The sequence below is a fragment of the Clostridia bacterium genome, from assembly GCA_017410375.1.
Taxonomy (GTDB): Bacteria; Bacillota; Clostridia; order RGIG6154; family RGIG6154; genus RGIG6154.
On record JAFQQW010000067.1, the window covers coordinates 1 to 41,644 of the forward strand.

Annotated in this window: 41 protein-coding genes and 2 tRNA genes; 16 read left to right on the top strand and 27 right to left on the bottom strand. The window is 44.1% G+C overall.

The window, feature by feature from the left end; genetic code table 11:
* Positions 1–256: 256 nt before the first annotated feature.
* Positions 257–1,561 (bottom strand): Gfo/Idh/MocA family oxidoreductase, encoded by a 1,305-nt coding sequence (locus IJE10_11020; protein ID MBQ2968635.1) that lies wholly within the window; start codon positions 1,559–1,561, stop codon positions 257–259.
* A gap of 147 nt (positions 1,562–1,708) precedes the next feature.
* Here IJE10_11020 and IJE10_11025 point away from each other — a divergent pair, with 147 nt between their 5' ends.
* Both IJE10_11025 and IJE10_11030 read left to right on the top strand, forming a co-directional pair.
* Entirely contained in the window at positions 1,709–2,515 is an 807-nt protein-coding gene (locus tag IJE10_11025; protein MBQ2968636.1) for a helix-turn-helix transcriptional regulator, read from the top strand.
* A 149-nt stretch (positions 2,516–2,664) separates the two neighbouring features.
* Complete coding sequence (locus IJE10_11030) at positions 2,665–3,684, top strand: hypothetical protein (GenBank protein ID MBQ2968637.1); 1,020 nt, start codon at positions 2,665–2,667, stop codon at positions 3,682–3,684.
* 33 nt (positions 3,685–3,717) lie between these two features.
* Here IJE10_11030 and IJE10_11035 read toward each other — a convergent pair whose 3' ends face one another.
* Positions 3,718–4,983 (bottom strand): Gfo/Idh/MocA family oxidoreductase, encoded by a 1,266-nt coding sequence (locus IJE10_11035; protein ID MBQ2968638.1) that lies wholly within the window; start codon positions 4,981–4,983, stop codon positions 3,718–3,720.
* Positions 4,984–5,091: 108 nt separating this feature from the next.
* The gene (locus IJE10_11040) at positions 5,092–5,928 is read right to left on the bottom strand and encodes an AraC family transcriptional regulator (protein ID MBQ2968639.1); all 837 of its coding nucleotides are present in this window, start codon (positions 5,926–5,928) and stop codon (positions 5,092–5,094) included.
* Between the two features lie 129 nt (positions 5,929–6,057).
* Between IJE10_11040 and IJE10_11045 the strand changes: the two genes are divergently transcribed.
* From IJE10_11045 to IJE10_11055, 3 genes are read left to right on the top strand one after another with little or no spacing between them, the layout of a single operon-like run.
* A complete protein-coding gene (locus IJE10_11045) occupies positions 6,058–7,023 on the top strand; it encodes a lactonase family protein (GenBank protein ID MBQ2968640.1) in 966 nt (321 codons plus the stop codon).
* 4 nt (positions 7,024–7,027) lie between these two features.
* On the top strand, positions 7,028–7,756 hold the full coding sequence (locus tag IJE10_11050) for an SDR family oxidoreductase (GenBank protein ID MBQ2968641.1): 729 nt from the start codon (positions 7,028–7,030) through the stop codon (positions 7,754–7,756).
* A complete protein-coding gene (locus tag IJE10_11055; protein MBQ2968642.1) occupies positions 7,753–8,661 on the top strand; it encodes an RraA family protein in 909 nt (302 codons plus the stop codon). Before IJE10_11050 ends, IJE10_11055 begins: the two co-directional genes overlap by 4 nt.
* A gap of 68 nt (positions 8,662–8,729) precedes the next feature.
* On the opposite strand, the gene IJE10_11060 is transcribed toward IJE10_11055, so the two are convergent.
* Positions 8,730–9,560 (bottom strand): AraC family transcriptional regulator, encoded by an 831-nt coding sequence (locus IJE10_11060; protein ID MBQ2968643.1) that lies wholly within the window; start codon positions 9,558–9,560, stop codon positions 8,730–8,732.
* A 75-nt stretch (positions 9,561–9,635) separates the two neighbouring features.
* A complete protein-coding gene (locus IJE10_11065; protein MBQ2968644.1) occupies positions 9,636–10,166 on the bottom strand; it encodes a helix-turn-helix transcriptional regulator in 531 nt (176 codons plus the stop codon).
* Between the two features lie 238 nt (positions 10,167–10,404).
* Here IJE10_11065 and recJ point away from each other — a divergent pair, with 238 nt between their 5' ends.
* From recJ to rfbC, 6 genes are all read left to right on the top strand, one after another.
* Positions 10,405–12,099, top strand: coding sequence for a single-stranded-DNA-specific exonuclease RecJ (gene recJ, locus IJE10_11070; GenBank protein MBQ2968645.1), 1,695 nt, complete (start codon positions 10,405–10,407; stop codon positions 12,097–12,099).
* A 4-nt stretch (positions 12,100–12,103) separates the two neighbouring features.
* Entirely contained in the window at positions 12,104–14,323 is a 2,220-nt protein-coding gene (locus IJE10_11075) for a bifunctional (p)ppGpp synthetase/guanosine-3',5'-bis(diphosphate) 3'-pyrophosphohydrolase (GenBank protein ID MBQ2968646.1), read from the top strand.
* 14 nt (positions 14,324–14,337) lie between these two features.
* Entirely contained in the window at positions 14,338–15,681 is a 1,344-nt protein-coding gene (locus IJE10_11080) for a glucose-6-phosphate isomerase (protein MBQ2968647.1), read from the top strand.
* Between the two features lie 83 nt (positions 15,682–15,764).
* On the top strand, positions 15,765–16,181 hold the full coding sequence (locus tag IJE10_11085) for a hypothetical protein (GenBank protein ID MBQ2968648.1): 417 nt from the start codon (positions 15,765–15,767) through the stop codon (positions 16,179–16,181).
* Positions 16,182–16,262: 81 nt separating this feature from the next.
* A complete protein-coding gene (locus IJE10_11090; GenBank protein MBQ2968649.1) occupies positions 16,263–17,408 on the top strand; it encodes a ribose-phosphate pyrophosphokinase in 1,146 nt (381 codons plus the stop codon).
* Between the two features lie 51 nt (positions 17,409–17,459).
* Complete coding sequence (gene rfbC, locus IJE10_11095) at positions 17,460–18,011, top strand: dTDP-4-dehydrorhamnose 3,5-epimerase (protein MBQ2968650.1); 552 nt, start codon at positions 17,460–17,462, stop codon at positions 18,009–18,011.
* A gap of 240 nt (positions 18,012–18,251) precedes the next feature.
* Here the strand turns inward: rfbC and IJE10_11100 are convergent, their stop codons facing one another.
* Positions 18,252–19,238, bottom strand: a complete 987-nt coding sequence (locus tag IJE10_11100) for a diaminopimelate dehydrogenase (protein MBQ2968651.1) — start codon at positions 19,236–19,238, stop codon at positions 18,252–18,254.
* 195 nt (positions 19,239–19,433) lie between these two features.
* Here IJE10_11100 and IJE10_11105 point away from each other — a divergent pair, with 195 nt between their 5' ends.
* Positions 19,434–22,004, top strand: a complete 2,571-nt coding sequence (locus IJE10_11105; protein MBQ2968652.1) for a leucine-rich repeat domain-containing protein — start codon at positions 19,434–19,436, stop codon at positions 22,002–22,004.
* Between the two features lie 40 nt (positions 22,005–22,044).
* Here the strand turns inward: IJE10_11105 and IJE10_11110 are convergent, their stop codons facing one another.
* Positions 22,045–23,001 (bottom strand): ATP-binding protein, encoded by a 957-nt coding sequence (locus IJE10_11110; GenBank protein MBQ2968653.1) that lies wholly within the window; start codon positions 22,999–23,001, stop codon positions 22,045–22,047.
* Between the two features lie 18 nt (positions 23,002–23,019).
* The gene (locus IJE10_11115; GenBank protein ID MBQ2968654.1) at positions 23,020–23,955 is read right to left on the bottom strand and encodes a DnaD domain protein; all 936 of its coding nucleotides are present in this window, start codon (positions 23,953–23,955) and stop codon (positions 23,020–23,022) included.
* A gap of 167 nt (positions 23,956–24,122) precedes the next feature.
* Here IJE10_11115 and IJE10_11120 point away from each other — a divergent pair.
* The 4 genes from IJE10_11120 to IJE10_11135 all read left to right on the top strand — a co-directional run bounded on the left by IJE10_11120 (position 24,123) and on the right by IJE10_11135 (position 25,081).
* Positions 24,123–24,197, top strand: a tRNA-Gln gene (locus IJE10_11120).
* Positions 24,198–24,202: 5 nt separating this feature from the next.
* Positions 24,203–24,278, top strand: a tRNA-Lys gene (locus tag IJE10_11125).
* 292 nt (positions 24,279–24,570) lie between these two features.
* Positions 24,571–24,843, top strand: coding sequence for a hypothetical protein (locus IJE10_11130; protein MBQ2968655.1), 273 nt, complete (start codon positions 24,571–24,573; stop codon positions 24,841–24,843).
* A gap of 40 nt (positions 24,844–24,883) precedes the next feature.
* Positions 24,884–25,081: a hypothetical protein gene (locus IJE10_11135; GenBank protein MBQ2968656.1), complete on the top strand. Its 198-nt coding sequence runs from the start codon at positions 24,884–24,886 to the stop codon at positions 25,079–25,081.
* Positions 25,082–25,114: 33 nt separating this feature from the next.
* Here the strand turns inward: IJE10_11135 and IJE10_11140 are convergent, their stop codons facing one another.
* The 19 genes from IJE10_11140 to IJE10_11230 all read right to left on the bottom strand — a co-directional run bounded on the left by IJE10_11140 (position 25,115) and on the right by IJE10_11230 (position 41,495).
* The gene (locus IJE10_11140) at positions 25,115–25,897 is read right to left on the bottom strand and encodes a peptidoglycan-binding protein (protein ID MBQ2968657.1); all 783 of its coding nucleotides are present in this window, start codon (positions 25,895–25,897) and stop codon (positions 25,115–25,117) included.
* Positions 25,863–26,129: a phage holin gene (locus tag IJE10_11145; GenBank protein ID MBQ2968658.1), complete on the bottom strand. Its 267-nt coding sequence runs from the start codon at positions 26,127–26,129 to the stop codon at positions 25,863–25,865. The genes IJE10_11140 and IJE10_11145 overlap by 35 nt, the downstream gene beginning before the upstream one ends.
* Before the next feature lie 13 nt (positions 26,130–26,142).
* Complete coding sequence (locus IJE10_11150) at positions 26,143–26,472, bottom strand: branched-chain amino acid ABC transporter permease (GenBank protein MBQ2968659.1); 330 nt, start codon at positions 26,470–26,472, stop codon at positions 26,143–26,145.
* The gene (locus tag IJE10_11155; GenBank protein MBQ2968660.1) at positions 26,472–26,648 is read right to left on the bottom strand and encodes a hypothetical protein; all 177 of its coding nucleotides are present in this window, start codon (positions 26,646–26,648) and stop codon (positions 26,472–26,474) included. The genes IJE10_11150 and IJE10_11155 overlap by 1 nt, the downstream gene beginning before the upstream one ends.
* Positions 26,649–26,660: 12 nt before the next feature.
* Positions 26,661–27,425, bottom strand: coding sequence for a hypothetical protein (locus IJE10_11160; protein MBQ2968661.1), 765 nt, complete (start codon positions 27,423–27,425; stop codon positions 26,661–26,663).
* Complete coding sequence (locus IJE10_11165) at positions 27,422–29,143, bottom strand: hypothetical protein (protein ID MBQ2968662.1); 1,722 nt, start codon at positions 29,141–29,143, stop codon at positions 27,422–27,424. Before IJE10_11165 ends, IJE10_11160 begins: the two co-directional genes overlap by 4 nt.
* Before the next feature lie 11 nt (positions 29,144–29,154).
* On the bottom strand, positions 29,155–30,051 hold the full coding sequence (locus IJE10_11170; GenBank protein MBQ2968663.1) for a hypothetical protein: 897 nt from the start codon (positions 30,049–30,051) through the stop codon (positions 29,155–29,157).
* On the bottom strand, positions 30,044–31,075 hold the full coding sequence (locus IJE10_11175) for a hypothetical protein (protein MBQ2968664.1): 1,032 nt from the start codon (positions 31,073–31,075) through the stop codon (positions 30,044–30,046). Before IJE10_11175 ends, IJE10_11170 begins: the two co-directional genes overlap by 8 nt.
* 11 nt (positions 31,076–31,086) lie before the next feature.
* Positions 31,087–31,965, bottom strand: a complete 879-nt coding sequence (locus IJE10_11180) for a hypothetical protein (GenBank protein ID MBQ2968665.1) — start codon at positions 31,963–31,965, stop codon at positions 31,087–31,089.
* Positions 31,966–31,967: 2 nt separating this feature from the next.
* Positions 31,968–36,554, bottom strand: coding sequence for a phage tail tape measure protein (locus IJE10_11185; GenBank protein ID MBQ2968666.1), 4,587 nt, complete (start codon positions 36,552–36,554; stop codon positions 31,968–31,970).
* 201 nt (positions 36,555–36,755) lie between these two features.
* Entirely contained in the window at positions 36,756–37,355 is a 600-nt protein-coding gene (locus IJE10_11190; GenBank protein MBQ2968667.1) for a hypothetical protein, read from the bottom strand.
* On the bottom strand, positions 37,352–37,702 hold the full coding sequence (locus IJE10_11195) for a hypothetical protein (protein ID MBQ2968668.1): 351 nt from the start codon (positions 37,700–37,702) through the stop codon (positions 37,352–37,354). The genes IJE10_11190 and IJE10_11195 overlap by 4 nt, the downstream gene beginning before the upstream one ends.
* Positions 37,703–37,795: 93 nt before the next feature.
* On the bottom strand, positions 37,796–38,290 hold the full coding sequence (locus tag IJE10_11200) for a hypothetical protein (protein MBQ2968669.1): 495 nt from the start codon (positions 38,288–38,290) through the stop codon (positions 37,796–37,798).
* A 4-nt stretch (positions 38,291–38,294) separates the two neighbouring features.
* Complete coding sequence (locus IJE10_11205) at positions 38,295–38,741, bottom strand: hypothetical protein (protein ID MBQ2968670.1); 447 nt, start codon at positions 38,739–38,741, stop codon at positions 38,295–38,297.
* Positions 38,741–39,178, bottom strand: a complete 438-nt coding sequence (locus IJE10_11210; protein MBQ2968671.1) for a hypothetical protein — start codon at positions 39,176–39,178, stop codon at positions 38,741–38,743. Before IJE10_11210 ends, IJE10_11205 begins: the two co-directional genes overlap by 1 nt.
* 3 nt (positions 39,179–39,181) lie before the next feature.
* Complete coding sequence (locus IJE10_11215) at positions 39,182–39,562, bottom strand: hypothetical protein (protein ID MBQ2968672.1); 381 nt, start codon at positions 39,560–39,562, stop codon at positions 39,182–39,184.
* On the bottom strand, positions 39,559–39,927 hold the full coding sequence (locus tag IJE10_11220; GenBank protein ID MBQ2968673.1) for a hypothetical protein: 369 nt from the start codon (positions 39,925–39,927) through the stop codon (positions 39,559–39,561). Before IJE10_11220 ends, IJE10_11215 begins: the two co-directional genes overlap by 4 nt.
* Before the next feature lie 123 nt (positions 39,928–40,050).
* Entirely contained in the window at positions 40,051–40,920 is an 870-nt protein-coding gene (locus IJE10_11225) for a hypothetical protein (GenBank protein MBQ2968674.1), read from the bottom strand.
* Between the two features lie 14 nt (positions 40,921–40,934).
* A complete protein-coding gene (locus IJE10_11230; GenBank protein ID MBQ2968675.1) occupies positions 40,935–41,495 on the bottom strand; it encodes a phage scaffolding protein in 561 nt (186 codons plus the stop codon).
* Positions 41,496–41,644 lie beyond the last annotated feature (149 nt).

Consider the following 41,644-nt stretch of genomic DNA (forward strand, 5'->3'; position numbering starts at 1 on the left):
AATCCTCGATGGATTCCGCTCCATTCAACATCTGTTCAAACCGGAGATTCTTCGCTTCGCTCAGAATGACAAAAATGCGAACGTAGTGAGCGCTCGTGAAAAGTATTTCCAAGAAAACTTTTCACGAAAAAGGAACAACAGACCGAAAAAAGAGCCGTACAAGAAGTACGGCGAATAAAAAGGTCTTGTTGTGACGATGCGGTAGAACGACTTTTTCGACAGTCTGAAAGGGCTATGCAATGCATAGCCCTTTGTCTTATTTCTTATTACTGCCCTGATTGAGTGCCGCAGTGCGATAGTTACCTTCCTTTTTGGTACATTCAATGTCCCACAATTCTTTCATGTGGTCATACACGGCATCATCAATCTCGGGTGTGCCGGATTTGCAGGTGGGAAGAAGCATAGCACCTGCCACCTTTTCGTCGGTACAAGCGGTGTCGTGTCTCCAAGCATCCCTTTCTTCCTTATTTCGAAGGTTCGGGATGTCTTTGGCTTTACTGCCATCTAAAATAGAGCGATATGCAAACATACCGGGCAGGAACATATCCATAGCTTCGTACACATCAATGATATCAGCCTCTTCGTTCCCTAAGATTTTTTCCACAAAGTTATACATAGAAAGATAATCAGAGCCGCCGTGACCAAAACCTTCCACCTTATCTTTGTCTGCGTGTAACGGTTTCAAATGTTCTGTTTTAACGGCATATTTGCCCGAAAATTCATCAATTTCGGTGGTCAGATTTCCTACATAACCGCCGTTTATGTCTTTTACCGCTTCTCTCCCGCTTTCCATATGTCCTTTTCCGCCATAAATGCTGAACCATACATTATTGGTATAAAGACCGCCGTGAATACTCTTTACAATAGCACCGTTTTCCAATGTTACCATTTCAATACCAAAGGTAGACGATTTAGATCCCATTCGGTGGTGCCGCTCGTTCATACCGCTCTCGATACCGATAACCGAAACCGGTCTTAAGCCTGTAATGTGAATAATCGGGCCTAAAGAATGGGTACAGTAGAATGTGGAATACATCTTGTTTCTCCAATGGTCCTTTTCACCGTAGGTGATGCTGGGCCAGATGGATTCACAGTTGTGGATATATTCCCCTTCGGCGTATTCAATCTCGCCGATTTCTCCTGCCTGATATTTAAGCTTCATTTCATAAGGAGCAGGCATATAGCAGTAGTTTTCACCGTACGCATAAATCATACCCGTTTCTTCTACCGCTTCTACAAGCTCTACCGCTTCTTTCATGGTCTGTACGGGCAAAACCTCGGAAAATACGTGCTTACCCTCTTTCATGGCACGGATAGCAAAGGGTGCATGCTCGTTGGCAAAGTTTGCCAGCACCACCGCATCCATATCATGCTTGATAAAATCCTCAAAATTATCATAAAAGGTGATGTCAAAATCTTTTGCTGCCTCTCTCTGAACTTCCAAAACCTCGGGATTGTTGTCGCAAATAGCAACCACCTCTGCATTGTCTGCGCGCTTACAATAGTTTATCATGCTTGCGCCCCGGTAACCGCCCAGGACACCAATTCTTGCTTTTTTCATGACAAATTCCTCCTTTTGCTTTTAGTGTAGCATAACGAATCATGGCTTTCAATAGATTTTTTCCTTGTATTTGCGGAAAAAAGTCATTTTTTACTTGATTTTCGGAAAAACTTATGCTATACTCCCCTTGAAAGGCAGGTTTTAAGTATGCTGGAAAATATTTGTCATTTTATTCCTCCGCAAAGAGATGTGCATTACATACAACCCGTAAACTTTGTGCTTGAAACAAAACCACAGCCTATAAAGCCGTTAAAGGCAGAGGCTCTTTATAAAATGCACATTGTGCGTTCGGGCACAGGCAAGCTTCACACCCTGGGCAATGTCTGCCCATTAAAAAAAGGCGATGTATTTTTTACATTTCCCGCTTTTCCTTTTTGCATTGAATCGGAAGAGAATTTCAGTTATATGTATATCAGCTTTTTAGGCACAAAGGGCAATCAGATTATGGATATGCTCCGCATTTCGAGCCAGAGTTTTGTTTATTCGGGTGAAGAGGATGTGCTTCCCCTATGGAACGCAGGTCTTTCTGTTCACCCTAAAATGCATACATTCATGTGTGAAAGTCTTTTACTTTACACTTTTTCGCATCTTGCAGGCAAAATTTTAAGCTTTGACAAATCCGTTTCAGGGATTAACCGAACGGCAGAGCTGATTAAAAAATATGTGGATGAAAATTTTCTGGATACGGATTTCTCGCTGGAACAGATTTCCTTAAATCTCTCATACAACAAAAAATACATTTCGGGCGTGTTTAAAAAGGCGTTCGGCGTCGGCATTGCGGAATATGTGAACACGGTACGCATTCAGCATGCCTTAAATTTAATAGAACAGGGCTTTAAAAGCATAAACGATATTGCCTTTTGCTGTGGCTACAAAGACCCCCAGTATTTTTCCAAAGTGTTCAAGCAAAAGCTTAAAATCACACCCGGTGCGTATATTAAACAGAAAAAATAAAAACTTAAAACATTGCAAAAGTTGTTTTTTCACAGTTTAAAACGCAGGTTTGATAGGCAAGATACAATCATTTTCCTCATCTTTTTTAGTGTTTTCTATATTGTTTTTCGTTGTTTGTAACAGTATAATATAAAAAAGGAGTGTTGAACATGGCAAAACTAATCCATATTACAGATTTATATCATCCGCACGCAGACCCGGATGACCATTATGATCTGGCACAGGTTTACGCGCTGTCAGCCCTTGGCTCTGTTGAGCTTGAGCAAGTAATCATTGATTATACCGCTGACGGCAGATGGGGTGACCCTGCCCTTTATTCTGTGTATCAGTTGAACCGCATTTTCGGCAAGAATGTTCATGTTACCTTAGGTGCCGACACAGGTATTTATCGGGGCAAGAAGGAATTATGGCGTGATGCACCGCAAAACAAAGCCTATGCAGCGGACAAAATACTGGAAATTTTATCCCGTTCAACCGAAAAGGTGTATATCACCATTGTGGGCGGATGTCTGGATACAGCCATGGCATTGGAGCGTGGCAGAGAAATTTTCGCACAAAAATGTGCCGGTATTTTCTTAAACGCAGGCAGTTGTGAAGATACCCTTGCCTATCAGGAATACAACGTAACTTTAGGCAGAGTGGAATACCGCACTGTATTTCAGGCACCATGTCCGGTATACTGGAATCCGTGTATGCACAGCCTGCACCCGGACAAAACCCTTTGGGGAAAGAACGCCACTTATTATAAAATTGCACAGCAAAAGGACATTTTTGAAAAAATCCCCACAGACCTGCAAAACTATTTTTACTATATGCTCTCCAAAAACGATGATAAGAGATTCCTTCGTTTTCTGGAGCAGGACAACAGCAAGACTTTAAACGAAAGCTTCGGCAATTTGTTCCGTGCTATGTGGTGCACCGCAGGCATCTTTGAACTTGCAGGCAAAACGGTTACCACAAGCGGCGAAATAACGGAAAAGGACAAATGCGTATCTCCGCTCTATGACTTCAGACCCATTAAAATAGACTGCTCTTCCAAGGGCGAAACGCGGTGGAGCTTTGATGACAGTGTGACCGACCGCTTTATATTTAATGTTCTTGACGAAGAAAAATACGCACCCATGATGACAAAGGCACTTGGCGACCTTTACGCATCTGCATTTAAATAAAAAATCACCGACATACTGTCGGTGATTCTTTTATTATAAGGACTTTTTGAATTCTTCAACATCCACAACCTTGCCGCTTATGCGAGCCTGCTCTGCCGCAAAGGCAATCATATGATTTTTCACCGAAATGCTGATTTCGCTGAGCTGTTCGGTTATTTCACCGGTGGTAAGGTAGTCGTAAAGGGCATTTACGATACCTGCGTCACCGCCGCCATGACCCGATTCAATGGTGTTGCCGTAGGCATTTACATCAATTTCTTCGCGCTGTCTGGTGGCAAAATCAAAAAGGGTAAGATGACCGCCGTCACCCACGTTGAAAATTTCACCCTTTGTACCCATGATGCGGATAAATCTGCCACCCTGGTTGAAGGCACACATATTAAAGTCAACCACGGTTCCGTCTGCAAATTCAAGGTTTACAACCTGATGGTCTACTACGTCATTGTCGCATTTATATACACATTTGCCGTACTGGGTGTTGTGGAGTGCTTCAATAACCTGTTCATCGGTGGGATCTACAATACCGGTTGCCGCATCTCTGAACCATTTGCTGTTTCTTTCATAATACAGCTTTACGGCATTGTAGTAGCAGGTATCTGCATGGGGACAGCCGTCGATGCAGTATTCGGGTGCACCCTCGGGTGCATTGTCTTCTGTAAAATATGTACGGGAGCCAAAAGAACTTACGCGCTTGCAGGGCTGGTCGATTAACCATTGCAAAATATCCATGTCGTGACAGCATTTCTGCAAAAGCATGGTGGAGCTTTTTTCGGAGTTGCCCCAGTTTCCGCGTACAAAGCTGTGGCTCTGGTGCTCGTTGCCTACATTTTCACAATGCTGAATGGACATAATTTTGCCGAGTCTGCCTTCGTTAATAATGCTTTTTAAGGTTGTGTAGAAGGGGGTATAACGCAATACATGGCAAACCAGGATTTTTACGCCATACTTCTTTGCTTCCTGCTCAATTTTAAAACATTCTTCGGCTGTAGGTGCCACGGGCTTTTCCAAAAGCAGGTCATAGCCCTGACGAATCGCTGCGATTGCAGGCTCAAAATGCATTCTGTCCATGGTGGAAATGATGGCAATGTCTGCAAACTTAGGAAGCTTTACAATCTTTTCCCAGGTATCAAAGCAATGCTCGTCTGAGATGTTGTGCTTATTCTTTACATATTCACGACGGCTTTCAATCGGCTCTGCCACGCCGACCACCTGAAACTTATCGGGATACTTAAACATTTCATCGGTATAGCACTGACCTCTGCCACCTGCACCGATTACAATTGCAGTTAACTTTTTCATAATAAACCCTCACTTTTCGTGTTTTCGTAATTCCATTTTAGCATAGCTTAAATTCTAAGTCTATAGCAAAAAAGATATAAAAAATTTGATTTTAGCTACAAAATCCCATTATAAATAGTCTTTTGGCATTTTTCCTGTTACCTTTTTAAAGGCTTTATAAAAATTGGCGGCACTCCGAAATCCGCATTCCTCTGCAATTTCCAGTTTTTTTAAGTTGGTGGTTTTTAAAAGCATAATGGCGCGCTCGACCCGTTTTATGGTAATATAATCCCAGGGTGAGATGCCGTTAAATTTTTTAAAAACGGTGGAAAAGTAGGCTTTACTCATAGCGGCAACTGATGCGATTTCCTCCAAGGACAAATCAGAGGACAGATTCTGCCCGATATAGTCCATGGCAAGGGACAGACAAGCCGTGTTTTGCTCCCTTGGTGTATGCGCCCCCTCTTCATAGCCGAATGCACGTAAAAGTCCAAGCAGAGCGGTATATAAAAGAATGCGGATTTTCAAGGCATAGCCAACATTTTTTTGAATAAGCTCCTGCTCGGCTTCCAGCATAAGACTGCTGACCTGTTTTGCTTCGGCATCCGCCTTTGAAATCCTGACCGGTACATTTTCATCCCGGTTGAAAAACAGCTTCAAAAGCAAGGTTGCTTCGCTGTCCGTACCACTCCACAAGGCTTTCGGCTCAAACTTTACGGTCAACATATCAAACGGTGCATCTCCCATAATTTCGGTAATGCAATGGGGTTCGTTACTGCCGAAAAGCAGGATATCACCTGCCGAAAAAGCATATTCTCTTCCGCCGATAACATAAACGCCCTCCCCCGACAGAATCAGGGAAATTTCGCATTCTGTGTGGTGATGCTCACGGAAATCCCGCTTACCTTTGGGCAAGGCGGTGTGATAAATTTGCATATCGGGCAAACTTTGTCTGTTGTATTGCATGTTCTCCTCCGAAATATAGTAGACAAAAAGCAAAATATATTTGTTGCTTTTATCACCTTGTTATACTATAATAATATCATAAGATACAAAAATGTCAATCAAAATTTCTTAGACAATTGAGGTGACGGAATGAAAAAGCAAGTTTATATTTCCTCCTGCGTACCGGAAGGCGGTATTTACACCTATGAAATTACGCAGGACAAAAGCTTAAAACAAACGGCATTTTTACCCCTTGACCGACCCATGTACACCATTGCAAAAAACAATCGGCTGTATGTGCTTCTGCGCGATCCGTTGCGTAACGGCAACAGCGCATTTTTAAGCTACGAGATTTGTACAGACGGTGCGCTTGAAAATCCGACGCCCTTGCAATCTACGCTCGGCACGGTGGGCTGTCATTTGTGCGTGGATGCAGAAAACGTGTATGTGACCAACTATGTTTCCGGCTCCGTATTCAAAGCACCGGATGTAGTCATTACCCACGAAGGGTGCGGTCCCCATCCGACCCGTCAGGAAAAGGCACACACCCACTTTGTAACCGTTACGCCTGATAACAGATATTTGCTGGTTACCGACCTTGGAATGGACAAGATTTTTGTGTATGATAAACATTTAAAGGCGGTAAATTCTGTGGATGCACCATCGGGCGCAGGGCCGAGACATCTTGTCTTTTCGGAGGACGGAAAGCTTTGCTACTGCGCAGACGAATTAAGCTCTACCGTTTCGGTATACCGCTATGAAAACGGAAGTCTGACCTATCTTTCGTCACATTCTGCGTTGCCTGCGGATTTTAAAGAACAAAACACCACAGCGGCAATTCGATACAAGGATGGCTATTTGTATGTATCCAACCGCGGACACAATTCTATTGTTTGCTTTAAAGCGGTGGGCGAAAATTTAGAATTACAAAGCATCACCGACTGTGGCGGTGTGGGCCCCAGAGATTTCATTCTGACAGACGATTTGCTCATCTGCACCAATGAAAATGACGGCTCTGTTGTTCTTTTTGAGATAGAAAACAATACAAAGCTTATTAAAAAACAAACCGTAAAAGTTCCCGCTGTGCTTTGCGCAACGGTTGTGGAGGTGGAATAAAAGCATGTTTGATTTAAAAGGGAAAACCGCTCTGGTAACCGGTAGCACCCAAGGAATCGGCTTTGCCATTGCCAGATGTCTTGCAGACTATGGTGCAAAGGTCTTTGTGCATGGGGCAAATGATATGGAAAAATGCGAAAAGGCTTCAAGCCAGATTCCAAACAGTGTCCCTGTATGTGCGGATTTATCTGAAAAGGACAGCGCGGAAAAACTGTATAATGCAACGGGCGATGTGGATATTGTCATTGCCAACGCATCGGTGCAATTCCGCACCCCCTGGGACGAAATCGGCGAAGAAGAACTGGAAAAGCAGTTGCAGGTTAATTTTAAAAGCACCTTAAAGCTGTTTCAGCTGTATGGCAAGAAAATGAAGGAAAACCGTTGGGGCAGACTCATTACGGTAGGTAGTGTTCAGCAATACAAGCCCCACAAGGACATGGCGGTATATGCGGCAACCAAGGCGGCACAGATGAATTTAGTGACCAACCTTGCAAAGCAGCTCGCGCCCTTTGGCATTACAGTCAACAACTTAGCACCGGGTGTGATTGCAACCCCCAGAAACGAGGCAGCACTTTCGGATGCGGAATACGCCAAAAAAGTGTACGAAGGCATTCCCATGGGCTATGCAGGAACGGCAGAGGACATGGCAGGGGCGGCGCTTTTGCTTTGCTCGGATGCAGGCAGATACATAACAGGTATTGATTTGGTAGTAGACGGAGGAATGAAACTATGAATTTTAATGTAAGAGAGGAAATTATCGCTTTAACGCCCCAATGGAAGGGCGAAAGACTGCCCGACGGCAGACCGAAGGTGGACGAAAAATATTTAAAGGCATTAAAAACCTTAACCTTAGAGGAAGTGTGGAAGCCCATTTTTGTAAAGGGGTACGAGAGCCAGTTTGAAGGCAGATTGCACACCTTACATGATGACGGCAGGAAATTAATCGGCAGAGCGGTAACTGCCACCTATTGTCCGTTTCGTCCTGACCTTGACGAGGTGACCAAGGATATCGGCAGAAGTGAAGGCAGAACGGGCACCTACAACCAGTGGGTCATTGATAATTTAATGGAATGGGATGTACCCGTTATCGACATGTATGACAAAATTTACAAAGGTACATTTTTAGGTGGCAATCTTACCACCGCGCTGAAAAACAAGACCAAAAACGAAAACGGCGGTGCGGTCATCTGGGGCGGTATCCGCGATACCGAGCAGATGAAAAAAGTAGAAAACACCCAGGTTTACTACCGGGGTATTGACCCGACACCCATCCGCGATTTTATCATGACCGGCTACAACACCGTAACCCGTATCGGCAATGCGGTATGCTTACCCGGAGACGTGGTATTCGGTGCAGGCGGTGGCGTGCTGTTCATCCCCTCTCATCTGGTAGAAGAGGTGGTTGGCGGTGCTGCAAAGACGCAGGTGAAGGATTTGTTTGGCTTTGAAATGATTGCCCAGAACAAATTTACCACCGCACAGATTGACCGCAACACCTGGACAAAAGAAATGTTAGACCTTTTGATGGACTTTATTGAAAAGGATGACAGAGCCGCAGACTACCGCGGTATGGACTGGTCGCTTGAATACGACCTTGCCATCAACGGTGACCCGAACGATACACAAAGTTCGTTATAACAGACAAAAATTGTTTCAATCCTTTAAGTAGCAAAAAACAACAACGCAGAATTTGCGTTGTTGTTTTTTTATTTTGCGTGCTTTTTGCGGTATTCGGAGGGGGTATAGCCGGTTTTCCGTTTGAAAATACGGCAAAAATAAGAGGGTGACTCAAAACCGAAACGGTCGGAAATTTCGTTGACCGGGACAGTGGAGTTCCGAAGTGCTTCTTTGGCTTTTAAAATCAGCTTATTATAGCGGTATTCTTTGGGTGCCATCCCCGAATAGGCTTTAAAAAGGCGGTTGAAGTAATTGGTACTGACCGAGCAGAGTGCGGCAACCTCTGCCACACTTAAGGTCTGGTCGGCATCCTGCTCCATATAGGCAATGCCTTTGGATATAACACCGAACTTGTTTTCCCGCAGACTTTCCTGATGCAACGCACGGCTAAGCTCGGTTAAAACCATCCCCATCAGGGCGTTTACATACATAGGGGTGATTTGAGGCATATGCATAATGCGTGCAATTTCTTTTATATTTTCCAGAACATAAGGGGATGCAAATTCGGTTAGCTTCAATACACTTTTTGCCGGTTTAAACGATGTACCTTCCCTGTCCTTCAGCTCAAAAGCCAGCGAGATGCCTCTGTACGGCACGTCGGGCGTGCTGTTGGAAAAACTGCATTTATAAGGCACATCCTGGGGCAGAAGAACCAAATCTCCTTTTGTGGCGGTAATCGGCTCAAAGCCGGGAACTGTATACACCACGTCACAGTCCAAAACATACACAAGACCGCAAAGCTGACGCCATTTCCCGCGGTTAACATGGCGGTGCCCGTCCCCCCAGACCTGATAATCTGCGCCTTTAACAAACACACTCAAATCCGATACATAAATGTCCTTTAGTTCCACAATCTCCATACCTTAATTTGCACCTCTTTTCCTTTAATTAAATATTGTACACCATTTAAAAGAGGCTGTCAATGCTTTTTAAGGTCAGTCCTGCATGTGCAGTACCGCTTTAATTTCAAAAAGATTTTCATTTAAGCTCCGGATATGTACGGGACTTAGATTGTTCTTACTCTCGGGCAGAAGAATATATGCGTCCTTATGGCGGTATAATTTATAGATACCCGTTTTATCCTCGGCTTTGTAATACACCAGCTTTCCGATTCTGTCTGTGCCACTGACGGGAACCACAAACAAAAAGTCATCCTTACAGACCAAGGGACAAGCAAGCTTTTCGTCTGCCTGCAACGCCAGAAGGGTTTTAAGACATTGGCAAAGTCTGCTTTGTTCAAAAGCTTTATACAGCTTTTTATAGAATCCGCACTCTTCTGTTTCGTCGCCGTAATAAGGAATACCGAAAATGGATGCCAGCTTAAGCATACATTGAAAGCTTGGTGTGCTGGTTCCTGTTTCGTAGTTGGAAATGGTGGTGTTGCTGACACCTAACAAATCAGCCAGTGCCTGTTGTGTCAGTTTTCTTTCCATGCGGTTTTGAAGTATGTATTCCTTAAACGTCATTTTTCTTTCCTTCCCTTTCTTTTGTAAAATTTTGTCTTTCGCAGTGCTTATACACGGATTATACATTAAATTTCTGCATAAGTCAACGGATTTGGTGAAAAAAATACAATTTATGATTTCTTTTTTATAGTGTGCACATCAAAATTCTCTTTTAATATAGAAAATACTTGTATTTTTTATCAAAATCTGCTATAATAGTCTTAATATAGAAAAGTTCAAAAATTTTGAAGGAGGGTTTATGCACAGCAAGTGGGTTTTACGGGAAACGCCGTCTAAAGAGCAGATTGACAGCATGGTGCAAAAAACCGGAGCAAGCCGTTTGGTTGCTGCGGTGTTATGTGTACGCGGTTTCACGGCAGACGAAGCAAAAACCTTTCTTGCAAAGGACAGCACCTCTCTCTTTGACCCTTTCCTGTTTCCCGACATGGAAAAGGCGGTTTTACGCATCAAGCAGGCTATTGCTGCGGATGAAAAAATAACAGTATACGGTGATTATGATGCAGACGGTATTACCGCAAGTGCGCTTTTGGTCAGTTGCTTAAAGAGCATTTCGGCAAATGCCGATTTTTATATCCCGGAACGGGAAAATGAAGGCTACGGCATGAGCAAGACGGCAATAGATACCATTGCCAATGCCGGTTCAACCCTGATTATATCGGTAGACTGCGGTATTACGGCAGTTGAGGAGTGCATATATGCAAAAGAAACAGGCGTAGATGTGATTATCACAGACCATCATGAATGCGGCAAGCAGTTACCCGAGGCGGTGGCAGTCATTAATCCGAAAGTGCTCGCATGTCCCTACCCCGATAAAAACCTTGCAGGGGTCGGCGTTGCCCTAAAACTTTGTCAGGCGTTGCTAAAGGATACGCATTCTTTAGAGCAGGTGGCGCAAAACTATGCCGAGTTTGTGGCTTTGGGCACCATTGCAGACATTGCACCGTTAATTGGCGAAAACCGCGTGCTTTGCGATATGGGCTTAAAAAAGATTCCAAAAAGCGAAAACGCAGGCTTTCAGGCGTTGCTTGCGGTTTCGGATTTGCAAAACAAGACCGTAGATGCCACAAAGGTCGGCTTTCAGCTGGCACCTAAAATCAATGCGGTGGGACGCCTGAGCGATGCCTCTTTGGCGGTAGAGATGTTTTTAAGCGATGACCTTAAAAAAACGCAGGAAATCGCAATAAACCTTGCCGAATGCAATGTAAAACGCCAGAAAATCGAGCAGGAAATTTTAGACGAAGCCGAACAAATGGTGGAGCAGTTCTATAAAGAGGATGCGGTTTTGGTGCTTTGTGACGAAAAATGGCATCACGGCGTGGTGGGCATTGTTGCCTCGCGCCTGACTAAAAAATACAACAAGCCCTGCATTTTAATTTCCCCCGGTGCAGACGGCTATTACAAAGGCTCGGGCAGAAGCTTAGAGGGTTTTTCGCTGTATGATGCATTGTGTGCCTCTTCTGATACTTTAGTGCGGTTTGGCGGGCACGAGCTGGCGGCAGGTATTGTGATTGATTGTAAAAAAGTGGATGCTTTTCGTGAAAGTATAAATGTCTACGCAAAGGAAATACTGGGCGGAAAACCGTTAGCCCCTGTCATTGAGGCAGATTTAGAGCTTCGGGGCAGGCATTTGAATCTGGAAACCGCGAATGCACTTCTCTCGTTAGAGCCATTCGGTGCAGGCAATAAACCGCCTGTATTTACTATAAATAATATGACCGTAAACCGCGTCAGCGCCCTCGGCGCAAACGGACAGCATTTGAAAATGCAGTTGATAAAAGACGGCTTTGCCATAGATGCCATTGCCTTTTCCTTTGCGGATAAGGTGCATTTGACCTACGGTTCGGAGGTAACGGTTATGGCAAACTTAGACATTAACAGCTTCAGAGGTACCGAATCGGTACAGCTGAAAATTATCGATATGAAACAGAGGTGAGAGCATGGACGAACGGTTAACCTATACCGAAGAAGAATTACAACAATTTAACAAACAATTCGACCTTATGGTGGAGGAAATCAAAAAGTATACGCCAAATCCCGATATCGGTCTGGTGCGTGCCGCCTTTGATGAGGCACTTGTTGACCATCAGAATCAGCGCAGAAAATCGGGTGAGCCCTATGTGATTCACCCCTTTGAGGTTGCAAAAACGCTGGTATCGCTGAACATGGACTGCGAGTCCATTGCCGCAGGCTTTTTGCACGATGTAGTAGAAGACACCCCCACAAGCTATGAGGACATCAAGGTAAAATTCGGCGAGGATGTGGCAATGCTGGTAGAGGGTGTGACAAAGCTTGCCAAAATCCCCACCTCCACCAAAGAAGAACAGCAGGTGGAAAATTTAAGAAAAATGTTTCTTGCCATGGCAACCGATGTGCGTGTTATCATCATCAAGCTTGCCGACCGTTTGCACAACATGCGCACCTTAAAAAGCATGTCGGAAGAAAAGCAACGGGAAAAGGCAAAGGAAACCTTAGATGTGTATGCACCCCTTGCCCACCGCCTTGGTATTTCCCGTATCAAGTGGGAATTAGAGGATCTGGCGCTTAAATATCTGGACCCCATTGCATACAAGGAAATTTACGAGAGCATCAAGCAGAAAAAGGGTGAAAGAGACCAGTTTATTGAAGATGTGATGCAGGAAATACGCAACCGCATGGCAGAGCTTGGCGTCCAGGCACAAATTGCGGGCAGAGCAAAGCATTTTTACAGTATTTTCCGCAAAATGTATGCCCAGAACAAGAGCATTGAAGAAATTTATGACCTGTTTGCGGTACGCATTATTGTGGACAATATCACCGAATGCTACGCGGCGCTCGGTGCTGTGCATGAAATGTATAAGCCCATCCCCGGGCGTTTTAAAGACTATATTGCCATGCCCAAGCCCAACATGTATCAGTCCCTGCACACCACCGTTTTAGGCAAAAACGGCTATCCCTTTGAGGTACAAATCCGTACCTGGGATATGCACAGAACTGCTGAGTTCGGTATCGCGGCACACTGGAAATACAAAGAGGGCAGCAAAGACAACACCATGGACAATAAGCTGGAATGGATTCGTCAGATGCTGGACATTCAAAACGAGCTTTCGGACACCGACGATTTCATGAAGACTTTAAAAATCGATATGTTCTCGGATGAAGTATTTGTATTTACGCCAAAGGGAAAAGTAATCAGCCTGCCTGCAGGCGCCTGCCCCATCGACTTTGCCTACGCCATTCACAGTGCCATAGGCAACAAGATGGTCGGTGCCAAAATCAACGGCAAAATCGTACCCATTGACCAGCAGCTGCAAAACGGGGATATCATTGAAATTTTAACCACAACCACCGCAAGAGGACCCAGCAAGGACTGGTTAAAGATTGTTAAAACCTCACAGGCACGAAGTAAAATCAATCAGTGGTTTAAATTAAACTTCAGAGATGAAAACATTCAGAAAGGTAAGGAACTGGTGGACAAGGAAGTCCGTCGCCGTGAATTGCCCAACATGAATGCTTTTAAAGAAGAGTTTGCCGAGAACATGATGCGTCGGTACGGTATCAAATCGGTGGACGATATGTATGCCACCATCGGCTTTGAAGGACCTTTGGCAAATAAAATTGTTAGAAAGCTCAAGGACGAGCTGGATAAGGTGTCGGAAGCGATTAAGCCTGCAGAGCCTTTAACGCAGGAAGAAGAAAAACCAAAACCGGCACCCAAAAAGCCTTCCGGTAACGGCATTGTGGTCAAGGGCATCGACAACTGTCTGGTACGCCTTTCCAAGTGCTGTAACCCTGTCCCGGGCGACAGCATTGTAGGCTACATTACCCGTGGCAGAGGTGTTTCGGTGCATCGGGCAGACTGCTCAAATGTAACCGGCGCAAGCGAGGAAGAAAAGAGCAGACTCATTGAGGTTGCCTGGGAAGCAGGTGCAAAGGATGGCTCGTATACCGCCGACCTCCGCATTGCCGCCATCGAACGGAACGGCTTGCTGTTTGAAATTATGGCAGAACTCTCCAATCTTAAGGTTTCGGTTTCTGCCGTAAACGCAAGGGTCACAAAGGATGAGGTTTCCATCATCGAAATTTCCATCGGTATTACCGACAGTGAACAGATTTTAGTTGTCATGAACAAGCTGAAAAAGATTTCAGGCGTGTTTGAAATAAAAAGAACCAATCACTAAGGAGGAGTTAAGGTATGTTAAAACTCGATTACACACAAACCAATTGGGCTGTAAAGGCACACGAATTGGAAAACTTGAAGGAAGCTGTAAAGCTTGCACACAAAACATTGCATGAAGGCACAGGTGCCGGCAATGATTTCTTAGGCTGGATTAACCTGCCCGAAAACTATGACAAGGAAGAATTTGCACGCATCAAAAAGGCGGCAGAAAAAATCAGAAGCGACAGTGAAGTTTTGATTGTTATCGGTATCGGCGGTTCTTACCTTGGTGCAAAGGCTGCTCTTGAAATGTTAGGCCACTGCTTTGGCAGTCAGCTCACCAAAGAACAGAGAAAAGCTCCCCAGATTTATTTTGCGGGCAATTCCATCAGTTCCACCTATCTTTGCGACCTGATTGAAGCAGTGGAAGGCAAAGATTTCTCGGTAAATATCATTTCCAAATCCGGTACCACCACAGAGCCTGCGGTTGCATTCCGTGTATTCCGCGACATGCTGGAAAAGAAGTATGGCAAGGAAGAAGCAAGAAAGAGAATTTATGCAACCACCGACAAGGCTCGCGGTGCTTTAAAGGCACTTTCTGATGAAGAAGGCTATGAAAGCTTTGTAATTCCGGATGATGTTGGCGGCAGATTCTCTGTACTGACTGCAGTTGGCTTACTCCCCATTGCTGTATCGGGTGCTGACATTGACACCATCATGAAGGGTGCGCAGGATGCATTAAAGGATTTTGATAACGAAAACCTCGACGAAAACATCTGCTATCAGTATGCAGCTGTTCGTAATGCACTTTACAGAAAGGGTTATACCACCGAAATCATGGTGAACTACGAACCCTATATGCACTATTTCTCCGAATGGTGGAAACAGCTTTACGGTGAATCCGAGGGCAAAGACAACAAAGGTCTGTTCCCGGCTTCGGTTGACTTTTCTACCGACCTGCATTCCATGGGTCAGTACATACAGGACGGCAGACGCGGTCTATTTGAAACAGTTATCAATATTGAAGCACCCAAAAAGGACATCACTTTGGGTGAAGACAAGGACAACATTGACGGTTTGAACTTCCTTGCGGGCAAAACCCTTGATTATGTAAACAAAAAGGCTTTCCAGGGTACGGTTTTAGCACACGTTTCGGGCGGTGTGCCGAACATGGTGGTTTCCATTGACAAAGCAGATGAATACCACTTTGGTTACATGGTATACTTCTTTGAAAAGGCATGCGGCTTAAGCGGTTATCTTTTAGGGGTAAATCCCTTTGATCAGCCGGGTGTTGAAGAGTACAAAAAGAACATGTTTGCACTTCTCGGCAAGCCCGGATATGAAGACCTGAAAGAAAAATTGGAAAATAAATTAAAATAATTAAAAAACTACTTGAAATTTCTCTCCAAATATAGTATGATATATATAAAGATAGAGATTTAAAATACAAGGAGGAATGAATTATGATTAAAGTAATTATTGGTAAGAAGGGTACAGGCAAAACCAAGTACATGATTGACGAGGTTAACTTGGCTGTTAAGAACGAACCGGGCTGCCTGGTTTTCGTCAGCAAGGGTGACCGTTTGATGTATGACTTGGCGCATAACGTTCGTTATGTGAACACACAGGAATTTGATGTAGAAAACTACGACGAATTTTATGGATTCCTTTGCGGTATCATTTCCAACAACTTTGATATTTCCCACATTTTTATTGATAGCATCTGGAAGATTGTTGACAGTGAAGAAGCCGGCTTCGAAGCGTTCTTGAAACAGCTCGGTGCCATTGGCGAGAAGTTTAACATTCATTTCTCTATTTCTATCTCGGCAGATAAGAGTGAGGCTCCGGAATATCTGGTTCCCTATTTAGTTGAAGTTTAATCAAAAAAACGCTTGCCCTAAGCATTTTACATGTTTAGGGCAAGTTCATTTCAAAAATTGCAAAAAGAGAGGATTTAACAAATGAAAAGCGAACTGATTTTTCACCCCGACACCAGTGTTGCGCCTTTGGGCATGATTGCACTGGAAAGCGCACAGGATTTAGGCGCAAAAATTAACAGCTATCTGGTAAGATGGGCAACAGAAAGAAATAAGGAGCCTGAAAACGGCACATTTCAGATTGAAGCCTCCTGCCCCAGATTCTCCTCCGGCGACGGTAAAGGTATGATTAAATCCACCGTACGCGGTAAGGATTTGTTTATTCTGGTAGACGTTGCAAATTATAACTGCACCTACACCATGTTTGGTATGAAAAACCAGATGTCTCCCGATGACCATTTTCAGGATTTAAAACGTATTATTCAGGCTGCCAGCGGTAAGGCGCATCGTGTAAACGTTATTATGCCGACCCTGTATGGTGGCAGACAGCACAAGAGAAGCTACAGAGAATCTTTAGACTGCGCAGTTGCTTTGCAGGAATTGCAGAACATGGGTGTTTCCAACATTCTAACCTTTGACGCGCACGATCCTCGTGTACATAACGCAGTACCGCTTATGGGCTTTGACAACGTTATTCCGTCTTACCAGGTTTTAAAAACCATGTTCAAAACCATTGACGGTTTTAAGCCTAACAAGGATAATTTCATGGTTATCTCCCCCGACGAAGGCGCAATTAACAGAAACATGTACTACGCATCGGTGCTTGGCGTAGATTTAGGTCTTTTCTACAAGAGAAGAGATTATTCGGTAATTGTAAACGGCAGAAACCCGATTGTTGCACATGAATATTTGGGTAACTCTGTAGAAGGCAAGGATGTATTTATCGCAGACGATATCATTTCTTCGGGCGAATCCATGCTTGATATTGCATACGAACTGAAGAAGAGAAAGGCAAACCGCATTTTCTGCTATGCGACCTACGCAATCTTTACCAACGGTCTGGATTCCTTTGACAAGGCTTTTGAAAACGGCATTATTGACGGTGTGTACGGCACAAACCTGACCTACCGTTCGCCCGAACTTTTGAAGAGAGAATGGTTTAACGAGGTTGACGTTTCCAAGTACATTGCATACTTTGTTGCAGCCCTCAACCATGACGTTTCGGTGAGCCAGATTATTGACCCGCACGAAAAGATTCATACTTTGCTGCAAAAGCACGGACTCAAATAAGAAAAAAGCCCCCTTTTCAAAGGGGGCATCATTTTAAAAAGGAAAAGAAAAATGGGTAAATTTAACTTTATTAAAACGGATATCAAGGATTTGATTTTGGTAGAGCCGACTGTGTTCGGCGACAGCCGCGGTTATTTTATGGAAACCTACCAGAAAGAAGAATTTAAGCAAGGCGGCATTGATGTGGATTTTGTGCAGGATAACCAGTCCTGCTCGGGAAAAGGTGTGCTTCGCGGTATGCATTTTCAGAAGAAAAATCCCCAGGGCAAGCTGGTGCGCGTGGTAAGCGGTGCCGTTTATGATGTAGCGGTTGACCTGCGAAAGGACAGCAAAACCTACGGTAAGTGGCAGGGCTTTGTGCTTTCTGCCGAAAACAAACGTCAGCTTTATGTGCCCGAAGGATTTGCCCACGGCTTTTTGGTATTAAGCGACAGCGCCGAGTTTGTGTACAAGTGCACCCGTTACTATGACGGCTCGGATGAAGGCGGACTCATGTACAACGACCCCGATTTGAACATTGATTGGCATGCACACTATGACGGAGAATTTGTCATCAGTGACAAGGACAAAAAACATCCTTTATTTAAAGATTTAAAAGACTGAGCTTACGCTCAGTCTTTTTTAGTGTTGTCATCCTGCGCAGAGCGCTCGTGAAAAGTATTTCAAAGAAAACTTTTCACGAAAGAGGCGCAACAGCCTGATAACAAAGCATGTGCCGATAAGGCATATGCGTAAAAAGAAGGCTTGTTGCGACGCCGGGCAATTGGTGCCTAGGTGCTTGTAATAGAGTCACAGCTTCTTTTTTACACAAAAAAACAACGCCATGATCTGGCGTTGTTTTGATTATAACAATTCTTTTCGAAGCTCTGCACCCGATTTTTGGGAAAGGTATGCCGGCGGAACATCTAAAACTGTTTTACATCCGGACATTCCTTCCTTAAACATTCTGCAGGTTGCACGGGCATACGCCACAATGACAGAAGCAGTAAATTCAGGATTGGAATCTAATTTTAAGCTATATTCAATGATATGGTTGTGTTCTTTATCGAAGCCCGTTTTACCGCTTCGGATGACGAAACCGCCGTGGGGAATTCCGCTGTGGTCGCGATTCAATTCCTCCTGCGAAATAAAATGCACAATAGTATCATAATCCGCAAAATAGTTGGGCATGGTCTTGATTTCGTTTTCAATTTTTGCTTTGTCTGCGCCTTCTTTTGCCACCACAAAGCATTCTCTCAAATGCTTTTCACGGGTAGAAAGGTCGGGATTCAAACCGCTTCTTACTGCGTCTAATGCTTTGTCAATGGGAATGGTGTACTGCTTTGCATCCTGCACGCCGTCAATTCTGCGGATGGCATCCGAATGTCCCTGGCTTACGCCCTTGCCCCAGAAAGTATAATCCTTACCCTCGGGCAAAACCGCACCGCCGTACATTCTGTTAATGGAGAACATACCCGGGTCCCAGCCCACAGAAATCATGCCCACCTTACCGCCTTTTTTGGCGGAAGCGTCCACATTTTCAAAATGTTCGGGGATTTTTGCATGGGTGTCAAAGCTGTCTACCACATTAAAATGCTCTGCTAAAAACGGTGTCTGCTCGGGCAAATCCTTTGCGCTGCCGCCACAAAGAATCATCACATCAATTTTGTCTTTAAAGGAAAGCACATCGTCTGTGTGACAAACTTCTACTCCCTCTGTTTTTATGCTGACGGTTTTGGGGTCACGACGGGTAAACACCGCCACCAGACACATATCCTCATTCTGGCGAATGGCACTTTCCACACCGCGTCCTAAGTTGCCGTAACCGTAAATTCCGATTCTGATCATGATAAAAACCTCCTTATCTCGAATAAAAAAAGTATAACATATTCTTCGGAAAATTTCAAGAAAAATGCAAAAAAAATATAAAATAATCGGTCTTATTTTTAAAAAAATCAACGTTTACGCCTCTAAACGCAACGCTTGTTCCTGCGCTATTGCTTTTTGCATTTTACCATGCTATACTGAAAAAAGGAGGGATGATTCATGAAAAAAACAATTGCGCTTTGTGCAGGTGTTATTCTGGTTTGCCTGCTGATTTTTGCTTTTGCAACAACCGCCTCCGCGACCGGATTGACTTATGCGGAAAGCTTGCCCATTATCAACGGAAATCTTGCAACAGAGCAAGGCAAATTAGGCATCGATACCACAAGCCCCACAAATAACGGAAAATGGAATTACAATTCCCACGATATGTATCAGGGTCTTTACGGTCTGAGCGGTGTTCCTACCTTATATATCAACAGCGGACAGTCCGTAACCTTAACTGTAAACAGCTCTGAAGAGGTTACGTGTTATCTCGGTGCACAGCTTTCCTGTTACACCTCGACCCGTGCTGTGGATGTATCCATAAACGGAACGAAGGTTGCGCGCTTATATTCTTCAAGCATGAGCCAAAGAGTTGTCTCGGATCCCGTTACTCTGCAAAAGGGAGAAAACCAAATTACGCTGACAGGTGTCGGGGCGGTTGTGCGTCTGGACCACATTGCCTTTATTCCCGGCACTTCCAAGTCGAATGCCCTGGCAGATTATACTGCGGCAAGCGTATCGGTACAAAGCTTAGAGAATGCTTTCGGTCAAACCGGTATTTTGCTTTCTGAAGCAAATGTTTCTTTTTCCGCAGCAGACAGCAACGGACTTACAGTAAACTGGATCCCCAATAAAAGTGCAAAAAATAAAAATGTAACCTATAAGCTTGTTTTAGACGGAGGTGCGGAGGTTGTTCTTGGAAACGAAGCAAGGTCGCACACCTTTACCGATGCAAGCTACGGCATGCACACCCTGTCGCTTACCGCGGTCTGCGGAACAGAAAGCATTACCATTTCAAAAGCCGTATTTTTAACCGACCGGAATTCTGTTACCACTGTTCTGGACTTTGGCACCTGTGGTGAAAATGTTACCTGGGTACTGGATGTAGAGGGTACTTTGTTCCTGAACGGCAGCGGTGCGATGCAAAATTACGCTGCAGACAAAACGCCCTGGTATGATTTGCGGTTTTCTGTTAAAAAAGCAATTGTTGCTGAAGGGATAACTACCATCGGTGACAATGCACTGGCAGGATGCATAATTCTGGAAAGCATAACGCTTCCGGACAGTTTAAAAAGCATTGGCAATCATGCACTTTCCACCTGCCTTGCACTAAGCAGTATAACGATTCCCGACAACGTGGAAACCATTGACCAGAGTGCATTTGCAGATTGCGAAGCACTTACGAGCATCCGCTTGCCGGACAGCGTAAAAACAATTGGCATGCAAGCTTTCCGAGATTGTAAGGAACTAACAAACATCACATTAGGTAACGGCTTGATTGCAATCGGTGTGCAAGCATTTTCCTATTGCAAAAATTTGGAAAGCATAACCATCCCTGACGGTGTAGAAACCATCGAATACCAAACATTCTACGCCTGCGACGCACTTACAAATATTCAATTTGGCAGTGGCATAACCACAATCAAGGATGATGCATTCGGAAGATGTTTAAGCCTTGAAAGCATAGTCATTCCAAGCGGTGTATTATCCATTGGCGCATCCGCCTTTGGCTACAACCATTCGCTGAAAAGTGCAACAATTCCTGCAAGCGTAAGAGAAATCGGCGAGGGTGTATTCCGGGATTGCAGAAACCTTACTGATATTACGGTAAACGCCAACAATTTAAAATACTGCTCACAGGACGGTGTTTTGTTCAACAAGCAAAAGACGGTGCTGGTGCAGTATCCGGGCGGAAAATCGGGTGCATATACCGTTCCGGACGGGGTAAATACCATAGCGCCCCATTCGTTTTATTATTGTCAAAAGCTTACCGATGTAAGCTTTCCTGCGGATGTAACCTACATTAGCGACAATGCATTTACAACCTGCACTACACTTAAAAGTGTCACATTCTCAGAAGGCTTAAAGACCATTGGTTCATCCGCCTTTTCTTCATGCCAGGCACTTGAAAACGTAAATCTCCCCAAAAGCCTGACTGAAATCAATCCATCTGCCTTCAGAGGTTGTTCCGCTCTTACAAGCATAACCGTACCCGGGGGCGTCACAACCGTTGGAAACTACGCCTTCGGCTATTGCGACAAGCTTACCCGCGTAATCTTAGAAACGGGTATAAAAACAGTTGATTCTTACGCGTTCAGTGACTGCCAGAAGCTTGCCGATATAACTGTACCCGGCACGGTGCAGACAATCGGTAACAATGCTTTTTCCCGGTGCGATAATCTGCAGACCATCTATTACAGAGGTCTGGTATCCGATTGGAACAATATATCTGCAGAAAATGCTCTGATACCCGAAACAGTAAAAATGGTATTTCTTCCTGTTTTTTCCTTTGATATCACTACTGCCAACGGTCAGCTTCTCGTCACAGCAGACCCCTGCGATTTGCCTGCTGATACCGTTTTCCTGGGCTTAACCGTAAATGCAAACGGCAAGGCATTGGAGCTTAAGCCCGTAACAGCAACTACAGCCACAGCCTTTGACGCAACAGATGTAAACGAAATAAGAGTCTTTGCCTGGGGTAACCGCTTTACTCCCGTATCCCAAAATTGCATTCAATCCGTAAATTAACAAATAACCCCTCAAAACGTAAGTTTTGAGGGGTTGCTTTTTACAGTTCCCGAATATCGTCACCGGTACATTCCAGTATAATATAGTTGCCCAGAATTCTGGAAGTTATGCGCTGGGAGTAAACCGTTTCCAGGTCATTAAAATCCAGGTTTGTGCTGATGATGGTGGGCTGGCGCTTGTTGGTACGGGTGTTGATTAAATCAAACAGCACCTCTGCGGTATAAGCTGTTACCATTTCGGCACCCAAATCATCAATAATCAAAAGCTCTGCGTCCATAATGCGGTCGATATGGCTTTTGGACAGCGCTTTGTCCTCATGATTGAACTTATAACTTTCAAACATGCGGAAAATTTTGTAAGCAGGCTGATAAAACACATCGTGACCCTGCTCTAAAACCGCCTTTGCGATACAGCTGGACAAAAAGGTTTTCCCAAGCCCCGTACCGCCGTATAAAAACAAGCTTTCGCCGTTGTTTTCGTTAAAACTGTCTGCAAAATTTTTGCAGATTTTCAGTACATCCTCCATGTTTTCACGAGCGTCCTCGGGATACACGTCCAGCCTGAAGGTGTCAAAGGACTGGGTGTCCATCATAAGAGGCAGGTTGGACTGCTTGAACGCCTCTTTTAAAAGGGCATCCTTAAAACAATCGCAATAGCCCAGGTCGGTATGGCCTTTGTCCTGACAAACACTACAGCGATACCTTGGCTCCAGATAATCGGATGCAAAACCGTTTTCGAACAGCAATTTTTGCTGTTCTGCCTGCAATATTTCTGCGTTTTTGCGGGAATTTTCCATTAGTTCTTCGGTATTTTCCGCGGTGAACGCCTTTTTGATGAGCATCAATCCTAAAGCGGTCAGTTCTTTTTCAATTTCCTGCAGACGCGGTACTGCGCGGAATGCTTCTTTTTTTCTGGTAATCTGTTTATTTTCCGCATCAAAGCGAAAGGAACTGAACTGCTCCTCTACCGCCTGATACACTTCTTTCGGGTAACCCATAACTTTCAAAATCCTCTCTTACAGATTTTTTGCAATTTTTCTTGCCCGTTCCCTTGCCTTTTCCTTTACCGAATCGTAATCCTTTTTACGAGGCTCAAAATTGGCAAATTTGGACGGTGTAACACGTTTTTTGGATGTTGGTACCGCGGGTGCGGAACTTCCTTCGTCAGCCGTTAAAATTTTGTTCATATAGGCAAAGGAAATTTTGCCTGTGGTATCCACCGTTTTTTCGTATGCCTCTCTGATTTTTTCGGGGCTGTATTCGCCTTTCCATTTATCTAAGTATTCTTTTTCCTTTTTCGTAAATTCTCTGCCGAAAATGCCCAAAACATCGCGCATGGATGCATAATATTCTTTTTGTTGTTCAAGATATGTAATGTGTGCATGGGCTTTTTCTGCGGTGTCGATTCCCTTTTCGTGCCAGTCCAGCGCAGTATTTTTCAAATAGCCCACCGATTTTTTGCCCAAGGCTGCCACATACTCGATTAAAATCATCAGCACCGGCGCAGGAATGCCCACCCAGCTGTAAAGACTGGTCAGTACACCGATGTCACCATAGTTTAACAGCTTGCCGAATGCCTTTTCCGCACAAACAGTGAGGTTTGTGATTTCGATGTCGTTCATGGCGGCGATTTCTTCGGGCGTATATTCCTTGAAAGCCGTCGGCTTTGCAGACACCTCAGGCTCAGCAGAAAGCATGGTAATCTGCGTGGTAGTAAGCTTAATCAGCTTCTTTTGCTCTAAGTGCTGAAATGCCTCTACCGCCTCGCGCATGGTGTAGCCGGATTGCGCCGAAATATCTTCCCATTCTATGTCTTTTTTTCCGTGGGCATACATGGTGGCGAGCAGGTAAAGCTTAAGCTCTGCTTCGGTTAAATTTTTCATATCCTCACGAATGAATCCTTCAGTAAGAACAATGTTTCCACGGTATGCACCGTCTGTTTTAAACTTCATTGAAAAAAGAATCCCTTTCTTTGTTTTTCTATATTGTACCATAAAAATAACAAAAAGAAAAGAGGAAAATATTTTTTTAAAAAAATAAAAAAAAGTGTTGACAAATAATGGGAAGTGTGTTATACTAATTAGGCGTTGAAAATGAGGCGGCAGTAAACGTACGATAATGGGCTGTAGCCAAGGGGTAAGGCTCCAGATTTTGATTCTGGCATTCGTAGGTTCAAATCCTGCCAGCCCAGCCATACATGGACCACTAGCTCAGTTGGCAGAGCACATGACTTTTAATCATGTTGTCCGGGGTTCGACTCCCCGGTGGTTCACCAATCACGAATTCCGCACTATCAGTCAAAAATGGCTTGGTAGTGCGGTTTTTCATGTTTTTTAAATGAAATAAACTGAACGAAACCGTAATAAAACGAAGTGTTTAGTGGGGTCAAAATGGGGTCAAACTTTTTTGGCGTGTTATATTCTTTCCGGTTACAACCCGGTGTTGTAATCTAAAAAGAAAGAAGGTATGCACATGGCAACCCGTAAACGCATATACGCATCTCATGGCGAATTTTGGTAGGTTAAACTACAATCATACCGAAAAATGTCATACAAAGGAGAAAAACTATGAATCATCCATATAAAGATGCGTTAAAACCGTTCATCAGCCAACAGCTGACCGAATGTGCCAAAGAATTAAGTCTGACCCAAGAACAAATTGCAGAATTGCTGGAAATTGATACCCGTTCATATGTCTATCTGCAGGCAGGTGTGTATATGTGTAGCGCAACCACTTTGTTACTGTTTCTGACGCGCGTGTGTCCGAACCCCGAACAATTCCTTAAGGAAGCAAAAGAATACTTTGATAAATTCAAAAACGAGGCTTCTTTATGCCCATAATATAAGTGTGGCTTATATTTACAAGGAAGGGAAAGGGAAAATGAAAGAAACAACAGAAGAAAAACTTGCCTACCGTGAAGCAATGTCTGTGACCGACATACTCAACTGCGGTGCAAGCTTCGCGTATCCGATTTGCCCAAGGTGTCGCATTTCAATGAATCGCGAATATCAGGCATTTTGTGACAGATGCGGACAAAAGCTAAGTTGGAAACATTTTAGAATGTTCATAGAACTATAAAAAAATTAGGGGAGCATTGCGCTCCCCTTTTCTTTAATTTAAAAGCTTACTCCATGTATCCTTGCCAACAACGCCGTCAGCTGTAAGACCTTTTGCTTTCTGATATGCTTTCACAGCAGAATCCGTATCCGAACCAAAGTCCCCGTCTGCGCCTGATGCGCCACAGGAAATGCCGTTTAAGACAAGCAAGGTCTGCAAAGCCTTAACGGAGCTTCCCGAATCACCTTTTTCAAGCATGGGAAGGTTAACACTTACAGTCACATCTTCTGTTGCTTTACCCAAAACACCTTCGTAATCAGGTCTGAAGAATTTTGTTCCCGGCAAACTACTGTTATAGTATGTTTTCTTGCACACACCACCGCCATTGGCAATAATACCACTCGCACCGGAAGTGTTACCCTCGACGGTTCCAAATCTGTCACCGCTTACTTCCACAACAAATCCCGTGTGTACAAATGAGCCGTTTCTTTTAAAAACAGGAATATCACCGACTTGTGGATTCGCGTACAATCTAGACGATTTACCCATAGTAGGACAGTATGTGTACGGATAGTGCTCAAGCAATTTCTTGGTGTTATCTTTACCAAAAGCTTTATCAAAGCACCAAGTCACAAATACCGCACACCACGCCTGTCCCTGCAAACTCGGACACACATCTCTCCAATACTTGGTATAGTTTCCGCTACCCGCATTCGCCGTCTTACTGTCAAGATTTGCGTTGCTTCGTTTTTCGAGGTAACCAACCTCATTTTTTGCAATCGCAATCAATTTTTCAATATGCTTATTCATCGTACCCCTCCTTCTTCGGCTTAACATAGGTAAGAGCCTGCTTGCTGTCCGATGCACCGGCGGTAGTCGGATCAACTAAAATGCCGATAAACGATAACAGCTCAACAGCCATCAGCAACAGATTTACAACCGCGCTTTCTGAAATTTTAGGAACAATGCCGTAAAGCCCAAGGCAGGTATAAACAAACGATACCGCCATCGGCAAAGCCGCAACCCAGAACACCGGGTTTCTGAATCTTACCTTCCAGTTAATCTGCATAAAAATACCTCCTTTAAAATTGGTTATGTGCCTGCTTATTAATATGCTTTTCAATTTTTTCGATTGCCTCGGTCACGGGACCGTTGCACCCCTTTTCGGATAAACCTTTAAGACATGCCAACAATCCATACACCACAATGGTAAGCTCATTTTGCGTGCCTTCCTGGTCGCGGTTATGCTTATCCTCAAGAAGTTTAATCCGGTCTCTGAGTTGATTAATCTCTTCCTTCAGCTTGTCCCTTCCGCTTATCCACTTAAAAAGCTTCCAGACAAGGGTTACCACCGTGATAACCACCGTAAGCACACCGCCAAACAGAATAATTGTATTTAACGATATGTACATTACAACGTATCCTCCAATTCAGCCATAATTTTTTCGTATTCTTCTTTACTTATAAGGTGAAAAGAGCTTGGGTTCATACCTTCTCCAAGCCAAATTTTACTCGCATATACATCGTTCCCATTGGTATAAAGAAATCCGTCTGGTGCAACCAAATCAGCTCTACTTAATTCTCCCATATAAACTCCTCCTTATTCAACGTCTGAAAGTGCAAAAGTCCAGTTTTGCTTAGAAGCTTTCAAATCTTCCCACCATGTTGTTCCTCCGCTGATTGTTTCCATTGCATTACTGTTAAATGTTACGGTCTGCCCTTCGGCATCATTAGACAATGCAAAAACTATACTTTCTGCACTTTTTCTGCTCAAGGGACAAGTTCCGAAATCAATGCTTTTCCCGATTGTTCCGCCGATTCTAATTTCTATAAGACTTGTGCAGTTCAAAAAAGCATTGGTTGTTGTTGCACTTTCGGGAAATGTTAGGCTGTCAATGCTGACAAGACTTGTTGCATTAAAAAACATACCCTGAATAGAAGTTGCTTTTTCCAGAACAATTTCAGGCACTCTGGTAATTAACGAATACTGGAAGAAGTTACTTACGGTCAAAGCATTTTTGCAATCAAGTTTTGTTCCGTATTTTTCAAGAATGCCTTTTAAATCAGTTACTCCCGAGTAAGAAAAAACATTTGATGCATTTCTTGATGAAGGCATCACAACATCGGTGTAAGGCGTAAAAGTGTCGTCGTTCCAGCCTTTTCCCGCAAAGCCGTATGTAAATGCACTTTCGTTAAGTGCATCTATGTGTTCACTCCACTTTTTTCGCCTCTCCGCCTCGCAACCCGCATCAAAAACCTCTGCCTGCTTTTCGGCAAATTCAGAAGGCTTAATTATATCGGTTTCTCCTGTCTTTTCGCGAATAGCATCCGCAATCTCCTTAAATTTTTCCTGCTGAACACTCATACACCCACCTCCCAGCTGTCAAGAATAGCTTGCTGAATGGACGCGTCTGTGTACGCATTTGCTTTTGTCTTTGTATAATAGGTGATGCTCACAATGCCACTTTCGCAAACATCCGTACTCGAAATAATATTTTTTACATCGGACCTGTTTTCAAATCCTGTGAACACAATTTCTTGTGTTAAACCATCCGCATAAAAATACTCAAATCTACCCTTTGCATCTTCAGGATGTAACTCAGTCGGCACATCTTTACCCCACAAGTAAATATATGAGGTGTCAGACCCTGTAAGTGTTTCATTCCATATGATGGTAGCGGATTTAACACCGACGCAATCGTCAGGTAATTCATAAACACCGCCAGTTAAACGTTCAGGAAGAACAATCGTTTTTTCACCGTCAGCATATTTTTTAGCATCATCAAGTTTTTCATCCGCATACAATTTTGCAGAACTTAATGTTTTAGAAACTTTGTCGTCCACATATTCCTTAACACTTACATCACTTTTGGTAAACCAAGTGTAATTAACGAACACATAATCTGAATTACCATTGCCGGCTCTGATTTCAACAACAGCTTTTCCTTCATTTTTATTAAAAACAACAGGCATTGAAACTTCTTCTGCTCCGATTATAAAATTTGACCCATCAGCATAATAAAACTCAACGGAACAAGCGTCATGTGCCTCGTCATCAACGGTTTCCGGGTCTTCGTATAATGTCACTTTTGAAATAAATATAGGATTTAACGAAAAATCAAGAACATATTTAGAATCAGACACATCAATATCCACAGTAGTCTCGTGTTTAATGCTTGTATCACCAACTTTGTTGTCGGTATACGTTTCTGCATAATCAAAAGCAGGTTTCAGCAAATCATTTGCGCTTTCCCATTTATTCTCCGCGAGCACGCCGTAGTAAGGATACGTTTCTTTAAACGTCTCAAGTGTAAATGCAGTTGTATCTGTGTCTGGTGCATAAAGTTCTAATTCTTTCACATCGCCAGTCAGCGCAACAAAAACAGTACAAATAAGTTTTTCGTCAGTGCTTGGATTAAAGAAAACGTACTTATTTTTCGCACTAATATCTACCGTCAAATCACCTGATACCGTCAAATTAATGTAACCAGAATCCTGTGTGTCAAGCTCTGTAATTTCATCCGTACTTACATAATGCTGTGCACAAACCAAAACGGCCTTTCCTTCAATCTCACAAGCAGGAAATGATTTTTCTAATTTTTCAACACAGCCGTCTGTGTACATTTTCGATTCCGAAACCGCTTCTAGCTTACTCGAGTTTATCTTTTCGTTAAGCTCCTGATTCATTTGACTGATATTCACAAGAATCTGTGTCAGAACGCCCGTATTTGTGCCTGCTGCGATTGCATCCGCTCCGTTTGGTTTCTCTACTTTAAACAGCAGCTCGTTTGTTGTAAGACAGCTCCCGTCGGGAGAAACAACAGCAGTTCGAACTGTAAGGTCCCCTACTACCGAGTGCATCTCGTTTTCCATAACGTAAGTAGCACGATTGCCAAAGCACCTTCCGAGACCTAAAAGCTTCTTGCCGTCCGCACGAAACGCCGTCACCTCAAACGAGCAGTTGCTGATATCCTCCGGAGCTGTAAGTACAATTTCATACGCATTTACATCATCCGAAACAAGCGGAAACGCAAAAAACGGAAACTGATGTTTGGCCGTATGAATCTGGTATTGTCTTTTCATCTTTTTCCTCCTTACACTGCAAAAATTTCTATAGTTTGCTTCATGGCATACTCTTTGGCTTTTTCTGTTTGGTAATAGCAGTTAAGCTTCAAATTATAAAGCCCGTCTTTTTCACCAATTGTCGCCGAAACGGAATAGCCGTTGCCCCCTTCGCTTCCTTGACAAAGCACAAAACTTGTACCTTGTCTGACTTCTACCACTTCAGCACCACCGGCATGTACAGTTCCGACCGATGCATAGAATTGGCTGTAATCGTTCAAATCCAGTTTCAGCAAGCTTCTCGCGCTTTCATCTTCATCATAAACATAAATAAACATCTGATTGTACGAACCAACTTTTAACGAAAGTTGAAACGCGCCAACGTTTTCGGTAATCTTCAGCTTTGCATATCCCGGTAGTCCCCAACTGCTTGCATATTTAGAGGCAACGTTGGTGCTTTTTGCGTATTTTCTTTTATTCGTTAAAACACCACTTGCCGAAATTTCAGCCAGCGGTACGTAAAAAAGACCGTCGTCCGTGCTGTCTGAAAAGGAGGCTGTCGCTGCCACCACTTTGCAGGTGTTCAGCTTTGTGTTTGCACATAGGGCAACATAGTTTTTTACCCCAGAAGTAATTGCTACTGTCTCCGTACCGGTTACTTCCGCAATCATCCCATTTGCGAAAATAGCTTTTCCGGGCTTCACATGTGCAATGCTCCCCACTACACTTACCTGCAACGAATTGTCTGTATCCGGCAGAACACCCTCTCCAATATTATTGTAGCAAATGTCGTTCAACTTGGACACATAATACGAATCGCCGTCTGAAAACGGTTCTGCAACACCCGAAAACCCAATAAGTGTTTTTACAAGCCCGTTCAGATCATCCGCTCCAACCTCCTGGTTGTCCATAAAAGAACATTTAATCATCCAAAACCACCTCCGTTAAAATTGGTTTTTCATTATAACTCTGCTCCTGCCACCAGTTAACCGCTGACACGAGCTTTTTCACCGTAACACCGACCCCGTTTTGTACGCGGATAATGTCGCCGATGTTATAATCCACACCACACTGTATGCTTTCGGTCTCGCAGGTAACATCAGCCGTAGCGGTAAATGTTTTCAGCTCGTTCAGAGCCTCTTTGTCTGTGGTTGCGGTTAGCACTACATCACGACGATGCAGTCCGTGCGCGCCGTTTGAAATGTACCGCCATTCCTTTTCGGTCACAGTCTCCATAATCGGTTGCCCCGTTTCGTCTTCTACAACGTTTCCCTCTTCGTCAACCTTTTTCCGAACCTTCTCAACATCCACAACATACCATCCACCGCGCGCCAACGTCTTGTTATCGTAGGTCGTAACAAAGGTGTGTGCGTTCAGATTATTGGTTGACAGCATCAAACCGTTTTCGCTTGGTTTCTTCAATGCAAAAGAAAAAACTTTGCTCTCAAAGTCGATTTTGATTTCATAGCCCCATCCGAACTGATTCAAAAGCTCAGTCAGCCACGCATCTAATGGTGTGTAGTTGTTCTTCGGATACGAAATTGTTTCCGTAAAGCCCTGCTCTGCAGGCATAGTCAACCAGGGCGCGTCCGTGTTCACAATATTTACCGTCGACAAAATAAGCTGTTCAGCGTTTTTTTCTCCCTCTGCCTCGTCCGCAGGCACAACATAATTCTTAAGCAACCCGTTTAAATGCATTCCATACAAATGACATTCCGTGTCTGACCATTGATATCCCGTAAGAAACCCTTGAAAGTCGCCCCACTTAACGAACAGCTCGTTTTGATTCTGTTCTACAACCGTTTTTAGTATTTCGTCGGCAAAAACAATCTCAAAACTGCCGTTCCCGTTAAAGTCCTGCTGAACATTGCAGGATGTGTAACCGATTTTATAGGACCATTGCGGCAGGATGTGCAAAAGGTTTAAATCAAAATCATAAAAACGTATATCCAAAAACACACCTCCTAAAATACCGCCGAAACATATTCGCTGTGATAGGTCAAATACACAGTAATATCCTGACCTGCATTACGGTTCAGCGCATAAATCGTGTTTTTCCCGGGCTTTAACATAAAATCCGAAAGAACAGTACTGTCCGAAATGTAATTGGTCAGCACGTCACCTTTGTTATTGGTTATCCTTCGGTTCGGCAGGTCGATTCTAACCACCTCTCCGATTTCGGGCGTGTACTGAAAATCAATTTCTGCGCCGGTGATTTCGTTTTTCAGATAAATTCCCGAATCCAGAGAAAGCACCGCCGCATCCGCAACCCCGTTTGCAACATAAATTATGGGATATACATTCTTTTCTCCTCTCAGCTCTACTTCTGCAGTAGTACGACGTTCGGTAAAAACCGCAGGCAATTGAAAAGTATACGTTGCGTCCTCACCGTTGTTTATCATGTCAACGCGTTCAAACACATACACCGTTGTTTCTTCCACATCCGAAAAATACGGGTAATCTGCCTGGAATTGCAGAACAAAATTATAAAGGTCACCCTTACCAACCTTGGTAAAGCCTTCGGACGTAATCATTCTGCATTCGATTTTCTTTGACCCGGTGACAAAATCAAGAACCAAGGTACCGGGATGATACAAAATGCTGTACATATTCTGCACATCAAACGATGTACCGTGAAAAGTGCCGGAAATGGTAAGTGTTCGTTGTATATCCCGAATATCGGTTGTCACACACCCCGGCGCTTTTGAAAACACTTTACTTTGCGCTTCCTGGTCAGGCGGTTTAAACCCCACCAACGCAGTGACGTTTAAAGGGAGCCCGCTTAAAGCACTGGCTCCCATATGAATTTCACCATATTCGTTTTTGTATGTAATTTTAAGCATGTTTACCTCCAGTTCCTGAGCCGTTTTTGTGTTTCGGCATTCTGAATGGTCTGCATCTGTCGCGCTGTACTTTCACCCTCTGCAGATTGCAGAACGTATGTGGGCGCATAAGTTGTGCCGCCTGCTAAAGTGCTTTGGTGCATGTACTCATGTCGCATACCTGAGAATCCATACACATCGTCAAGCACATCTGAAACATTTTTGACAATCTCTGTAAGCTTTCCGGCAAAACCCTCTGCGAACTGCTCCCCGGAATCCTCGCCGATAGCAAAGAATTTCTCAGGAAGCTTAACACCCGCTTCTTCCTGCACCGCATCAATCAAATCCTGACTTGCTTCAACAACTTCTGCGCCATAAAGCTCAGCCGTTACACTTCTTATTGCTCTTTCCTTTTCCTCAAACGCCTTTACATATGCATTTAAAGCCTCGTCATCATAAGCAAGAAGTGCGTCCGTAAATGCCAGACCGTCTTTTACGGACATATCCCTCAGCATACCAAACAGATCTGCAGGCACTTTACCTTTAAGCTTTATAAGGTTATCTGCATACCGCTGAATGTCTGCCGTCTGCGCATTCAAGTCGGCAGGTGCAATGCCTTTTACCGCTTTTTCGGTAAGTGTTCTGCCATCTTCGGACCATTGATATTCAACACCGATAATAGCATCGCTGTCATATAATCCACCCACATCCGAAAGCTTTTCGGAAAAGTCTTTTGCTTCGTCCAGAACGTCGCTTAAAACCTCTTGGGCTTTTTCTCTCGCTTCCTCCGCTTTCTCAATGGCATCCTCTTTCAGCTGTTCATGGTAATCAAATATTTCTTCAGTGTAATCAAACCATTCGTCACTACCAACTTTAAAATATTTATCACGGATAGCCTCAAGACTTGCGTAATACTCCGCGTCAGAAATAATTCCGAACCTGTGCGAACGGTCTAAAATCTCCCGCTCACTCTGAATCTGTTCTTCCAGAGCGTTTTCGGTATATTCATAAATAGAATCGGTTGCATCAAACCACTCTTTTGTACCTGCGGTTAAGTATTCATCTCTGTACTTTGCAATTCCCTCATAGTATTCCTGCTGTGTGATTACACCATATTGCAATTGCTTGTCCAGAGATTCCTTAAACGAATTAAACCGTTTGGTGTTTTCTTCGTCGTTTTCAGGCAACCCGTTTTTAAAGCCTTTGGCAAATACCGAAGCAACAGAATCCTGCACACCCTTTGCAAGCTCGTTGTTAAAAGCAATTAACGAACCCCTTGCAAGTGTCGCTGATGCACCATTTACACCGTCAGCCGATTTATTTAAACCGATGACAAAGCCTTCACCAAAATACTTACCGCTCTTTATAGTCTCTTTTGCAGGAGATTGTTCGCCGATAGCCGAGCTTAAGCTGTTTTTTGCTCCACGCCCCATATTGTACGCTGTTGCATTTACAGTAGACATCATGGCTCGCATACCGTTAATAAAGCCTTGAGCGAAATTTGTACCACTCGAATAGGTGTTCATATTTAGCTTGGTTTTTGAATTATTAGCAATCGTTCCCGATGCGCTGACGGCCAAAGGACCTTTTGCCTGAATACCGCTTGCAAAAGTCTGTATCGCACCTTCGCCTTCACCGCTTATATCTATGGTTAAACCGTTTTTTGTAGCATTTTGAACCGACACCCACGCTCCGACAATGTTACCAACATTAGACGAAATACCATTTGCATAACTCCATGTTGCCGCCATACCATACGGTGCCATGCTCACACTGCCAAAGCCTGCACCGGCATTTTCTGCTACCGCCACTGATGCACTCTGTGCCTCACCTGCACCTGCTGAAATACTGCCTGCAAATTCGTTAACCGCTTTACTTCCGGCATCTGCGCCATCCACACTGTTTAAATCATCTTCAACAGTCTGCTTGACATCGTTAGAAGCTTTGTCGACCTCGCCTTTGCCATCTGAAATACTGTCCGCATATTCGGCTACTACCTTGTCAGCAGCCCCGGCACTGTCTACACTTTCAAGAGACTCTCCAACACCATCAGCTATTGCGTCTGACGCACCTACAGGGATGCCGCGTAACCGAAAAACATTATCGCCAAAATTCTGCGCCAAACTTTCTGCCGCATTCATACCCTTGTCTTTGTTTAACACTTCCCAACGTGTTAATTCATATACGGCAAGTTCATACAGTTGCCTATAATTGTCAACCATCTCTTGTGTTACACCGGGCATGCCATTTGCGAAAGCCTCCTCAACTGCTGTAAGACTTTTTTCGAAACTCAAGACTTGACTTTGTAAACTTGATTTTGTGCTTACCTCTGCAGTTTTAAAAGAGTTGTTTATCCTTAAGAATGCCTCTTCTATTTTATCCGCTTCGCCGGACGCAACAGCCCCCAACAAGAATTCAAAGTTTTCCTGAATATTTTGGTTTTCTTGCAGAGCATTACTCGCTTTTACAACTTCTCCGTCAGCCTTTTTCAGGTTTGAATAAAGTTCTTCAAAAGTACCAGTTGTTGCCTTGGTTGCTATACCAGTGTTTGTCAACAATGCAGAAAACTTTTCAAAACTCAAGGAACCATTTTCGTATTCCTTTACGACATCCGGAATTTTTTCTCTTGCGTCATCTAACACTTTATTGACAGCATCCTGAGCTTTTTTTCTATTAATTGTTGCTTCGGTTAAATTTTGTTGTGCCTCCGCCTCTTCTTTAATAGCTTTATTATAATCTTCCTGATAACCGGAAAGTAACGCCTCCTGCTTTTTCGCCTCAATCAAGGAATATATATTGTCAATAATCGCCTGCTTACCTTGTGCAACCATGCTGTCTAAGGTAATTTCAGTACCCAGTGCATCCGACAGAATACCTGTAATGGCGTTTGCTCTGTCCTCGTAGCCCTCTTTCACATTACCGTTGGCATCCACAAGGCTGTCAAGCTCTTCCACAAGTGATTCGTAATGTCCATATTCCGATTCGATTTCCGAAACAGCTTTTTTGCGCGCCTCTCTGGCCTGCTCATAAGCCTTTCGATTTTCTTCGACCCTGGCGGTCAGCTCATCGATTTCCTCCGCAAGCAGGTCTGCCTCGCTTTTTTCGTCCTCCATGCATAAGGTAAATACCGCAATCGCCGCAGTTACGGCTACAACCGCCGCCAACAACAACCCCAAGGGATTTGCCGACATTGCGCCGTTCCAAAGCATCTGAGCTTTCGTGGCAAGCCCCACAGCAGCGGTTTTCAGAGTAATCTGCCCCGTACACAAGCCAACAAGTGTCTGGAACAAAGTCAGACCGCCGTTCGAAGCAACCAACGTCAACGCGTGTGCCGATTCCATTGCAGTAAGCGCAGTAGTTGCCGCCGTCCATGCTGTAGTTACCGTTGTCGTGATTGCTCCAATTGCATTATACGCTTTAACCGCCGCAACCGAACCTATTACAGCAGTAGCCAAAGCTGTAAAATTGCTGATTACAAAAGAAAGAGCACCGCCAAGCGCTCCGTCAGATAAACTTGCGGAAATTCCTGCAATTGCCGTATTCACATCCTTTAACAAATCTGTAAAAGCACCATCCAAGGAGTTATATGCGGTTATAGCAAGATTCTTAAGGCCTTCCTTCATAATGGCTGACTGACCTGCAGCGGTATTCGCCATTGTTTCAAATCCCTTTTCAACAAGCCCAGCGGTATTATTCATCGCCTCTAAGTTAGAGGTGAAAGTTTTTCCTTCCTGGTTCATGATAGAAAGAGCCGCTTTACCTGCTTCAATGGAAGAAAACATATCTACCATTGACACGCCACTCTCGTCAGCTGCTTTTTGCAAAAGCGCTAACACATCGTTTAGCTCTGCACCGCTTTCCATCATTTCAAGGAAACTCTTCCCAGCATATTCTGTTCCCTCTGCAGCTGCCTTTAAATTGTCAGAAGCTATTGTGCCACTTTTCCCGAGTTCAGCTATCAAACTGTTCAACTGTGTGGTAGCCTGAGCAGTAGGAGTACCTTGCGCCGTCATTGTAGCAAGTGCCGCACCTACGTTTTCAAAAGAAACTTTAAACGCTGCCGCTGTTGGTGTAACTTGTGCCAAAGATGCACCGAGTTCTCCTACTGTCGTGATACCTTTGTTTTGCGTTTGAATCAGTATACCCTGAATTCGTTCCGTTTCAGAAACATCCAGACCATATGCATTAAGGGTTTTAGCTGTTGCAGCAATTGCTGTATCCGTATCTGTAAAACCAGCCATCGCAAGCTTTGCAGATTGTTCCAGCATGTCAAGCGCTCCCGCCATATCTTCTGTAACCGGAACACCGGCAGACAGTGCAGAATAAAGACCTTCGTTGAGCTCGGTTGCCGCAACACCGACACTTGCAGAAAGTGAAAGCATTTTTTTATTTAAGTTTTCTGTATCTACTGCAACGTCTCCAAAAAGTGTAGATGCCTTTGCCGCACTTTGTTCGAATTCGGAACCAAATTTCACAACCGAGGCAGCTGCAGCAGCTACAGCTACACCAACAGCTGCAAAACTTTTCTTTGCGGTTTCGCCGGCACGTTTAAGCGATTCATTAAATTCCTTGTCATCGCCGGTGATTTTTACTTTTACCTGATCTGCCATGTTTTTCACCCTTTCTATTGTGAAAATCTCTGGCACTCAATTTAAAAATCACTGGCACTCGATTTTAATTTCAAAATTATGTCTGCACTTGGGGTTTTTGCATTTCACCCACAACCCCTTGCAGTTTGCTTTCTTTTCATAAAAAATCGGCATTTTATAGCCACATTTCGGGCATCTTATTTTTTCAATACAAAACACCCCCTACTTAAACAACGAATTGAAGTCCTCCAGCTCCTTCTTTTCCTTTTCCGAAAGCACCTCTGGCAAAGCATACAAGGCTTTCAGGCGCAAAAGCTCCTTGTTATCTCCGTTGTAACCGCGATAGCCCATTATTTTGGATATATAGTGCTTTTCTTCCAGGCTCTGGAACTCCAACAAAAATTCCCACCAATGAAAAGCTTCTTTTCTTCGGTAGGAAAGGTCAATTCCGGACTGATTCCGGATAGCAAGTATTATCATGTTTAAATCATACGCGAAGGAAAAGGTTCGTGACCGTTCACGTTCCTCGCTGCCACCGCCAAAGCTTTGCACATCCGCTTTCGGATACCCCTTGTAAAACTCTAAAACCGCGCGAAAAATAGCATCCGCAGGCTCGTTTGGTATGGTATCGAAAATCAGCTTGCAGATTTCCACAATCTGAAGTACCACATCCTTCGGGTCCTCGTCCTCTGAAAGCGCAAGCTCGGTTTTTTCCAGAATTTCCGAAACCAAAATCCAAACCTTAAAATCATATTTTACGGGGTACGCCGTACCGTTGATGGTTAAATGCTTCGGCGGTGGTGTAGTGGCAAGGTTAATCATTTTTTACCCTTGACGGAAGCTTTCTTCGCTCTCTGATTGTAAGAGGCGTTAAAATCTTCCAATTCCTTCGTGATTGTGGTGGTCACCTGCTCAAATACCAAAAGCGCGGTTTTCACATTCACACTTTCACCGAAAATGATTCTGTGCGCGCCCTCGCCAAACAGCGCGTCCAAAAAGATAAAAACAGATTTGCATTCCTTTCGGATGCGTTCTGCCACAGTATCTGTTGGTTTGATTTCGTCCCCTCTTTTAATGACTGCATCCAGCTCGTTCTGATAAAGCTCTGCGCTGTCTGCTTCAAAAGGGTCAAATGTAAACGCGTGTTCGTTAAATTCAAATTTCGCCATTTTCAATATCCTCCACATTCATCAGGGTTTCTTCATAAGCCTCAGGCTCGTCTTCCGTTTCACCGACCGCAGCGGATGCTACGGCCGGCTGGGTCAGTCCTGCACTTTCACAACGGTAAAGGTCGGCACACCCTCTGCAACGGTTGCTTCGCCTTTTTCGATAGAACCGCCAAAGTTGATATCAAAGGTAATCTTTTCGTCAACCGTGTTGAAATTCTTCAGCACAATGGTAGCCAGGCTCTTCCACGCCTTAAACTTCGGTGCTTCATCTGTACCGATGTTACCCGCAAATACGATCAGCACTTCTCTCTGGGTCTTTGTACCCACGGGCAGATTGTAGAACATATCATAAAGATAGTCAAACGCAGGGTCACCGTGATATGCTGCAAGCTCCTGCGGAAGAGTGGGCTTGTAATAGGTAACTTCATCGGTAGGATTTTCATCCTCGATGTAGTCATTGGTTACGGTGTTTGCATTCACCGCTAAATCAAAAATGGTCGATTTGCCGATTCTGCCCCAGTTCGGGTCGCTTCCTTCTGTAGCAATGTTCATAAAAGGAATTGTTTGAAACTTTTTTAACTTTTTCATAAATTTACTCTCCTTCATAAAAATAGTTTATTCGGATAGAAAACATAAACTTAGCGCCGTTTTCATCCATGCCTGCAAGTCCGCCGTTCTCAAAAGGCAGAACTTCCATTTTGTTAATTACAGAACCACCCGGAAATTCCGGATAATTCCCCTTTTCTCCCTGCTCGTCAATCCACGAAGCAACCCGTTGCACCCCCTGATAATGCTCCACATTCTCCTTGGAGTTTGGGTTTTCGGTGTAAGGTACAAACTGAATAATGGTAAAGGTATATATTTTGTCACCGCTACCGTCAATGTAGGGCATCCCCTCGTCCCATTCGTCGTTATACCCCGTTTCCGGATAGAGCACCGTGTCTCCGTTTTTCGGGTCTCCGAAGATAAAGAACAGGTCTTTGATGTACGGGCAAGTCAGAAGCCAGTCCATCAGCTTTTCGCTTTTGTCGTTTTGCATCACAGAACGCCTCCCGAATCAATCAAATTCTGCATAAACCGAATCAGCTTCGGCAACTGTACAGGTCTTGCGACTTTATCCCAGTTGGCACAAGCCTTCGGGTGTTTGTCTTTTTTTATCAAAAGACTTTTCCCGGTGTAATGCTTACGCACTCCCTTTGGAGAAAAAAAGCCCACAAGCTGACCGTTTTTAGTAATTGGATAAGACGGTCCCATTGCTTTACCTTTGTAAATGTAATGTGCGTGTGGTGCTTTGTATGTAATCTCCTTCGGCACAATCGTAACCGTCTTGGAAAGCACGCCCGTTTCCATCGGTACATACGGTTCAAGCAGCTTCCAGTATTCATTCGTAGCAGGAAGCCACAACGCATTAGAGCGAATCCGCTTCATGTGCTTCGGAATATCAATCCTGGTTTCCACTTTTACATGAAATCCCATGGCTTACACCCCCGTAACCTTAACATGCTTTGCAAAAGGGATTTTATCATTGATTTTGATTTGCTTTACAAAGAAACAGCTCGGCTTATATCTTGTCGCAATATCTGTTATGCGACTGCCTGCACTGTCCGCAACAGTATCCGAAACCGTACCAAGCACAACCAAATCAAGCTCTCCCACAACTGTTCCAAGCGGAAGTCTGGCTATGTATTGGTTATCAGAAACCAACTGCTCCCCGCTGATTTTCAGCCCGTCAAGTGCAGAGAAAAACGCGTTTTCCACAACAGCCCGCACATACTGCACAACCGTTCTTCCGTTTGCATCCTGCTCGCTGATTCTGTGATATAGAGTTATCGTGTCGTTAAAGGTGGGCGCTGTTTTCACGCATCACACCCCCGATACAAAAGCGGTGTACCGTCTGCCGTTTCAAGTCTTGCGCACACATCAAAAATCATTTGGTCAATGCTTGCACTCACGTCCGCGTAAGAGATTCCGGCATAGTTTACAGATACGCCGTCATTGGAATAAGAGGTCGCGTGCTGACCCGTTTCCATCTCTTCCAGAACCGAAAAAAGCGGAATTAAATCCGAAACCAGAAAGACTATTTCCTCCGGCACCATCTCCATGCACTTTAAACGGTTAAGGGTCAGGTGGTCAATGCGCCATCTCGCTTTTCGTTCCAGGCGGCAAAAGGCGGCTTCCTGTAAAGTGCCGCCCTGCTCGGTGTATTCTTCATACGTTAAATACATAAGCCGCCCTCCTTACTTTTTAGGCTGTTCGGATTTGTTGTTCTTTTCCGCTTTGCCGTCAGCCTTTTTAGGCTGTTCGGATTTCGGAAATGTTAAACCGATTGTTTTCATAAAATCCTCTCCTTACGCCTTATGATGCAGATACACGCCTGCAGCCTTGTTTTCATACGCATCATTCAGACCGTATGCACGATAGAAATATTTCCAACCGTCGGAAGTCTGGTTTTCCTGAGGCGAAATAATCTTATTCACAACGTGCTTGGTAAACTGAATGATGGCAGGCTTATGGATAACCATAAAGTTGATGTCCTTCGCATCGGAATTTTTAGCATAACCGCCGATTTCTTCGCCGGTAGATTTACCGTCTTTTAAATCAATTGCGGTGTAGAATCTGCTCTGCGGTACTTCAACAATCTGCGAGAACTTATTCAGCACTTCCTTGGATTTTGTGGTATCCATATCCGCAATCACGCCTCTTAATGTCGGTGTGATAAACAGGATTCTGTTTTCTACAGGCACTTCATCCTCGTCCATTTTAGTTGCAGCTGCACGAAGCGCAGCAATGACCTCTTCGCCTGTTGCAAGTGTACCGCTTGCCTTGGAAATGTTTTCAAGACCTGCATATGCTGCAAAACGGATAGCATCCATTTCGGGGACAACCTTGGTACGGATAAATTCCGCGGACAAAGAACCGAACGCAATACCTGCAGATTCTTCGTTATCCATTGCATCCACCGTAAAGGCTCTGCCACGGTCATAGTTAAACTTCACGGTTTCGTGTTCAATGCTCACGTTGCCGTCCACATAACCGCCGTTTCGGTCATAATCCGCAAGACCGTCCATCTGGATTTTCGGAATTACGATTTCGTTCGCATTTACGCCTGCACGCACAAGTGCGCCGTTAATATCCAAAACCGCAGTCTTTGCACTGGTTTTGTACACTTCATCCAAAAGTGCAATATACTTTTTAAACTTCATAATGTTGTTCGGCATAGTTTATACCCCTTTCATTTTTGTATAGGAGGCAAGCCCATAACAGCACGTGCAGCGTTTTCGTCCGCAACACCTTCACCGCCCGAACCCATGCCGGGAATATCAATAGGCGGATTTTCTGAAGCAAAAATACCATCGCGGTCTTTCGTCAGCGCGCTGTAAATGTCACTGTCCCCTTTGCTTTTATTTTCTTCCTTTTCGATAGCTTCTTTAAACTCTTCAAAGATGCCTTTTTTCGTAAGCTCGTTCACAAACTTACCTTCTCCGATGACCGATTCAAAGCGTGTAAGGATTTCCTGTTCCTTCGCCTGCTTTTCATCCTCGGCTTTGCGGTCCGAAATCTGCTTTTCAAGCTCCTCGATTTTCTTGTTCAAGCCACCAGCATCAACCTTTTTAAGCTCTGTCACCTCGTCTTCAAGGCTTTTCAGCTTGCCGTTTGCCTCTGAAAGCTTTTTTTCGGATTCCTCGAGCTTTTTCTTTTCCGCATCGATTTCCTTACCGCGTTCGGCAAAAATCTTTTCTGCCGTTTCCTTGTCAAGGCCTAAGCCTTCCAGAAATTCCTTTGTGATTGCCATATACAATCCCCTTTCGTATTAAGATTTTTTTAAGTGGAGCTCTGCCCACTACGAAACTGACCCCTTTTAAGCCCGGTCCCGGCTGTTTTGGAATATAAAAAAGTACCTGTAATTTCTTACAAGTACTTAGTTATCGTATTTACTTTTAT

What these genes read in the sequence shown, in the direction of transcription:
- IJE10_11130 (MBQ2968655.1), top strand. Translation starts at nt 24,571, where the DNA reads ATGAATCATCCATATAAAGATGCGTTAAAACCGTTCATCAGCCAACAG.
- IJE10_11105 (MBQ2968652.1), top strand. Translation starts at nt 19,434, where the DNA reads ATGAAAAAAACAATTGCGCTTTGTGCAGGTGTTATTCTGGTTTGCCTG.
- IJE10_11025 (MBQ2968636.1), top strand. Translation starts at nt 1,709, where the DNA reads ATGCTGGAAAATATTTGTCATTTTATTCCTCCGCAAAGAGATGTGCAT.
- IJE10_11180 (MBQ2968665.1), bottom strand. Translation starts at nt 31,965, where the DNA reads ATGCTTAAAATTACATACAAAAACGAATATGGTGAAATTCATATGGGA.
- IJE10_11085 (MBQ2968648.1), top strand. Translation starts at nt 15,765, where the DNA reads ATGATTAAAGTAATTATTGGTAAGAAGGGTACAGGCAAAACCAAGTAC.
- IJE10_11115 (MBQ2968654.1), bottom strand. Translation starts at nt 23,955, where the DNA reads ATGAAGTTTAAAACAGACGGTGCATACCGTGGAAACATTGTTCTTACT.
- IJE10_11055 (MBQ2968642.1), top strand. Translation starts at nt 7,753, where the DNA reads ATGAATTTTAATGTAAGAGAGGAAATTATCGCTTTAACGCCCCAATGG.
- IJE10_11190 (MBQ2968667.1), bottom strand. Translation starts at nt 37,355, where the DNA reads ATGATTAACCTTGCCACTACACCACCGCCGAAGCATTTAACCATCAAC.
- IJE10_11185 (MBQ2968666.1), bottom strand. Translation starts at nt 36,554, where the DNA reads ATGGCAGATCAGGTAAAAGTAAAAATCACCGGCGATGACAAGGAATTT.
- IJE10_11145 (MBQ2968658.1), bottom strand. Translation starts at nt 26,129, where the DNA reads ATGCAGATTAACTGGAAGGTAAGATTCAGAAACCCGGTGTTCTGGGTT.
- IJE10_11090 (MBQ2968649.1), top strand. Translation starts at nt 16,263, where the DNA reads ATGAAAAGCGAACTGATTTTTCACCCCGACACCAGTGTTGCGCCTTTG.
- IJE10_11220 (MBQ2968673.1), bottom strand. Translation starts at nt 39,927, where the DNA reads ATGTATTTAACGTATGAAGAATACACCGAGCAGGGCGGCACTTTACAG.
- IJE10_11150 (MBQ2968659.1), bottom strand. Translation starts at nt 26,472, where the DNA reads ATGTACATATCGTTAAATACAATTATTCTGTTTGGCGGTGTGCTTACG.
- IJE10_11155 (MBQ2968660.1), bottom strand. Translation starts at nt 26,648, where the DNA reads ATGGGAGAATTAAGTAGAGCTGATTTGGTTGCACCAGACGGATTTCTT.
- IJE10_11110 (MBQ2968653.1), bottom strand. Translation starts at nt 23,001, where the DNA reads ATGGGTTACCCGAAAGAAGTGTATCAGGCGGTAGAGGAGCAGTTCAGT.
- IJE10_11135 (MBQ2968656.1), top strand. Translation starts at nt 24,884, where the DNA reads ATGAAAGAAACAACAGAAGAAAAACTTGCCTACCGTGAAGCAATGTCT.
- IJE10_11035 (MBQ2968638.1), bottom strand. Translation starts at nt 4,983, where the DNA reads ATGAAAAAGTTAACTGCAATTGTAATCGGTGCAGGTGGCAGAGGTCAG.
- IJE10_11200 (MBQ2968669.1), bottom strand. Translation starts at nt 38,290, where the DNA reads ATGAAAAAGTTAAAAAAGTTTCAAACAATTCCTTTTATGAACATTGCT.
- IJE10_11165 (MBQ2968662.1), bottom strand. Translation starts at nt 29,143, where the DNA reads ATGAAAAGACAATACCAGATTCATACGGCCAAACATCAGTTTCCGTTT.
- IJE10_11030 (MBQ2968637.1), top strand. Translation starts at nt 2,665, where the DNA reads ATGGCAAAACTAATCCATATTACAGATTTATATCATCCGCACGCAGAC.
- IJE10_11230 (MBQ2968675.1), bottom strand. Translation starts at nt 41,495, where the DNA reads ATGGCAATCACAAAGGAATTTCTGGAAGGCTTAGGCCTTGACAAGGAA.
- IJE10_11140 (MBQ2968657.1), bottom strand. Translation starts at nt 25,897, where the DNA reads ATGTTAAGCCGAAGAAGGAGGGGTACGATGAATAAGCATATTGAAAAA.
- IJE10_11050 (MBQ2968641.1), top strand. Translation starts at nt 7,028, where the DNA reads ATGTTTGATTTAAAAGGGAAAACCGCTCTGGTAACCGGTAGCACCCAA.
- IJE10_11080 (MBQ2968647.1), top strand. Translation starts at nt 14,338, where the DNA reads ATGTTAAAACTCGATTACACACAAACCAATTGGGCTGTAAAGGCACAC.
- IJE10_11195 (MBQ2968668.1), bottom strand. Translation starts at nt 37,702, where the DNA reads ATGGCGAAATTTGAATTTAACGAACACGCGTTTACATTTGACCCTTTT.
- IJE10_11205 (MBQ2968670.1), bottom strand. Translation starts at nt 38,741, where the DNA reads ATGCAAAACGACAAAAGCGAAAAGCTGATGGACTGGCTTCTGACTTGC.
- IJE10_11020 (MBQ2968635.1), bottom strand. Translation starts at nt 1,561, where the DNA reads ATGAAAAAAGCAAGAATTGGTGTCCTGGGCGGTTACCGGGGCGCAAGC.
- IJE10_11045 (MBQ2968640.1), top strand. Translation starts at nt 6,058, where the DNA reads ATGAAAAAGCAAGTTTATATTTCCTCCTGCGTACCGGAAGGCGGTATT.
- IJE10_11040 (MBQ2968639.1), bottom strand. Translation starts at nt 5,928, where the DNA reads ATGCAATACAACAGACAAAGTTTGCCCGATATGCAAATTTATCACACC.
- IJE10_11210 (MBQ2968671.1), bottom strand. Translation starts at nt 39,178, where the DNA reads ATGGGATTTCATGTAAAAGTGGAAACCAGGATTGATATTCCGAAGCAC.
- IJE10_11225 (MBQ2968674.1), bottom strand. Translation starts at nt 40,920, where the DNA reads ATGCCGAACAACATTATGAAGTTTAAAAAGTATATTGCACTTTTGGAT.
- recJ (MBQ2968645.1), top strand. Translation starts at nt 10,405, where the DNA reads ATGCACAGCAAGTGGGTTTTACGGGAAACGCCGTCTAAAGAGCAGATT.
- IJE10_11060 (MBQ2968643.1), bottom strand. Translation starts at nt 9,560, where the DNA reads ATGGAGATTGTGGAACTAAAGGACATTTATGTATCGGATTTGAGTGTG.
- IJE10_11075 (MBQ2968646.1), top strand. Translation starts at nt 12,104, where the DNA reads ATGGACGAACGGTTAACCTATACCGAAGAAGAATTACAACAATTTAAC.
- IJE10_11160 (MBQ2968661.1), bottom strand. Translation starts at nt 27,425, where the DNA reads ATGAGTGTTCAGCAGGAAAAATTTAAGGAGATTGCGGATGCTATTCGC.
- rfbC (MBQ2968650.1), top strand. Translation starts at nt 17,460, where the DNA reads ATGGGTAAATTTAACTTTATTAAAACGGATATCAAGGATTTGATTTTG.
- IJE10_11170 (MBQ2968663.1), bottom strand. Translation starts at nt 30,051, where the DNA reads ATGATTAAATGTTCTTTTATGGACAACCAGGAGGTTGGAGCGGATGAT.
- IJE10_11065 (MBQ2968644.1), bottom strand. Translation starts at nt 10,166, where the DNA reads ATGACGTTTAAGGAATACATACTTCAAAACCGCATGGAAAGAAAACTG.